The organism is Duganella sp. BJB1802, assembly GCF_013369445.1.
Classification (GTDB): domain Bacteria; phylum Pseudomonadota; class Gammaproteobacteria; order Burkholderiales; family Burkholderiaceae_D; genus Rugamonas; species Rugamonas vulcania_A.
Genome location: NZ_JABWEF010000008.1, coordinates 170270 through 227940, shown reverse-complemented (window position 1 = coordinate 227940; position 57671 = coordinate 170270). Strand labels below are relative to the sequence as shown.

General features: G+C 66.6%; 46 protein-coding genes (2 of these 46 running past the window's edge). 18 read left to right on the top strand and 28 right to left on the bottom strand.

All coding sequences use genetic code 11. The annotated features are described in order from the left end of the window. Positions 1-1030, bottom strand: the 5' portion of a protein-coding gene (locus HUX88_RS14960; RefSeq protein ID WP_176362290.1) for an acyl-CoA dehydrogenase. It extends 68 nt beyond the left edge of the window; the window shows 1030 of its 1098 coding nt (coding positions 1-1030); its start codon is at positions 1028-1030; its stop codon lies beyond the left edge, outside the window. 152 nt (positions 1031-1182) lie between these two features. On the opposite strand from HUX88_RS14960, the gene HUX88_RS14955 reads away from it, so the two are divergent. The 6 genes from HUX88_RS14955 to HUX88_RS14930 all read left to right on the top strand — a co-directional run bounded on the left by HUX88_RS14955 (position 1183) and on the right by HUX88_RS14930 (position 8231). Then, the gene (locus tag HUX88_RS14955; RefSeq protein WP_229213258.1) at positions 1183-2295 is read left to right on the top strand and encodes an AAA family ATPase; all 1113 of its coding nucleotides are present in this window, start codon (positions 1183-1185) and stop codon (positions 2293-2295) included. Then, positions 2292-2708 (top strand): hypothetical protein, encoded by a 417-nt coding sequence (locus tag HUX88_RS14950; protein WP_117011014.1) that lies wholly within the window; start codon positions 2292-2294, stop codon positions 2706-2708. The genes HUX88_RS14955 and HUX88_RS14950 overlap by 4 nt, the downstream gene beginning before the upstream one ends. Beyond that, positions 2708-4501 carry a hypothetical protein gene (locus HUX88_RS14945; protein WP_176362289.1) on the top strand — a complete coding sequence of 598 codons (1794 nt, stop codon included), beginning with the start codon at positions 2708-2710 and terminating at the stop codon, positions 4499-4501. The genes HUX88_RS14950 and HUX88_RS14945 overlap by 1 nt, the downstream gene beginning before the upstream one ends. Beyond that, positions 4491-5111 carry a bpX6 domain-containing protein gene (locus tag HUX88_RS14940; protein WP_176362288.1) on the top strand — a complete coding sequence of 207 codons (621 nt, stop codon included), beginning with the start codon at positions 4491-4493 and terminating at the stop codon, positions 5109-5111. The genes HUX88_RS14945 and HUX88_RS14940 overlap by 11 nt, the downstream gene beginning before the upstream one ends. A gap of 100 nt (positions 5112-5211) precedes the next feature. Then, positions 5212-7191 (top strand): hypothetical protein, encoded by a 1980-nt coding sequence (locus HUX88_RS14935; RefSeq protein WP_217916335.1) that lies wholly within the window; start codon positions 5212-5214, stop codon positions 7189-7191. A gap of 110 nt (positions 7192-7301) precedes the next feature. Continuing rightward, positions 7302-8231 carry a Gfo/Idh/MocA family protein gene (locus HUX88_RS14930; RefSeq protein WP_301549478.1) on the top strand — a complete coding sequence of 310 codons (930 nt, stop codon included), beginning with the start codon at positions 7302-7304 and terminating at the stop codon, positions 8229-8231. Positions 8232-8237: 6 nt separating this feature from the next. Here HUX88_RS14930 and HUX88_RS14925 read toward each other — a convergent pair whose 3' ends face one another. From HUX88_RS14925 to HUX88_RS14905, 5 genes are all read right to left on the bottom strand, one after another. Continuing rightward, a complete protein-coding gene (locus tag HUX88_RS14925) occupies positions 8238-9377 on the bottom strand; it encodes an ABC transporter permease (protein ID WP_117011008.1) in 1140 nt (379 codons plus the stop codon). Between the two features lie 2 nt (positions 9378-9379). Next, positions 9380-12145 (bottom strand): ribosome-associated ATPase/putative transporter RbbA, encoded by a 2766-nt coding sequence (gene rbbA, locus HUX88_RS14920; RefSeq protein ID WP_176362286.1) that lies wholly within the window; start codon positions 12143-12145, stop codon positions 9380-9382. Continuing rightward, positions 12142-13215 carry an HlyD family secretion protein gene (locus tag HUX88_RS14915; RefSeq protein ID WP_176362285.1) on the bottom strand — a complete coding sequence of 358 codons (1074 nt, stop codon included), beginning with the start codon at positions 13213-13215 and terminating at the stop codon, positions 12142-12144. Before HUX88_RS14915 ends, rbbA begins: the two co-directional genes overlap by 4 nt. After that, complete coding sequence (locus HUX88_RS14910) at positions 13212-14702, bottom strand: efflux transporter outer membrane subunit (protein ID WP_176362284.1); 1491 nt, start codon at positions 14700-14702, stop codon at positions 13212-13214. The genes HUX88_RS14915 and HUX88_RS14910 overlap by 4 nt, the downstream gene beginning before the upstream one ends. Positions 14703-14851: 149 nt before the next feature. Then, the gene (locus HUX88_RS14905) at positions 14852-16255 is read right to left on the bottom strand and encodes a bifunctional enoyl-CoA hydratase/phosphate acetyltransferase (RefSeq protein WP_176362283.1); all 1404 of its coding nucleotides are present in this window, start codon (positions 16253-16255) and stop codon (positions 14852-14854) included. Positions 16256-16383: 128 nt separating this feature from the next. On the opposite strand from HUX88_RS14905, the gene HUX88_RS14900 reads away from it, so the two are divergent. Continuing rightward, positions 16384-18129: an alpha/beta hydrolase gene (locus HUX88_RS14900; protein WP_117010998.1), complete on the top strand. Its 1746-nt coding sequence runs from the start codon at positions 16384-16386 to the stop codon at positions 18127-18129. A gap of 15 nt (positions 18130-18144) precedes the next feature. Here HUX88_RS14900 and HUX88_RS14895 read toward each other — a convergent pair whose 3' ends face one another. From HUX88_RS14895 to HUX88_RS14875, 5 genes are all read right to left on the bottom strand, one after another. Further along, positions 18145-18999 carry a universal stress protein gene (locus tag HUX88_RS14895; protein WP_176362282.1) on the bottom strand — a complete coding sequence of 285 codons (855 nt, stop codon included), beginning with the start codon at positions 18997-18999 and terminating at the stop codon, positions 18145-18147. A gap of 9 nt (positions 19000-19008) precedes the next feature. Continuing rightward, positions 19009-19851, bottom strand: coding sequence for a universal stress protein (locus HUX88_RS14890; RefSeq protein WP_176362281.1), 843 nt, complete (start codon positions 19849-19851; stop codon positions 19009-19011). Between the two features lie 88 nt (positions 19852-19939). After that, positions 19940-21310, bottom strand: a complete 1371-nt coding sequence (locus tag HUX88_RS14885) for an efflux transporter outer membrane subunit (protein WP_217916345.1) — start codon at positions 21308-21310, stop codon at positions 19940-19942. Further along, the gene (locus HUX88_RS14880) at positions 21310-24441 is read right to left on the bottom strand and encodes an efflux RND transporter permease subunit (RefSeq protein ID WP_176362280.1); all 3132 of its coding nucleotides are present in this window, start codon (positions 24439-24441) and stop codon (positions 21310-21312) included. The genes HUX88_RS14885 and HUX88_RS14880 overlap by 1 nt, the downstream gene beginning before the upstream one ends. 18 nt (positions 24442-24459) lie before the next feature. Then, a complete protein-coding gene (locus HUX88_RS14875; protein WP_176362279.1) occupies positions 24460-25611 on the bottom strand; it encodes an efflux RND transporter periplasmic adaptor subunit in 1152 nt (383 codons plus the stop codon). Positions 25612-25741: 130 nt separating this feature from the next. Here HUX88_RS14875 and HUX88_RS14870 point away from each other — a divergent pair, with 130 nt between their 5' ends. Further along, positions 25742-26455: a response regulator gene (locus HUX88_RS14870; RefSeq protein WP_117010988.1), complete on the top strand. Its 714-nt coding sequence runs from the start codon at positions 25742-25744 to the stop codon at positions 26453-26455. Next, entirely contained in the window at positions 26455-27537 is a 1083-nt protein-coding gene (locus HUX88_RS14865; RefSeq protein ID WP_176362350.1) for an ATP-binding protein, read from the top strand. The genes HUX88_RS14870 and HUX88_RS14865 overlap by 1 nt, the downstream gene beginning before the upstream one ends. 6 nt (positions 27538-27543) lie before the next feature. Here HUX88_RS14865 and HUX88_RS14860 read toward each other — a convergent pair whose 3' ends face one another. From HUX88_RS14860 to tssK, 11 genes are all read right to left on the bottom strand, one after another. Next, entirely contained in the window at positions 27544-27921 is a 378-nt protein-coding gene (locus HUX88_RS14860) for a nuclear transport factor 2 family protein (protein ID WP_176362278.1), read from the bottom strand. Positions 27922-27992: 71 nt separating this feature from the next. Next, on the bottom strand, positions 27993-29105 hold the full coding sequence (locus HUX88_RS14855) for a PEP-CTERM sorting domain-containing protein (protein ID WP_176362277.1): 1113 nt from the start codon (positions 29103-29105) through the stop codon (positions 27993-27995). A gap of 75 nt (positions 29106-29180) precedes the next feature. Then, positions 29181-29657, bottom strand: coding sequence for a hypothetical protein (locus tag HUX88_RS14850; protein ID WP_176362276.1), 477 nt, complete (start codon positions 29655-29657; stop codon positions 29181-29183). Next, entirely contained in the window at positions 29654-30190 is a 537-nt protein-coding gene (locus tag HUX88_RS14845) for a hypothetical protein (RefSeq protein ID WP_176362275.1), read from the bottom strand. Before HUX88_RS14845 ends, HUX88_RS14850 begins: the two co-directional genes overlap by 4 nt. Then, entirely contained in the window at positions 30187-31665 is a 1479-nt protein-coding gene (locus tag HUX88_RS14840) for a hypothetical protein (protein WP_176362274.1), read from the bottom strand. The genes HUX88_RS14845 and HUX88_RS14840 overlap by 4 nt, the downstream gene beginning before the upstream one ends. A 59-nt stretch (positions 31666-31724) precedes the next feature. After that, the gene (locus tag HUX88_RS14835) at positions 31725-32156 is read right to left on the bottom strand and encodes a hypothetical protein (protein WP_117010965.1); all 432 of its coding nucleotides are present in this window, start codon (positions 32154-32156) and stop codon (positions 31725-31727) included. A 73-nt stretch (positions 32157-32229) separates the two neighbouring features. Beyond that, positions 32230-32874, bottom strand: coding sequence for a hypothetical protein (locus HUX88_RS14830; RefSeq protein WP_176362273.1), 645 nt, complete (start codon positions 32872-32874; stop codon positions 32230-32232). 13 nt (positions 32875-32887) lie between these two features. Beyond that, the gene (locus HUX88_RS14825; protein WP_176362272.1) at positions 32888-33721 is read right to left on the bottom strand and encodes a hypothetical protein; all 834 of its coding nucleotides are present in this window, start codon (positions 33719-33721) and stop codon (positions 32888-32890) included. Between the two features lie 3 nt (positions 33722-33724). Continuing rightward, complete coding sequence (locus tag HUX88_RS14820) at positions 33725-36511, bottom strand: type VI secretion system Vgr family protein (protein WP_176362271.1); 2787 nt, start codon at positions 36509-36511, stop codon at positions 33725-33727. Next, on the bottom strand, positions 36511-37275 hold the full coding sequence (gene icmH / locus HUX88_RS14815; protein ID WP_176362270.1) for a type IVB secretion system protein IcmH/DotU: 765 nt from the start codon (positions 37273-37275) through the stop codon (positions 36511-36513). Before icmH ends, HUX88_RS14820 begins: the two co-directional genes overlap by 1 nt. Positions 37276-37289: 14 nt before the next feature. Then, positions 37290-38630, bottom strand: a complete 1341-nt coding sequence (tssK, locus tag HUX88_RS14810) for a type VI secretion system baseplate subunit TssK (protein ID WP_117010948.1) — start codon at positions 38628-38630, stop codon at positions 37290-37292. A gap of 392 nt (positions 38631-39022) precedes the next feature. Between tssK and HUX88_RS14805 the strand changes: the two genes are divergently transcribed. From HUX88_RS14805 to HUX88_RS14765, 9 genes are read left to right on the top strand one after another with little or no spacing between them, the layout of a single operon-like run. Continuing rightward, positions 39023-39496, top strand: coding sequence for a M48 family metallopeptidase (locus tag HUX88_RS14805; protein WP_229219360.1), 474 nt, complete (start codon positions 39023-39025; stop codon positions 39494-39496). A gap of 25 nt (positions 39497-39521) precedes the next feature. Further along, on the top strand, positions 39522-40025 hold the full coding sequence (gene tssB, locus HUX88_RS14800; RefSeq protein WP_117010944.1) for a type VI secretion system contractile sheath small subunit: 504 nt from the start codon (positions 39522-39524) through the stop codon (positions 40023-40025). A gap of 2 nt (positions 40026-40027) precedes the next feature. Beyond that, entirely contained in the window at positions 40028-41512 is a 1485-nt protein-coding gene (gene tssC, locus HUX88_RS14795) for a type VI secretion system contractile sheath large subunit (protein WP_176362269.1), read from the top strand. Positions 41513-41554: 42 nt separating this feature from the next. Beyond that, positions 41555-42046: a type VI secretion system tube protein Hcp gene (locus tag HUX88_RS14790; protein ID WP_117010942.1), complete on the top strand. Its 492-nt coding sequence runs from the start codon at positions 41555-41557 to the stop codon at positions 42044-42046. 26 nt (positions 42047-42072) lie between these two features. Next, a complete protein-coding gene (gene tssE, locus HUX88_RS14785; protein ID WP_161096732.1) occupies positions 42073-42564 on the top strand; it encodes a type VI secretion system baseplate subunit TssE in 492 nt (163 codons plus the stop codon). A 1-nt stretch (position 42565) separates the two neighbouring features. Then, on the top strand, positions 42566-44410 hold the full coding sequence (gene tssF, locus HUX88_RS14780) for a type VI secretion system baseplate subunit TssF (protein WP_117010938.1): 1845 nt from the start codon (positions 42566-42568) through the stop codon (positions 44408-44410). Continuing rightward, positions 44374-45456: a type VI secretion system baseplate subunit TssG gene (gene tssG / locus HUX88_RS14775; RefSeq protein WP_176362268.1), complete on the top strand. Its 1083-nt coding sequence runs from the start codon at positions 44374-44376 to the stop codon at positions 45454-45456. The genes tssF and tssG overlap by 37 nt, the downstream gene beginning before the upstream one ends. A gap of 16 nt (positions 45457-45472) precedes the next feature. Beyond that, positions 45473-48124, top strand: coding sequence for a type VI secretion system ATPase TssH (tssH, locus tag HUX88_RS14770; RefSeq protein WP_176362267.1), 2652 nt, complete (start codon positions 45473-45475; stop codon positions 48122-48124). Positions 48125-48135: 11 nt separating this feature from the next. After that, entirely contained in the window at positions 48136-48816 is a 681-nt protein-coding gene (locus tag HUX88_RS14765) for a hypothetical protein (RefSeq protein ID WP_229219359.1), read from the top strand. A 13-nt stretch (positions 48817-48829) separates the two neighbouring features. Here the strand turns inward: HUX88_RS14765 and tssA are convergent, their stop codons facing one another. The 6 genes in view from tssA to HUX88_RS14735 are tightly spaced (at most 43 nt apart) and all read right to left on the bottom strand, a layout consistent with a single transcriptional unit that may run on beyond the window. Next, complete coding sequence (gene tssA / locus HUX88_RS14760; protein ID WP_176362265.1) at positions 48830-49867, bottom strand: type VI secretion system protein TssA; 1038 nt, start codon at positions 49865-49867, stop codon at positions 48830-48832. Between the two features lie 16 nt (positions 49868-49883). After that, positions 49884-50684: an OmpA family protein gene (locus tag HUX88_RS14755; protein WP_117010928.1), complete on the bottom strand. Its 801-nt coding sequence runs from the start codon at positions 50682-50684 to the stop codon at positions 49884-49886. 2 nt (positions 50685-50686) lie between these two features. Continuing rightward, positions 50687-51673, bottom strand: coding sequence for a type VI secretion system-associated protein TagF (gene tagF, locus HUX88_RS14750; protein WP_117010926.1), 987 nt, complete (start codon positions 51671-51673; stop codon positions 50687-50689). Then, positions 51670-55566 carry a type VI secretion system membrane subunit TssM gene (gene tssM, locus HUX88_RS14745; protein WP_229219367.1) on the bottom strand — a complete coding sequence of 1299 codons (3897 nt, stop codon included), beginning with the start codon at positions 55564-55566 and terminating at the stop codon, positions 51670-51672. Before tssM ends, tagF begins: the two co-directional genes overlap by 4 nt. Before the next feature lie 32 nt (positions 55567-55598). Further along, positions 55599-56972: a hypothetical protein gene (locus HUX88_RS14740; protein WP_229219358.1), complete on the bottom strand. Its 1374-nt coding sequence runs from the start codon at positions 56970-56972 to the stop codon at positions 55599-55601. A gap of 43 nt (positions 56973-57015) precedes the next feature. Next, positions 57016-57671, bottom strand: the 3' portion of a protein-coding gene (locus HUX88_RS14735) for a M15 family metallopeptidase (protein ID WP_176362262.1). It continues 184 nt past the right edge of the window; only the last 656 of its 840 coding nucleotides appear in the window; its start codon lies off the right edge, out of view; its stop codon occupies positions 57016-57018.

Below are 57671 nucleotides of genomic sequence, written 5' to 3'. Positions count from 1 at the left end.
CCTCGTGGGCGGCGTACAGGCCGCAGTAGGGGTACAGCTCATCGACCGCCGCGCGCGAGGCGGCCACCAGCGCCAGTGAACTGGCTTGCAGCGCATGCAGGTCGCTGTCGGCCAGCGTTGTGCCGTTTTCCACCATCGCCCAGCTGCGGTCCAGCACATGGTAGAAGTGCGCGCGGGCAGCGGCGTGGACCTGCTCCCTGGCGCGCACCAGCGCGGCCACCTCGGGAACCTCCAGCAGCGGCAGGCCTTTGATGGCGTGCCGGCGGCGGCTCATGCAGGGCCTGGCCAGCTGCATGAAATGGCTCGCCATGCCCGCCACGTTGGCCGCCAGCGTGACGAAGGCCAGCGAATAAAACGGAAAGCGGTACAGCGGCCCGTCCGCCGTTGCGGCGGCGGGGTTGATGGTGAAGCCATGGTCCTTGCCGACCCAGGCGCCGTCGATGCGGTAGCTGTGCGAGGCGCTGGCGCGCAGGCCGATGCTGGCCCACGATGGCACGATCTGCACCAGCTCCGCCGGCACCAGGAAGGCGCGGATGCGCGGCGCGCCCTGGTCATCGAGCAGCGGCTGGCCATTGGCGCGCAGCACCGCGTTCAGCGTGAAATGGGTGGCCATCGGCGCGCCGCTGGCGTAGTCCCAGCGGCCGGTGATGCGGAACCCTGCGGCTTCCCCATCGCCGTCCTGGTCGGCGTAGCCGGTCGGCGCGCCGCTGCCGCCAAGGCAAACGCGCTTGCCGCCGATGATGTCGCGCGCCAGTGGCGGCGGCAGGAAGCCGGCGAACCATCCCGCGCCCGCGCACAGCGTGAGCACCCAGCCCATGCTGCCGTCGACGGCGGCCACCGCTTCCTCCAGTCGGACCGCCTGCGGCAACGGCAGCTCGGCGCCGCCGGCGGCGCGCGGCGCCAGCATCCTGAGCCAGCCGCGCCGGTGCAGCAAGGCCTGCTGGACCGGGTGCAGGAAGCGCGCGGCATCGGCCATGGCCGCGTAGCGTTCGATACGGCGCGCATCGCGCGCGAGCAGGGGATCGGTCATGCTGTATCTTTTAGAAGTAGCAAAGGCCGGCATTTTCGCATTATTGCGGCGCGCTGCCCATTTGCAAATATGATAATCCTGATTTATACTTAAAAATCATTGCCTTTGAGCAATCATCTGTTTTCTGACCGACCTAATCCATGACTCAGCCCTTGAACGACGCCGCCGCCGGCCTGCGCGAAGCAATCAGTGAAGCAACCGATGGACTGATCGACAGGGAGCACCTGGCCGAGCTGCTGATCCTCGCCGCCGTCGCGCAGGAACATGTACTGGTGGTCGGGCCGCCGGGGACAGCCAAGAGCGCGGTGGTCCGGCGCGTGGCCACTAGCCTGGGTGGACGTTATTTCGAGTACCTGCTGGGCCGGTTCACCGAGCCTTCCGAATTGTTCGGGCCTGTGAATCTGAACAAGCTGCGCGAGGGCACGGTTGAAACCGACGTCACCGGCATGCTGCCCGAAGCGGAGATCGCCTTTCTCGATGAGGTGTTCCTGGGATCGACCGCGATCCTGAATACCTTGCTGGGTCTGTTGAACGAACGCCAGTTCCGGCGCGGTCATACGCATATCCGTTGTCCGCTGCGGGTCTGTGTCGGCGCGGCGAACGGCTTGCCGGAAGACGAAGGGCTGGCTGCGTTCGCCGACCGTTTCCTCCTGCACGTGTTCGTCGAGCCGGTGGCGGACAGCCGTCTGGAAGACTTGCTTGCGGGCGGCTGGAAAGTCGCGCAGCATCGTGTGGCGCCGCGCGCCAATCTGGCCAGTCTCGATGCGCTGAATCACGCGGTGGCGGCGGTCAATATGGATCTGGTGCGGGCCGACCTCGCGCATGCGATCCGCTTGCTGCGGCAAGCCAACATCGCGCTGTCGGACCGGCGCATCGTCAAGTCCCAGCAGTTGATCGCGGCGGCGGCGGTGCTGGCGGGGCGCTCCAGCGCGACCCGGGCCGACCTGTGGCCGCTGCTGTATGTGATTCCCACCAGCGCCGGCCAGCAAGGCGCGCGCGAAGCCTTACGCGAGCTACTGGCCGATGCCCGTCATCCGCTGCTGCGCGCGGTGGTGGAAGAGGCGGTCCAGCAGCCGTTGGCGCGGGTCGCCCGGTTGGCCGCCAGTGCCGACCTCTTGCTGGGTTCACCGGACGCTGCGGCTGCGGCGCCCCTGGTTGAGGCGCTGCTGCGCGAAATGGATGCGAACTTCGATCTGCCGGACCTGCCCGCGGAACTGGCCGAACGGCGCGCGCAATTGATCGCATTGGCAAAGTCGGCTGGATGAGCGTGTTGGCATGGACGGCGCGCGAGGCGGCGCTGGCGCCGCAGGGCCTGGTCTCCACGGGCGCCGCGACGCCGCGATTGCTGGCTGCGCTGGCCCGGCGCGAGCCGGCTGAACTGGCGCGCCTGTCGGCGGTGGCGACGCGCTCGTTATTGATTGTGCTGGGCGCGAATGAACTCCTGCCCTGGATCGACGGCGTTCGCTATTGCGCACCGGAGCCGGCGGCCCCGCAATTGTGGCTGCCGACCCATCTGGCGCCCGGCTTGCCGATGGACCTGCTGCAGTCCAATCTGGTGGCGCGGGCGGGGCGATCGCCTGTCCTGTTGTGGAACGAGCCCGAATTGCTGCTGCCGCTGGATCAGGCCATGGCCTTGACGCCGGCGTTGCTCGACTGGTTGTCGCGGGAGTGCTGTTGATGCGGCTCCCTGTCTTGCTTGAGCCGTGGCGTGCATGGCTGGTGCTGTTTCCCGCCGATCTCGCGGAACCGTTGGGCGAAATGCTGCTGCGTCTGCATCCGCTGGTCGGACGCCTGGGCAGCGCCACATCGCGGCCGGACGATCTGCCCGCCGGTGTGGGCAATATCGTGCAACGCGGCAGTTACGAGCGCATGCTGCTGACCGAATGGGCGTATGCCGACGCCGTGCCGGACGAGTTCCTGCGGCGGGCCGCCAGCGGCGAGCTGCTGTTCACCGGTCCCGAGCCAGCCGGACGCCAGCGATCGCGCCGCAGCGTGGTGCTGTTCGACGCCGGGCCGGCGCAGCTGGGCGAACCCCGACTGGCCCATCTGGCCTTGTTCATCCTGCTGGCCCGGCGCGCGCAGGAAGCCGGGGCGGAATTCCTTTGGGGGATATCGCAGAAGCCGGCCACGCTGCACAGGGAGGAAGGGCGCGAGGGCTTGCAAGCCTTGCTGCGGTCCCGCACGCTGAATGCGCCCTGCGCGGCCGACGCCGATGCGTGGGAGCAGGCGCTGGGGACCGGCGTGGACGACTGCTGGCTGGTTGGCGCCACCGCCCACGTGGCGCCACGACAGGTGAAGGCCGTGGTGTGCGTGAACCAGGCCTTGCTCGGCAACCGGATCGAGGTCGCGTTGACGCAGCGGCGCGCTACCCGCAACTTGTCGCTGGAGCTGCCCTCCGTTGACGATGGCATCCGGCTGCTGCGCCAGCCCTTTGAGCCGCTGGTGCCATATGGCGTGCTGCGCCAACGCGCGGGACGGCCGTCGCTGAAACAGCCGCCGCGTTTTGGGGTGGCCGGATACGGCCTGGCTGTGGCGCAGGTTGATGGCGGCACGATGATCTATCCGTTGCCGCAATCGGCGCGCCAGAAAATTGGTAAAGGTCGTTTCGTGCCGGCGCGCTTGAGCGGAAACGTCATCGCCACCGGGGTGTTCAGCAAGTCGTTGTCCAGCGTGGCCAGCGACGCCGGCTCGCTGGAGTTCAGGGGATTCCCGGGGCCACTGTTTGGCCAAGGTCTGGTGCAGGCCCCACGCCCAGAGACGACGCATTTCCGCGCGCCGCCGGGACTGGGGCGCTGGCTGTCGCTATTTTTCCTGCGTTCGAAGGCGTTGGAGCGGGTCGTGGTACTCGATGTCGCAAAAAATTTGGTCGCATGGGAGCGCACGGCCGGTCAAGATGCTTCCGCGCCGTTGCGGTTCAGGACGGTCATGGGGAACGTGCTCGGCGCCAGCCAGTACGGCGACGCCCTGTTTTTCGGCTGTGCCGAAGACGGGGTCACACGGATCTACCGCTGGAATCCGCAGGTGCAGGATCCGCAGCAGATCGCGCGGATCGCCAGCGACGGCAGCGCGCTATTGCTGGGCGGTGGCCGGCAATGGCGCAGACAGTATCTGGAGGGCGTGTTCGCGCTGCAGCGCACGGAGACGGACTGGTGGGTGGGAACCGTCGACGAGGCGGCGGTCACGGTGGTGGCCGACGGCGCCAGCGTGCTGGGCGTGGTGCGTAGCCGTCTTTGCCCCGAGCCGGGCCTGGTCGTGCTGCATCCGGGGAAGCGACGCATCGAATTGCGCAGTGGGCGGGAGCGTTTTCCGCTGGTCGTGTCGCAACAGCCCATCGGCCAGGCCTGCTGCGACCCCGATAGCGGCCGGCTGGCCTGGATAGGCGGCCTCGATCATGCATTGACGGTGCGCGAAATCGACGGCGAAACGCCGCTGCTGCGTGTGCTCATGGATGGAGATGCCAATGCGAGTTGATGCGATACGCCGCCCGTTGTTCGACGGCGCCCGGCTGGTTTGCGCTCTTTGGTATGACGCGGCCCTGCTGGACGAGCCCGAACTGCGCCGCCGCGTGCTGCGTCGCTGGCAGGCCGGCGCGCGGCTGGATCTGGCGCAGGGCGGCTACCTGCTGCGACTGGCGGTTCCGGTGTTTGCGCAGTGTGCGGAATTCGATGGCCTGCCGTTGTGCGAGCAGGAGGGCGTCGTGTCGAGCGCGCCGCTGGAGGTCGCCGAGCGGGCAGGGGCCGCGCCGGGAACCATCTGGCTAGTGCGGGGTGCCCGCGCCCGGCAATTGCAGTTGTCCGCCGCGACGCGCGTCGATGCGGCCGCGTGGCTGGACTTGCGCGGCATTGCCCTGGGCGAGCCGTTGCGCCTGCCCCGGCAAGCGGCGCCGGCGCCGTTATTGGCGATGCCGGAAGCGCCCGACGATGTGCGCGCCATTTTGAAGGGGAAGATTCCACCCGCCAGCGCCGCGCGTGAGCGCTTCATGCGCAGGACCGAGGAGACCGCGAAGCGGTCGGTGCCCGCGCTGAGGGCGGCCGCCACGGTGGCTGCCGCGCGTGATCGCGCCAGCGAGCGCTCCTGCTGACGGGTATCATTCCCAGCCGGGCGCGGGCGGCCGGCCGTGTGGTGCAAGGCCGGCCGCCCCCGCCGCGACTCCAGACTGGCTTAAACGTTTGAACGCGGGCTTGGCCCGGCTGGCCATGTTGACGCGGGTCTCAAAAGTCATCGGCTGGCGCCAGGCTGCCTATCTGCGCAAAATGGTCGACCTGTTCGAACGCGGTGACGTGCACAATGCGCTGCGTCATGCGGTGCCGCTGGATTCCTTGAACCCTGAAGCCCGCCGTCAATCGCTGGGCGCGCCCCGTCCGCGCAGCAGTCTTGACATCGCGGGACCGAATACAGCGAATTCCTTGATCAGCCTGGCGCCGGACGTGACGCAGTATCTGCGCCAGACTTACCGGCGCACCTTTGAACGATTGGAGCGGGAGGGGAGGACCGACGAGGCGGTGTTCGTGCTGGCGGAATTGCTGCGCGCCGGCGCCGAGGCAGTCGACTACCTTGAAAACAAGGGGCGGATGGAACAAGCCGCCCGCTTGTCCGAGACCATGGGCTTGTCGGCTGATATCTCTGTGCGACTGTGGTGCAAGGCCGGCGACCTGGAGCGGGCATTGCGGCTCGCCCGGCTGGGAAGGGCATTTCCAGGCGCCGTGAAGATGCTGGAGCGCCAGCAAAGCCCGCTCGCGGCGACGTTGCGCCAGCATTGGGCCGACGACCTGGCCCATAGCGGCGACCTGATCGGCGCTGCTGATGTGATCTGGGCGCTGCCCGACTTGCGCGACCAGGCGCTGGCGTGGCTGCTGCAGGCCGAGCGCGCCGGTGGATCGCTGGGCGTGCGGGCCTTGCTGCGCAAGCTGTCGATGCTTCCGGACGATTTGGCCGGAAGCGCGGCTGCGATAGGCGCCATTCTCGATGCGTCTGGCGAGGACGGCGCCGAGCAACGCGCGCGCATGGCGCGCGAACTCGTGGCCCTGCCGAGCCAATCGGCCGCGACCCGCCGCGTGGCGGCGGCCCTGGTGCGCCGCGTGTTGCCGGAATGTCTGGCCGGTGCCAACGAGTTGCAGCAGACGGACCTGAAGGCGCTGCTGGAGCTATCGGACGCGGCGGGCCTGCGCGCGGACATGCCGACGCTGCACGTCGCGCAGACCGAGGCGGAGCTGGCGCTGTGGCTGCATAAAAAGCCGGTGCTGGCCAGCCTGACGGAACGCGGCCTGTTGACGATACATGATGCGTGCCGGCTGCCGGAGGGGCATAGCTTGCTGGCGCTGGGCGAAAGCGGCGTGGTCCGGGTGGATCGACGCGGCCGGCAGTTGGCGCATTTTCCGGTGCCGGCCCATCATCTGGTCTATGGCGAGAACGGCTTGTGCGCGCTCGCCATCGCCCAGCGGGAGGTGGGACAGCGCGTCAGCCGCATAGACCTTGGCCTCAACAAGGTCTCGGACTGGATCACGCCCGCGCTGACGTTCTGGGCGCAGCAATATGACGGCATCACCTGGAACGCGGTCATCGACAACCGGCTGGTGGCAATCGACACCCGGCAGGACCGCCTTGCGGTGAGCTGGCAGATCGCCGACCTGCCAGGCCAACTGACCGGCTTCGCAGAGGACCAGAATGGACAGGCGATTCTGCTGCTGTCCGAGACGGAGATGCAGCAATGGCGCTACGCGCTGCCGACGCGGCGCCTGAGTCAGCGTGACAGCTTCTCGCGGCCGGAACAGAATATCTGGCAATTATTGCCCAATCCCGGCCGGGACGAGCCGATGGCCCTGCATCTGTTCAATGCTGAACCCGGCGTGACGCTCCGGGTGCAGCGCGGCGGTGGAACGCCGGCGTTTGACTTCAGTTTGCCGGAAACCGCCGCCGCGCCGCGAGTCACGTTGCGCGACAGGTTCCTGCTGGTGGAGTCGCGCGACGCCGACGGTGATAACTGGCGCTGCCGTGTCTTCGAATTGATGCAGGGGCAGATGGTGGCGGAATTGCAGATTGCCGGCGCCATTGAGCCTGGCGCGCGCTTGCGGGGCGGGTATCTGCAGGTGTTCGACCGCGCGGGGCGATTGATTGACGTCGACTGCGCCAACGGCAAAGCGAGCACCCATATCCTGGGGTAATGGGCTCGGCATGTCATTTCGGTATGTCTCCAGCGATAAAATTGATTGGATTTGCCGGCATCGTTCGTCGTAGCATGGGGGAGCACAAATACCCACCTTTTGAAAGTCAGATGATGTCAGCAATTAAACTTGCGATCGTAGGCGTCGGCAAGATCGTCCACGACCAGCACTTGCCCGCCGTCGCGGCGAACCCGGATTTCCAGCTGGTGGCCTCGGCCAGCCGGCACAACACCGTCGAGGGACTGCCCGGTTTCACCTCCATCGAGGCGATGCTGGCGGCCGTGCCGGAGATCGACGCCGTCTCGCTGTGCATGCCGCCGCAGTACCGCTACCAGGCCGCGCGCGCCGCGCTGTTGGCCGGCAAGCACGTGTTCCTGGAGAAGCCGCCCGGCGCCACGCTGTCCGAGGTGGCCGACCTTGAGGCGCTGGCCGCCGCCCGTGGCCTGACGCTGTTCACCAGCTGGCATTCGCGCTACGCGCCCGGCGTGCAGCCGGCCAAGGCCTATTTGGCCGCCCACCCGCCGACCGCGATGCAGGTGATCTGGAAGGAGGACGTGCGCCAGTGGCACCCGAACCAGGAATGGATCTGGCAGGCGGGCGGCCTGGGCGTGTTCGACCCGGGCATCAACGCGCTGTCCATCGTCACCGAGATCCTGCCGGCGCCGATCTTCCTGAATCGCGCCGCGCTGGAGTTCCCCGAGAACCGCGACGCGCCCATCGGCGCCGAGCTGCAGTTCCAGGACGGCGCCGGCATGCCGGTGCAGGCCAGTTTCGACTGGCGCCAGACCGGCAAGCAAAGCTGGGACATCGTCGTCCAGACCGCCGACGGCGAACTGAAACTGAGCGACGGCGGCGCGCGCTTGTGGGTGCACGGCGTCGAACAGCCGCTGGAGAAGGAGGCCGAGTACCCGTCGCTGTACCGCCGTTTCGCGGAGCTGGTCCGCGCCGGCCGCTCGGACGTGGACGTGGCTCCGCTGCGCCACGTGGCCGACGCCTTCATGCTCGGCCAGCGCAAGGTGGTCGACGCCTTCCACGACTGATACGCGTCAGGCCATCTGCCCGATGGTCTTGCGGAAGCGCCGCAGCGAGGTGGCGAACAGCACCGCGCCGATCGCCACCAGCGCCAGCATCTGCGGCCAGATCACCGACAGTCCCGCGCCCCGGTACAAAATGGCCTGGGCGGCCGCGACGAAGTGGGTGGTCGGCGCGGCCAGCATGATGTCCTGCACCAGCACCGGCATGCTTTCGCGCGGCGTCGAGCCGCCCGACAGCAGTTGAAGCGGCAGCAGCACCAGCACCAGCAGCATGCCGAACTGCGGCATGCTGCGCGCCAGCGTGGCGAGGAAGATCCCCATCGAGGTGGTGGCGAACAGGTGCAGCGCCGTCACCAGCACGAACAGCGCGATCGAGCCGGTGATCGGCACGTGCAGCGCGCCCTGCACGATGAACAGCAGCGACGACAGCGCAGCCAGCACCACCACCGATCCCATCGACCACACCTTGGCCAGCATGATTTCCATCGGCGTCACCGGCATCACCAGCAAATGCTCGATGGTGCCGTGTTCGCGCTCGCGTATCAGCGCGGCGCCGGTCAAGATGATCGACAGCATGGTGACGTTGTTGATGATCTCCATCAGCGAGCCAAACCACGATTGCTCCAGGTTGGGATTGAAGCGCATCCGCAGGTCCAGGTCGACCGGCGGCGCGGCGGCCTGCTGCTGGCGGCGCAGGAAGTCGCCCACCTCGGCGCTGACGATCTGCTGGATGTAGCCGTTGCCGGTGAAGGCCTGGCTCATGCGCGTGGCGTCGATGTTGAGCTGGATGGACGGCGAACGGCCGGCCAGCGTGTCGCGTTGGTAGTCCGGCGGGATGGACAGCACGAAGGTGTAGTCGCCGTTGTCGAGGCCTGCGTCGGCCTGCGTGGCGTTCACCACGGACGGCGTGTGGAAGTGCGGCGGGTAGAAGCCGGCCGTGATCCGCGCCGACAGCGGCGAGCCGTCCAGGTCGACGATGGCGATGGCGGCGTTGTGCAGGCTTTCCGGCATCGCCGTGGCGGCCACGTAGATCGACAGCGTGAAGGTGTAGACGATCAGCACCAGCATGGCGGGGTCGCGCAGCAGGCTCCACAGCTCCTTGATGCCGAGGCGGTAGATGTGGGCCAGGCGGGTGTTCAATGGTACGCGCATGGTCATTGCTCCTGTTTGTCCAGCAGCAGCGCCGACAGCGCCAGGATCACCGGCACGGCCGCCAGCAGCGGCCACAGCGAGCCGCCCAGCTCACCCAGACCGAGCGCCTTGTTGAACACGCCCCGGCTGATGGTGAGGAAATGGGTGGCGGGGTAGATGCGGCCGATCAGCGCACCCGCGCCGGTCAGGCCGGACACCGGATTGAGCAGGCCGGCGAACTGCACGCAGGGGATGATGGTGCCGATCATGGTCACGAACAGCGCGGCGATCTGGCTGCGCGTGAAGGTCGACACCAGCAGGCCCAGGCCGGTGGAGCAGATCACGTAGATCAGCGCGGCCAGCGTCAGCGTGAACAGACTGCCCTTGACCGGCACGCCGAACACGGTGGCGGCCAGGATGGTCAGCAGCGCGAAGTTCAGCATGCCCAGCGCGATGTAGGGGATCTGCTTGCCGAGCAAGAATTCGAGCCGCGTCACCGGCGTCACGTACAGGTTGAGGATGGAGCCGAGCTCCTTCTCGCGCACCACCGACAGGGCGCTGAGCATGGCCGGGATCATCATCAGCAGCATCGGGATCACGGCCGGGATCATGGCCGGCAGGCTCTTGACGTCGGGGTTGTAGCGGTAGCGCGTCTCCAGCGTGCCGGAACCGGCCAGCTTCATGCCCAGGCGGTGCTGGGCCATGTCGGCCAGCCAGCCCATGTGCATGGCCTGGACGTAGCCGCGCGTGGTTTCGGCGCGCATCGGCATGGCGCCGTCGACCCAGGCGCCGACCGTCACCGGCGCGCCGCGTTGCAGGTCGCGGCCGAAGCCGGGCGGGATCTCGATCGCCAGCGCCAGTTCGCCGCTGCGCATGCGGCGGTCCAGGTCGTTGTAGTCGGCAATCGGGGCGCGTTCGATGAAGTAGCGCGAGCCGGACAGGTTGAGCGCGTAGTTCTGGCTCAAGCCGCTCTGGTCGCGGTCCAGCACGGCGTAGGACAGGTTTTCCACGTCCATGTTGATGCCGTAGCCGATGATGAACATCAGGATGGCCGTGCCCAGCAGCGCGAGCGTGGCGCGCACCGGGTCGCGGCGCAGTTCCAGCGTTTCGCGCAGCGTGTAGCTGAAGCCGCGTTGCAGGGCGCGGCGCCAGCGGGCGCGCGGTATGGCGGCGGATTGGGGCGATGGCGTTGCATCGGCGGCGCTCGGGGCGGCCGGGGCATCGGATGCGGCCGGAGCGGCTTCGCCGGCCGCTTCCTCCAGGTAGGAGATGAAGGCCTGCTCCAGCGTGTCGACGCCGCGCATGGCCGGCAGCGCGGCCGGGGCGGCGCTCACCAGCACGCGGCCGGCGTGCATCAGCGAGATGCGGTCGCAGCGCTCGGCCTCGTTCATGAAGTGGGTGGAGATGAAGATGGTGACCTGGTCGTTGCGGGCCAGGTCGATCATCAGGCGCCAGAACATGTCGCGCGCCACCGGATCGACGCCGGACGTCGGCTCGTCGAGGATCAGCAGCTCAGGCTTGTGGACCATGGCCACCGCCAGCGACAGGCGCTGGCGCACGCCCAGCGGCAGCTGCTCGGGCAGCGCGTCGAGCGAGGCGTCCAGGCCGAAGCGGCGCGCCATGTCGGCCACGCGGGCTTCGATCTCGGCCTCCGGCACGCTGAACATGCGGGCGTGCAGCACCAGGTTCTGCGCCACCGTCAGCTCGCCGTACAGCGAGAAGGCCTGCGACATGTAGCCCACGCGGCGGCGGGTGGCCATGTCGCCGGCGTCGACCTCGCGGCCGAACAGCAGGGCGCTGCCCTCGGTGGCCGGCAGCAGGCCGGTCAGCATCTTCATGGTGGTCGACTTGCCGCAGCCGTTGGAGCCGAGGAAGCCGAAGATCTCGCCGCGGCGGATGCGGAAGTCCACATGGTCGACCGCGACGAAATCGCCGAACCGCATCGTCAGGCCCTGGGCCTCGATGGCGATGCTGTCGTTGCCTTCGGACGGCTGGAACGGCGGCACCGTCACCGCTTGATGGTCGCCGCGCTTCTCGGCCGGCAGCAGCGCGATGAAGGCTTGCTCCAGCGTGGTGGTGCCGGTGCGCGTGCGCAGTTCCTGCGGCGTGCCGGTGGCCAGCACCTTGCCGCTGTCCATCGCCACCAGCCAGTCGAAGCGGTCGGCTTCCTCCATGTAGGCGGTCGCCACGACCACGCTCATGCCGGGACGCTGGCGGCGGATGTGGGCGATCAGGTCCCAGAACTGCGCGCGCGACAGTGGATCGACGCCGGTGGTCGGTTCGTCGAGGATCAGCAGGTCGGGATCGTGGATCAGCGCGCAGCACAAGCCGAGCTTCTGCTTCATGCCGCCGGACAGTTTGCCGGCCGGCCGTTGCAGGAAGGGCGCCAGGCCGGTGCTGGCGGTCAGCTCGTCGATGCGGCGCCGGCGGCTGGCCGCGTCGTGGCCGAACAGGCGGCCGAAGAATTGCAGGTTCTCCTCCACCGACAGCGTCGGATACAGGTTGCGGCCCAGGCCCTGCGGCATGTAGGCGATGCGCGGGCAGACGTCGTCGCGATGGCGCTTGCTGCGCATGTCGCCGCCGAGCACCGTCACGCTGCCTTGCTGCACGGCGCGGGCGCCGGCCACCAGCGACAGCAGGCTGGATTTGCCGACGCCGTCCGGGCCGATCATGCCGACCATGCGGCCGGCCGGCAGATCCAGGTCGATCGATTGCAGGGCGCGGGTGTCGCCGTATTGCAGTGTGACGCCACGCAGCGCGGCCACGCCGGCTGCGCTTGCGTCGCTCATTGCGGCACCTTGATTTCCAGGTTGGCCGGCCATGGCGTGCTGGCGTCAAGCTGCACCCAGGCCACGCCGGGCAGGCCGGTCTTGACCAGTTTCATGTGCTTTTGCAGCAGCGCCGGATCGATCTGCGCCTTGACGCGGAACATCAGCTTCTGGCGCTCGCTGGTGGTCTCCACCGTTTTGGGCGTGAACTGCGCGGTGCTGGCGACGAAGGACACGCGCGCCGGCAGCACGTACTGCGGCGCGGCGTCGAGGATCACGCGCACCGGCGCCCCCAGCGCCAGCTTGCCGGCGGCCTGCTCGGACACGAAGAAGGTCATGTAGACGTCGGCCAGGTCGACCAGGTTGAGCACCTTGCCGCCGCTGCCCAGCACTTCGCCGGCCTGCGCGATGCGGTATTGCACGCGCCCGGCGCGCGGGGCGGTCAGGGCGCTGTCGACCAGGTCGACGTCGATGCGGTCGACCGTGGCCTTGGCGGCGGTGACCGAGGCGCGGGCGCCCGCCACCTGGGTGCGCGCGGCTTCGACGGCGCTGCTGGCCGCTTCCACTTGCGCGCGGGCGGCGCGGATCACGGCGCTGGTGGCGCGCACGCGGGCGCGGTCGTCGTCCAGCTCCTGTTCGGACGAGGCGCCTTCGAGCACCAGCGTTTCGGAGCGCTTGAGGCGGCGCTGGGCGGCATCGAGTTCGCTTTCGCGCTGCACCACCAGCGCCTGCGCGGCCTGGTAGTCACTCTGGCGCATGGCGACCATGGCGTCGGCGCTGGCGACGGCGGTTTGCGCCTGCGCCTGGCGGGCGGCGGCTTCGTCGCGCTGCGCTTGCAGCGAGGTGGCCTGCATGTGGGCCAGCACCTGGCCGGCGGCGACGAAGTCGCCTTCGTTGACGGCGATGTCCTGCAGGCGGCCGGGCAGCTTGGCGGCGACGTCGATCTCGGTCGCTTCGATGCGGCCGTTGCCGCTGGTGAATTCGGGGCCGGGGCCGGTCGGGTGCATGCGGTACCAGGCGTAGCCGGCGCCGGCCAGCAGGGCGGCGCCGACGGCGGCCGCGGCGAGTTTGCGTGTCAGGTCTGGGGTCATATGCGGGTCAGGGGAAGGTCAATGGAAGCGAGCGGCGGCGCGGCCAGCACGGGGTCGCCGCCGAGCGCGCTGTACAGGGCGATGCCGGCGCCCAGCAGGGCGCGGCGCAGCTGGATCAGCTGCTGTTCGGCGCTGAGCAGGTCGCGCTGGGCGTCGAGCACGTCGAGGAAGGGCGCGGCGCCGCTGTCGTAGCGCAGCTGGGACAGGCGGGCGCGTTCGCGTTGTACTTGCAGGGTGCGTTCGGCGATGCCCACCTGCGCGCTCAGCCAGGTTTGGGCGGACAGCGCGTCGGCCACGTCGCGGAAGGCGCCCTGGATGGTCTTCTCGTAGTTGGCGATGGCGCTGTCGCGGCGCGCTTCGGCCAGCGTCAGGTTCTGGCGGCGGCGGTCGCCGTCGAACAGCGGCAGCGTGATGCTGGGGGCGAAGGTCCACGAGCGGCTGCCGCCGGCGAACAGGCCGTCCAGCTCGGCGCTGGCGGTGCCCAGCGCGGCGGTCAGGCTGACCTGCGGGAAGAAGGTGGCGCGGGCGGCGCCGATGTTGGCGTTGGCCGCGCGCAGCTGGTGCTCGGCGGCGACGATGTCGGCGCGGCGCTCCAGCAATGCGGACGGCAGGCCGGGGGCGAGCGCGGGCAGCGGGTCGGCCAGGTTGCCGGCCGCGTTGGCGGCTTCGGCGTCCAGCGGCGCCAGCGCGTTGGGGCCGCCGACCAGCAGTTGCAGCGCGTGGCGCTTGCGGTCGCGCTCCTGCTCCAGCTGGCTGGCGAGCGCCTGCGCTTGCAGCAGCAGGGTTTCGACCTGGGTCAGGTTCAGGCGCGAGGTGGCGCCGACCGCGACCCGGCGCGAGAAGATGCGGTAGCTTTCCTGGCGGGTGGCCAGCGTGCGGCGGGCCAGCGCGATGCGCTGGTCGATCTCGCGCACGTCGAAGTAGCCCTCGGCCACGTGGGTGATCAGCGACATGGTGATGGCGCGGCGCGCGGCGTCGCTGGCCAGGTAGTCTTCCAGCGCGGCCCCGCGCAGGCTGGCCAGGCGGCCCCACAGGTCGATCTCCCAGGCGCTCACGCCCAGTCCGGCCTGGTACTGGCTGGTGATCATCTCGTGGCGCGTCAGGCTCAGGTCGGCCGGCACCTGCTGGCGCTGTCCGCTCGCTTGCGCGGCCACGATAGGGAAGCGGTTGGCGCGCTCGATGCCGTAGGCGGCGCGGGCCTGCTCGACGCGCAGGACGGCGATGCGCAGGTCGCGGTTCTGCGCCAGCGCCTCGACGATCATGGCCTGCAGCGCCGGCGGCGCGAAGTAGCCGCGCCATTCGGGCAGGGCGGCGGCGCCGGTGGCGGCGGGCGCGTCGTAGCGGTCGGCGACCGGCAGCGGCGGCCGGGTGTACTGCGGCGCCATCGAGCCGCAGCCTGGCAGCAGCATCGCGGCGGACAGCACGGCGGACAGCGCGGCCGCGCTCACGGCGGTGCGTGGCCTGGCGAACGGCGCAGGCTGGAACATAGTCAAACTCCTGGTGATTGGTGGGTGATGCCGAAAATCAAGCAGCGAGGGCAGTGTACGGCGGCAGTCAAGCGCGTGTAATTGATGTAGATCAAAAATCAATAAACGGACGGCGGGCGCCGTCCGTCCGAGGGGAACTTACGGGGAACTTACGGGTGCTGCTGGCGGTAGCGGTGGGCCAGCATCAGCGCCAGCGCGGCCGAGGCGGTGCGGGCGGCGGCGTCGTCGGCGCGGCTGGTCAGGGCGATCGGCACGGCCGCGCCCAGCACCACGCCGCACACGGCGGCGCCGGCCAGGTATTCGAGCTGCTTGGCCAGCAGGTTGCCGGCCTCCAGGTCGGGCGCGATCAGGATGTCGGCGTGGCCGGCCACCTCGGAGACGATGCCTTTCACGCGCGCGGCCATCGGCGAGATGGCGTTGTCGAAGGCCAGCGGGCCGTCCAGCAGCGCGCCGCTGATCTGGCCGCGCTCTGCCATCTTGCACAGGGCGGCCGCGTCCAGCGTGGACGGGATCTTCGGCGTGACGGTCTCGACCGCCGACAAGATGGCGACCTTGGGCAGGGGCGTGCCCAGCGCGTGCGCCAGCTCGATGGCGTTCTGCACGATGTCGACCTTGTCGTCCAGCGTGGGCTGGATGTTGAGCGCGCCGTCCGAGATCAGCAGCACCTTGTCGTACAGCGGCACCTCGATGCGGAACACGTGCGACAGGCGGCGCGCCGTGCGCAGGCCCGGCGCGGCCAGCACGGCGGAAATCATCTCGTCGGTGTGCAGGCTGCCCTTCATCAGCATTTCGACCTCGCCGGCGGCGGCCATGGCGGCGGCGCGCGCGGCCGCCGCGTGGCTGTGCGGCACGTCCACCAGCTCCACGCCTTCCAGCGACAGGCCGGCGCTTTCGGCCAGGGCCCGCAGCCGCGCCTCCGGGGCGATCAGCACCGGCACGATCAACTTGTGGGCGGCGGCGTCGAGGGCTCCGCGCAGCGATGCCTCGTCGCAGGGATGGACCACGCCGCAGCGCACCGGCGTCAGCGGCGCCGCCGCTTCCATCAGGCTGGCATAATTGGCGTGCACCTGGGACAGACTGATGGACGGCATGTGGACGCGCGGCCGGCGCACCTTCTCGCTCGGCGCGATCACCGTGGCGACGCCGTTCAGCACCACGGCGCCGGTCTGGTTCTTGATCTCGCAGTCGAGCAACACATGTTTCTTGGCGGGCTCCATCGACGTCACCGTGGCGGTGATGCGCAGCTCGTCGCCGATACGCACCGGCTTGAGGAATTGCAGCGTCTGCCCGAGGTAGATCGTGCCGGGGCCGGGCAGCACCGTGCCCAGCAGGCGAGAGATCAGCGCCGCGCCCCACATGCCGTGCGCGATCACGCCGTGGAACAGCGTGTGGCCGGCGTATTCGGGATCGACGTGGGCGGGGTTCACGTCGCCGGAGACGGCCGCGAAGGCGGCGATGTCCTCCTTGGTCAGCGTGCGGCACAGGCGCGCGGTCTGGCCGACATGCAATTCGTCGTAGGTGATATTCTCGATGATGTCGTCGGAAGCGTTCATGATTGTGGGAGTTGGTTAACAATGCAGGGCAGTCTAGAGAGCGCCCTCCCGGAAGTATTTGATCCAGATCAAATACTTCGGGGACACGCCCCAACCATAATCTATGCATCTTACATCCAGGAGGACAAGTGAAAACCGCACAGCTGAAAGTAGTTCCGACCACGGCACCGAAGCCGCCGGCCGCCGAGGAGCAAAGCAACGCGCTGGACCTGTACCTGCAAAGCCAGATGGCGCGCCTGACGGGCGGCGTGTCGCCGATCGCGATGTCGCTGGCGTTCCAGGACTGGCTGCAACACCTGGCGGTCGCGCCGGGCAAGTGCACCGAGCTTGCCGCCAGCTATCTGGGCGGACTGGCCCCGGGCGGCAAGCCGGCCGTCGGCGGCGACAGCCGTTTCGACAGCGACGCCTGGCGGCAATGGCCCTACGCACAGTATGCGCAGAATTTCAAGCAGGCGGAGCAGTTCTGGGACCAGGCCACCAGCGGCGTGCGCGGCGTGGCGCCGCATCATGCCGAGGTGGTGGCTTTCACCGCTCGCCAGCTGCTGGACATGTACTCGCCGTCGAACTTCCCGTGGACCAATCCCGAAGTGCTGCGGGCGGCCGCCGCCAGCGGCGGGCGCAGCCTGATGGACGGCGCGCTCAACTGGCGGCGCGACCTGTGCCGCCGCCTGGCGCCGCCGGACATGGCGGTGCCGGAGCCGACCGGGCCGAGCTACGTGCCGGGCCAGGACGTGGCGGTGACGCCGGGCGAGGTCATCTTCAGCAACGAGCTGATCGAGCTGATCCAGTATTCGCCGCAGACCGAGCACGTCTACCGCGAGCCGGTGCTGATCGTGCCGTCGTGGATCATGAAGTACTACATCCTCGACCTGTCGCCGCACAACTCGCTGGTGCGCTACCTGGTGCAGCAAGGGCATACCGTGTTGATGCTGTCCTGGCGCAATCCCGACCAGCACGACCGCGACATGGGCATGGACGACTATCTGCGGCTGGGCGTGTTCGCCGCGCTGGAGCAGGCCGACCGGCTGGGCGGCGGCGTGCCGGTGCATGCGGTCGGTTACTGCCTGGGCGGCACGCTGCTGGCGATCGCCTCGGCCGCCATCGATTCGGGCGAGCACGGCAAGCATGCCAAGCTGGCCTCGGTGACCTTGCTGGCGGCGCAGACCGACTTCAGCGAGCCGGGCGAACTGGGCCTGTTCATCGACGACAGCGAGCTGGCCTTCCTCGACGCGCTGATGTGGGACCAGGGCTACCTGGACGGCGACCAGATGGCCGCCTCGTTCCAGTTGCTGCATGCACGCGACCTGGTGTGGTCGCGCATGATGCGCGAGTACCTGATGGGCGAGCGCACCGCGCCCAACGACCTGATGACGTGGAACGCCGATAGCACCCGCCTGCCGTTCCGCATGCACAGCGAGTACCTGCACGGGCTGTTCCTGCGCAACGACCTGGCCGAGGGGCGCTACCTGGCGCAGGGCAAGCCGATCGCGCTGTCCGACATCCGCACGCCGATGTTCGTGGTCGGCACCGAGCGCGACCACGTTTCGCCGTGGCGCTCGGTGTACAAGATCCATTTGCTGAGTGGTGCGGTGATCGACTTCGTGCTGGCGTCCGGCGGACACAACGCGGGCATCGTCTCCGAGCCCGGCCATGCCAACCGCAGTTACCGCTGCCATCCCGACAACGTGGCCGGCGCCGGCTACAACAGCCCGCAGGAATGGCTGGACAGCGCGGACCGCAAGGAGGGTTCATGGTGGCCGCACTGGCAGCAATGGCTGGTGCGCCATGGCGACCGGCATCGCGTGGCGCCGCCGGCCATGGGCCTGGGCCGGGTGTTGGGTCCGGCGCCAGGACGGTTCGTGTTGCAGCACTAAATGGAGGGGCTGGTCTCAGTGCGAGATCAGCACCGGCAGCGTCATCCCGCGCAGCACGCTGCGGGTGGCGCCGCCCAGCAGCGTTTCATGCAGGCGGCGGTGGCCGTAGCCGCCCATCACCAGCAAGTCGCAACCGCGTTCGGCCGCCGCGCCCAGCAGGGCGGCGCCGGCCTTCAGCGTCGTGAACTCGCGCATCACATCCACCCGCAGGCCGTGGCGAGCCAGGAACAGCGCCATGTCGGCGCCCGGCTCGCCGCCGTGGCGGGCCTTGTCCTGGTCGGCGTTCAGCACCAGCAGCGTGATGCGTTCGGCCAGCTTCAGCAAGGGCAGCGCGTCGGTGAACGCGCGCGCCGCCTGGTTGCCGCCATCCCACGCCAGCAGCGGATGGCGGAAGGCGCCCGGCCCCGGCGGGTTGCCGGCCGGGTTGCCGGCGTTCGGCGCCAGCAGCAGCGGCCGGCCGCCTTGCAGCAGCAGTTCCGGCGGCAGCGGACGGCTGATGCCGAACTGGATGTCGTCGGGATCGGTCTGGCCCAGCACCAGCAGGTCGGCGTAGCGCGCGTGCTGCAGCAGGCCGCTTTCCGCGTCGTCCTCGTACAGGCTGCTGGACCACTGGTCCACGCCGGCCGCCGCCACGTCGCGCTCGAACGTCGCGAGCGCGGCGCCGGCCTGACGGCGCAGATGGTCGAGCACGTGCGGCGGCAGCGGCCACGCGCCCAGGCTGTCGTTCCATTCCGCATAACGCGAAATGCCGGTGAGCGCGACGCCCGTCAAATGCGCGCCGGCGGCCAGGGCGACCCTGGCGGCCAGCGCGTAACGGGCCGCGGCGTGCTGCGACTGGTCGCAGTGCACGACGATGGTCTTGTAGCTCATCGCCGTTCCTTAGTGCGACATCAGCACCGGCAACGTCATCGATGCCAGGATGGTGCGCGTGACACCGCCCAGCACCGTTTCGCGCCAGCGTTGATGGCCGTAGGCGCCCATCACCAGCAGGTCGTTGCCGAGGTCGGCCGCCAGCGACAGCAGGGCCTCGCCGACGTTCATGCCTTCCGGCTTGGGCTGCTGCAGGACTTCGACCTTGACGCCGTGGCGCGCCAGGAACAGCGCGATGTCGGCGCCCGGCTCGGCGCCGTGCACGCCGTATTGACGGCTTGGATCGAACACCACCAGCGTCACGCGGGCGCTGCGGCGCAGCAGCGGCAGGGCGTCGGTCACGGCGCGGGTGGCGGCGCGGCTGCCGTCCCAGGCGACCAGTGCGTGGCGGTCGATGTGCGGGTAGGTGCCGGCATACGGCACCACCAGCACCGGACGGCCGCCGTTCAACGCCTGATAGGCCGCCAGGCCGGGGCCCATCAGCAGGCCTTCCTCGCCCGGTTCGCACTGGCTGAGCACGACCAGGTCGGCGTAGCGCGCCTGGAACACCAGGCCGTTCTGGGCTTCGTCGTCGCTGATGCGGCGCTCGTAGCGCACGTCGGCCTTGCGGGCCTGGTCTTCGAAACGTTCCAGCGAGCTTTCGGCGTTCCGAACCAGGTCGTCGAGCTGGTCCTGCGGCACCACGCCGCCATACATCATGGCGCTGTTGCGGTAGAACTCGCCCGAGATACCGGTGGTGGCCGCGCCGATCAGGTGTGCGTCCTGATCGCGGGCCAGGCGCGCCGCCACGTCGATACGCTCCGGGGCGTGCTCCGAGCTGTCAACGTGGACGAGTATGGTTTTGTAGGACATGGCGTTCTCCAGGTCAATTGAAAAACTCAGGCTAACAAACGCCTTACGTAAAATATATGATCTGGATCAAATGCCCCACAAACGGGCGCTACTCGGTGCGCAGGCCGCCGCCCAGCGCCTTGTACAGCGCCACGGCGTTGCCGAACTCGTTGCGCCGCAGTTCCAGCTGGGTTTGCTGGGCGGCGTACAGCAGGCGTTGGGCGTCCAGCAGCTCCAGGCGGCCGTCCTGGCCGGCGTCGTAGCGCAGGCGGGATAGTTCGAGGCGGCGCTCGGCGCTGCCGACCACCCGCGACTGGGCTTCGATCTGGCGGCCGTAGGTGGCCCGGCCCGCCAGGCCGTCGGCGACCTCGCGGAAGGCGGTCTGCACGGCTTTTTCATATTCGACCACGGCGGCGGACTTGCGCACCTCGGCCAGCCGCAGTTCGGAGCGCAGCCTGCCGTGGTTGAACAGCGGCTGCGTGATCTGCGGCGCGAACGACCAGACGCGGTTGCCGCTGTCGAACATGCCGGACAGCGAGGGGCTGGCGTAGCCGAGGCTGGCCGTCAGCGAGATCTGCGGGAAGAACGCGGCACGGGCCGCGCCGATGTCGGCGTTGGCGGCCACCAGCGCCTGCTCGGCCTGGCGGATGTCGGGACGGCGGGTCAGCAGGTCGGAGGGCAGGCCGGCCGGCAGCTGCACCAGCACCGGCTGCTTGTCCAGCGCCATGCCGGGCGGCAGGGCGTCCGGTGCGCGTACGCCGGTCAGCAGGTCCAGCGCGTTGCCGGCCAGCGCCACGGCGCGCAGGCGCGCTTCGCGGTCGGCCTGGGCGGTGGCGACCTGGCCCTCCGCTTCGGCGACGTCCAGGCCGCTGCGCTGGCGGGCGGATTTCAGCTGCTTCGCCAGTTCCAGCGAGCGCTGCCAGTCGGCCAGCGTGCGCTCGGTCAGCTGCAGCTGTTCTTCCGCCAGGCGCTGGGCGAAGTAGGCGTCGGCCACCGCGCCCACCAGCGAGATCTGCACGGCGCGACGGTTTTCGTCGCTGGCCATGTAACGCGCGAAGGCCGATTCGGACAGCGCGGCCATGCGGCCGAACACGTCGAGCTCGAAGGCGCTGATGCCCAGGCCGGCGGACTTCTGGCTGTCCACCACGCCGGCGCTGCGTTGCTTCACCAGTCCGGCGTTGGCCGTCAGCGTGGGCAGGCGGTTGCTGTCCTGGATGTCGAACTGCGCGCGCACCGACTGCACGTTCAGCAGCGCCAGCCGCAGGTCGCGGTTGTTCTTCAGCGCCAGGTCGATCAGCGCGCGCAGGCGCGGATCGCCGAACATGGTCTGCCAGCCCAGATCGGCGGCGTTGGTGGACGAGGCGGCCTCGCCATAGCTGGCCGGCAGCGGCGCCGGCGGTTGCTCCAGCACCGGCGTCAGCGAACAGGCGCCCAGCAGCAGGACCGTGGCCAAAACGGCGGGGATACGGATATTGCTCATCATGCTTGCTCCACAACGAGGTCCGCCGCCGGCTGGCGCTTGGCGCCGAACCGTTCAACCAGACCCAACACAAAGACATAAAACACCGGCACGAAGAAGATCGCCAGCAAGGTGGCGCTGACCATGCCGCCGAACACGCCGGTGCCGATGGCGTGCTGGGTCTCGGAGCTGGCGCCGCCTGCCAGCATCAGCGGCAGCACGCCCAGCGCGAAGGCCAGCGAGGTCATCAGAATCGGCCGCAACCGCAGGCGCGCCGCCGCGATGGCCGACTCGACCAGGCCCTTGCCATCCTGATGCATCTGCTTGGCGAACTCGATGATCAGGATCGCGTTCTTGGCCGACAGGCCGATCACGGTGATCATGCCGACCTTGAAGAACACGTCGTTCGGCATGCCGCGTATCATCACGGCGGCCACGCAGCCGATCAGGCCCAGCGGCACCACCAGCATCACCGACAGCGGAATCGCCCAGCTCTCATACAGCGCCGCCAGCACCAGGAACACCACCAGCATCGACAGCGCCATCAGCATCGGCGCCTGCGCCGACGATTGCTTCTCCTGCAGCGAGATGCCGCTCCACTCGACCGCGAAGCCGGGCGGCAGCTGGCGCGCCAGCCGTTCCATCTCCGCCATGGCCTCGCCGCTGGACGTGCCGGGCGCGGCGCTGCCGCTGATGCGCGCGGCCGGATAGCCCTGGTAGCGCACCATCTGCAGCGGCATGTCGCGCCACACCGGCGTGACCACCTCGCTCAGGCGCACCATGCCGCCGGCCGCGTTGCGCACGTGCAGGCGCAGCACGTCGTCCAGCTGCATGCGGGCGCCGGCGTCGGCCTGGATGATCACCTGCTGCATGCGGCCGCGGTTGGGAAAATCGTTCACGTACTGCGAGCCCATCGCGGCCGACAGCGTCTCGCTGATGCTGGTGAAGGCCACGCCCAGCGCCTCGGCCTTCTGGCGGTCGATATCGAGCTGGATGCTGGTGCCGTCGGGCAGGCCCTCGGGATAGGCGCCGACGATCAGCGGGCTTTTGGCGGCCAGCTCCAGCAGCTTGCCCTGCGCGGCCTTGAGCGCGGCGTCGCCCTGGTTGGCGCGGTCCTGCAGGCGCAGCGAGAAGCCCGACGAGTTGCCCAGATCGTCGATGGCGGGCGGCATCACGCTCATCACCATGCCCTCGGTGGTCTGCGACATCGCGGCCTGGGCCAGCGCCACTTCCTCCTGCACGGTGGCGCCGTCGCGCTTGTCCCAGTCCTTGAGCATGGTGAAGGCGATGGCGGCGTTCGGGCCGCTGCCGGTGAAGCTCCAGCCCAGGATGGACTGGTTGTTGGCGATGCCGTTGCGCGTGACCAGGTGATCCTCGAACTGCTTGACGATGTCGAGCGTGCGTTCGGTGCTGGCGTCGGACGGCAGCTGGATCGAGGTGATGAAGTAGCCCTGGTCTTCCTCCGGCAGGAAGGAGGCCGGCAGCACGCGGAAGGCGAACGCCAGCAGGCCGACCAGTACGGCGAACACCAGCATCACGCGGCCCGAGCGCTTGATCACGCGCGCGACGCCGCTCTCATAGCGCTGGTTCATGCGCTCGAACCGGCGGTTGAACCAGCCGAAGAAGCCGGTCTTCTCGTGATGGCCCGGATCGACCGGCTTGAGCAGCGTGGCGCACAGGGCCGGCGTCAGCGTCAGCGCCAGGAAGGCGGAGAACAGGATGGACACCGCCATCGACAGCGTGAACTGGCGGTAGATGGCGCCCACCGAGCCTGTGGCCAGCGCCATCGGAATGAACACCGCCGTCAGCACCAGCGTGATGCCGACCACGGCGCCGGTGATCTCGCGCATCGCCTTCGACGTGGCGGCCTTGGGCGACAGGCCCTCGGTGGCCATCAGCCGTTCGACGTTCTCGACCACGACGATGGCGTCGTCGACGATGATGCCGATCGCCAGCACCATGCCGAACATGGTCAGCACGTTGACCGAGAAACCCAGCAACAGCATGATGGCGAAGGTGCCAAGCAGCGCGATCGGCGCGACGATGGCCGGGATCAGCGTGTAGCGTATCTTCTGCAGGAACAGGTACATGACCAGGAACACCAGCAGCATCGCCTCCAGCAGCGTGTGCACCACTTTTTCGATGGAGATCTTGACGAAGGGCGCGGTGTCGAACGGCACCGAGTAGCTGATCCCGGCCGGTAGCGTCTTGCTCAGCTCATGCATGCGCTCGCGCACGGCCTGCGCCGTCTTGACCGCGTTGGCGCCCGGCGACAGCTGCACGGCGGCGCCGGTGGCGGCGCGGCCGTTCTCGCGGGTGGCGCTGGCGTAGTTCTGCGCGCCCAGCTCGACGCGGGCGACATCGCCCATGACGACCTTGGAGCCGTCCAGGTTGGCGCGCAGGACGATGGCGGCGAATTCCTCGGGCGTCCGCAACTGGCCCTGCACGGTCAGCGGGATCGACACGCGCTGGCCCGCCAGCGCCGGCGTGTCGCCGACGCGGCCGGGGGCGATCTGCGCGTTCTGCTGCGCCACCGCCGTGGCCAGGTCGGTCATGGTCAGCTTGTACGACACCAGCTTGTTCGGATCGACCCAGATGCGCATGGCCTTCTCGGCGCCGAACAGCTGCACGCGGCCCACGCCGGGAATGCGGCGCAGTTCCTCGACCACGTTGCGGGCCATGTAGTCGGCCAGTTCGATCTCGTCGTACTTGCCGTTGCTGGCGCTCAGGCCGACGATCATCAGGAAGCCGGAGCCGGCCGATTCGACGGACAGGCCGTTCTGGCGCACCGCCTGCGGCAGGCGCGGCTCGACCGATTTGAGGCGGTTCTGCACGTCCACCTGCGCCAGCTCGGGGTTGGTGCCGGGCTTGAAGGTGGCGGTGATCTGCGCCGAACCGGAGGTGTCGGCCGACGATTCGAAGTACAGCAGGTTCTTCACGCTGGACAGTTCGCGTTCGATCTGGCTGACCACCGCGTCGTTCATGGTCTGCGGCGTGGCGCCGGGATAGCTGGCGGAGATGCTGACGCTGGGCGGCGCCACGGACGGATAGCGCTCGACCGGCAACTGCGGGATGGCGATCAGTCCGAACAGCACGATGAAGATGGCGATCACCCAGCCGAACACCGGGCGGTCGATGAAAAATTGTGGCATGACGTAGTCCTTGCAGTGTTAGCGGTGCGCCGGCGCGCCGGCCATGGCGGTGGCGGTGTCGCGCTTCCATGGCGTGATGTCCAGTTTGGCGTCGGGCTGGATGCGGTCCAGTCCCTCGACGGCGATGCGCTCGCCGGCCTTCAAGCCTTTGGTGACAAGGTAGTTGTGGCCGACCAGCCCGCCCAGCTTGACCTCGCGCAGCGTGGCCTTGTTGCCGGGGTCCAGCACCCAGACGCGGGTGGCGCCGGCGTGCAGCACGGCTTGCTGCGGTACCAGGATGCCGTCGGCGTCTGCCATGCGGGCGATGCGGGCGCGCACGAACATGCCGGGCAGCAGCTGGCGGTCCGGGTTGGCGACCAGGATGCGCAGCACCATGTCGCCGGTGCCGGCGTCGACGTTGATGCCGGAGAACAGGATGCGCGCCTCCAGGCCGTAGTCCTTGCCGCCGCCGTCGAGGATGCTGGCCTTGGGCGGATGGGCTGCGTCGCCGCGCAGCGTGCGCAGCATCGAGGCCGGCTGGCGCACGTCCACATACACCTGGTCGATCTGCTGCACCCGCGCCATCGGCGTGGAGTCGGTCTGCGCCACCAGCGCGCCCTCGGTCACCAGTTCCTCGCCGATGCGGCCGGAGATCGGCGCCGTCACGGTCGCATAGCCGAGGTCGAGCCGGCGGCGCGCCAGCGTGGCCTTGGCCTGCGCCACTTCGGCCTGGGCCTGGTCGCGCTGGGAGACGGCGTCGTCGTAGGTTTGCTGGCTGACGGCGTCGGCCAGCACCAGCGGGCGGATGCGTTCGGCCTGGATCTTGGCGCGCACCAGTGCGGCCTCGGCGCGTTGCAGCGCGGCGGCGGCGGTGTCGGCCTCGGCCTGGAAGGGCGCGGTGTGGATCTGGAACAGCGGCGCGCCGGCCTTCACTTCGGCGCCTTGCTCGAACAGGCGGCGCTGGATGATGCCGCCCACCTGCGGCCTGATCTCCGCCGTGCGGAAGGCGGCGACGCGGCCGGGCAGGTCTTCGGCCAGCTCCACCGGGCCGGCGTCGACCGTCAGGGCCGACACCTTGGCCGGCGGCGGCGTTTCGTCGGGCGGCGCCTGGTGGCAGGCGGCCAGGGTCAGAAAGGTGAGCCCGGACAGCAGCGCCGGCAGGGCCTTGAGGTTGAATTGCTTGATGTGCATAGCTGGTCGTCCAAAGTGTTTTCCCTCCGTGAGGGAATGCAGGACTTGCGACTTTAACCACCCAACGTGGCCTATCTATTGAGGAAATATGGAGATATGATGGAGATCGTTACTTATTTTCAATTCATTCATGTCTAGTTCTGCCGGAACCCCGCTGGTGCTCATCGCCGAAGACGAATCCGAAATCGCCCAAATCCTGCAAGCCTACCTGGCCCGCGACGGCCTGCGCACCGTGCACGCGGCGGACGGCCGCATCGCGCTCGACCTGCACCTGTCGCTGAAGCCGGACCTGGTGCTGCTCGATGTGCAGATGCCGCGCGTGGACGGCTGGAAGGTGCTGGCCGAACTGCGCCTGCGCGGCGATACGCCGGTGATCATGCTGACCGCGCACGACCAGGACATCGACAAGCTGATGGGCCTGCGCATCGGCGCCGACGATTACGTGGTCAAGCCCTTCAACCCGGCCGAGGTGGCCGCGCGCGTGGGCGCCGTGCTGCGCCGCGCCGCCGCCCGCAGCATCGGTCCGGCCGCAGGCGTGCTGCGCTGCGGCCAGCTGGAGATCGACCTGGAGACCTACCAGGCCAGCGCCGAGGTGGACGGCCAGCGCGCGCCGCTGAACCTGACGCTGACCGAGTTCCGCCTGCTGACCCACATGGCGCGCGCGCCCAAGCGGGTGTTCACGCGCAGCGAGTTGCTGGCGGCCTGCCTGCCGGAGGGTAACGCGCTGGAACGCACGGTGGACAGCCACGTCAGCAAGCTGCGCAAGAAGCTGGAGGACAGCGGCCTGACCGGCGTGCTGACCAGCCTGCGCGGCGTCGGCTACCGGCTGGAGGACGCGGAATGATGCGCGGTCCCGGCCTGAACCGGCAGATCACGCTGGCCATGCTGGCCGTGTCGCTGGGCATGACGCTGGTCGTGCTGCTGGGCTCCTACGTGTTCTACGCGCTGGTGATCGAGTACCGGCCGGACCTGCTGTCCGGCCCCACCGACATGATCCCCACCAGCACCGAATGGATCTGGATGGCGTCGGTGACGATGGTCGCGCTGGTGTTCGCGGTGTGGGCCTCGGCGCGGCTGGCGCGGCGCATCCTGGCGCCGCTGAACTCGGTGGCCGACAGCGTGCGCCGCGTCGCGCACGGCGACCTTGCCGCGCGCGCCGTGGCCGGCGACCGTTCGCTGGGCGAGACCGCCTTGCTGGTCGACGACTTCAACGCGATGGCCGAACGGCTGCAGCGCATGGAGCGCGAGATGGTGACGTGGAACGCCGCCATCGCCCACGAGCTGCGCACGCCGGTGACGATCCTGCGCGGCCGCCTGCAGGGCCTGGCGGAGGGCGTGTTCGAGCCGGATGAAAAACAGTTCCGCGGCCTGCTGCACCAGGTGGAGGGTCTGTCGCGCCTGATCGACGACTTGCGCATGTTGAGCATGTTCGACAGCGGCCACCTGAAGCTGGAGCTGGCCGACTGCGACCTGGCCGGCGCCATCCGCGACGTGGCGCACCTTCTGGCGCCGCAGATGGAGGCGGCCGGCTACCAGCTGACGCTGGACCTGGCGGAAGGGCGCATCTGCTGCGACGGCGCGCGCATGCGGCAGATCCTGCTGGCCTTGCTCGACAACGCGGGACGCTACGCCGATCCCGGCGTCATCCACATCCGCACGCGGGTGCTGGGCGCGCAGTACCTGCTGCAGGTGGAGGACGCCGGCCCCGGCATCGATGAGGAGCTGGAGGGCAAGCTGTTCCTGGCCTTCCACCGGGGCGAGCATGCGCGCGCCGGCGCCGTGGGCGGCAGCGGGCTGGGCCTGGCCGTGGTGCGCGCCATCGCCGAGGCGCACGGCGGCGTGGCCTCGTACCGGCGCGGCGACGCCGGCGGCGCGATGTTCGAGATCGCGTGGCCGATGCCGATGCCCGGCCCGGCCGTCAGTTGAAGGACGTCAGGCGGCCTGGCCGTGGAAGGCCTTGTTGGCGATCTTCCAGCCTTCTCCGGTTTTGAGCAAGACGAAATAGTCGACGAAGGTCATCGCGCCGTGCCGCAGCGTGACGCGGGCGCAGGCGGCGTTGCCGTGGACTTCGATCCAGTCGGTTGTGCGGCGGCGCTGCGCCTCGTCGGCGGCCGGCGTGCGCTTGAAGCGTTCGCAATACACCTCCAGCGGCCACGACGTGAACACGCCTTCGCGCATCGATTCGATGTGGGCGCTCGGCAGGAAGGCCTTGCGCATGAAGTCGGCGTCGTCCCGGGCGTGGCCCTGGAAGTAGTTTTGTATCGGTTCCAGCACCGCCAGTTGTTCGGCGTTGAAGCGTGCGTTGTCCATAGGAGTCTCCAGGTTGAGAGCGCATCCTACGTGAGTGCGGCGCGGCTGTGGCCTTGCCGCGCCGATAGCCGCTATACGCCGGCGGCGATATCGCCCTCGCTTGCGGCACGCCGGCTGTTGCGGGCGGCCAGGCCCAGCAGGCCCAGCCCCGCCGACAGCGTCAGCCACGTGGCGGGTTCGGGCACCGCCGCGGCCAGGTCCAGCCGCAGCGCGCGGCAGACGCCGGCCCTGCAGCCGGTGGCGGCGATCTGCTGATGGTCGTTGATGTCGTGGGCGTCGTTGATGCGCCAGCCGGTGGCCGGATCGATCAGCTTGTTCAGGTCCAGCATCACGCCGCCGCTGTAGAGAAAGCCGCTGCTGCCGCCATCGCCCTCGATGTTGGAGACGCCCACCACCTGGTCCGCGTTGTTGATGCCGGCGGCGAAGCTGTAAGTGCCGCCCAGCGTGCCGAGGTCGTGCATGGCGCCGTTGGCGTACAGGAAGGCATGGTCGGCCGCGTCGTCGGCGACGGCCGCGTAGCCGACCGCGTGGCCGGCGTCGTTCAGGCTCCAGGCGGCGCTGTTGGTGCCGCCGAAGGTGCCCAGGTCCCGCAGCGCCGCGCCTTCGTACAGGAAGGCGTGGACGGCGTGGAAGGCGATGGCGTCGCTGATGGCCGCGTTGCCGGCCACCTGGCCGTGGACGTTGATGTCGAACGCGTTGCTGATTTCGCCGCCGAGCGTGCCGAGGTCGCGCATGCCGCCGCCCGAATACAGGAAGGCGTGCCACAGGTTGTCCGCGTTGGCGGCGCTGCCGACGATCTGGCCGGCGTTGTTGATGCGCCTGGCCTCGGCTTCGGCGCCGCCCAGCGTGCCGAGGTCGCGCATGGCGCCGTTGGCATAGAGGAAGGCGCGCCGGAGCCCGTCCGCATCGGTGGCGCCGCCGACCAGCTGCCCATAGGCATTGATACCGGTGGCCGTGCTGCTGGCGCCGCCCAGCGTGCCCAGGCGGGTGATGATGCCGTCGTGGAACAGCGCCGCCTGCGGCACGCCGGACGGGCTGTATTCAGCGCCGGCCACCAGGCCGAGGCTGTTGATGGCGTAGGCGCTGCTGTCGCTGCCGCCGAGGTCGACAACGTTGTAGCGCGGGGCGGCCTGGGTGCTGGCAGCGGCCAGCGTCAGCAGTAGAAGGGGAATCAAGCGTGACATGGCGTATGCTCCGGTGGGTGGATCGGTCCAGCCGTTCAAGACTAGATGATCGGCCCGCATCGGCCATGTGGTGCATCAATCGCAGGCGTCGCCGATGGCGGCCAGGCGCCAGGTCCCCTTGCCATAGCGCAGCGTGCGGCGGTTGATGCAGGCTTCGTTGGGTTGATATTGCAGGTTGATCTCGTCGTCGGATATGTCCAGTTCGGCTTCGACGCTTGCCTCGTTGGTGAGCAGTGAGTCGATCAGCGCGGCGTCCACCTTGATGATGGAAACCTGCTCCTTGCCGTCGGTGTCGAAGGTGTTGTCCTTGATTTTGGGTGGCATGTGGCGGCGGAGATAGGCGACGTTGACCGGCGTCTTGGCGCCACACATCAGCAGCTCGGCCAGGTGCCAGGCGTCGTCGGCTGCGGGAACCTTGAGCAATTGTGCGCGCAGGGCGGACTTGTTTTTCGTTGAGCAGGCGTTGGTCGGCGCCTGCCGGTCAGGGTCCGCCTGGACGGCGTTCATGGAAAAAGCGGCGAGCAGTGCCACGGCGGCGATAGTTGGTTTCATGGTTTTATGCGGCTTTCTGGTTTAACGGCGGCTTCTTTTTTCAGGACCGATTCGACGGTCAGGTCTTTGCTCCTGGCGTAGAACTTCTGGCCTACTGGTTTGAGCAGGTAGAACGGGCCGTCGGGGTAGGCGGGATCGTCGGTGGTCAGCTTGTACCAGCTGGCCTTGATGCCGGCGGGCGATTCGCTGACGGCGGCTTCGATCAGATACACGTCGCCGCCGCGCGCGGCCACGAAGCCGTCGACCATGGTGGTTTCGCCGTGGGAGACGTTGTACCAGGTCTCTTCCTGATCGTCCCGCGATTTAATGATGGGGACGTGGACCCAGTCCGCGCCTGGCTTGCTTTCGAAGTAGAAGGTCATGCTGCGTTTGTAGCGCAGCACATCGCTGACGGTGCCGGCTACCATCACCAGCTTGCCTTTGAGCGCGGGCCATTGGTGCAGGCCTTGCTGGCTGGAGGCGACATCGGCATGGGCGGCCGGCGCCCATGCCAGCGTGAGGGCGAGTGTGCAATATGCGAGGAGTGTTTTCATTTTCGGCTTGGGGGCGTTAGCATCCTGGTGGGATAGGGTAGATCTGGCGGAAGGTCGGGCGTCGGACCGTCGAACACCGCGTCGAGGTTCCGGGTGCAGAACTGCTCCGCGGCGATCCAGCCGGCGTGGTCTTTGGGACCGTGCAATAATCGCTCGTCAGGGTAGTTGTAGAGCAGGGCGTCCAAAGCGGCGTACCGCACCGATCTCTCGCTGATGTCGCGGACGTAGCTTTTCAATGGCGAACGAAGATAGCCGCACGCCGCAAGGAGGGAGCTCCGCGTGCCAATCCAGCCCAGTGACTGCAGCCGCTCCGCCAATTCCGTGCCGTCTCTTGCCATGCCGACGTTGTAGAAGCGGTTGCGTGGTGCGGGTGGAGCGGAGCGCTCGGCTTGAACGGCGGCATCGATGAACTCATTTTCAATCCGGATATTCCCCAGCGCCGCTTGGGCGAGCCTGATTGCGTGGCGCCGTTCCGGTTGGGCCCGCCATTGGGCTTGCAATGCCATCTTCTCCACAAATCGTCGGGCCTCCACCGTTTTCGCCTTGGCGGCGATGCGCAGATAGTCCCCTTTCAATTGTCGAAGCGAAGCTGTATAGATTGGGGCAAACGCCGCGAGGTCGGAAGGCGTGCAGCGGTCCAGCAGAATTTGCGCGGCCCGGTCTGCCGCCGCATCGTCCTTGGCAAATCCGCCGACCGCTAGGGCGCGAATAATGGAATGGTCGCGGATGACCGCAAACTTGTCCGGGGCGGGTGCATCCATTGCCAGGCCGAGCTTTTCCAGCTGGCGGACGATGCTCTCGCGGACGTCTGTGGTCCCGGTCGCCAATTCCTTGGTGAAGGGTTCGAGATTGGGGCCCAGGTAGATCGCTACACTGTGAAAACTTCGCGGATAGCCATCTTTGAGGTCCGAAACGCGCGGATCGGCTTCGAACCCCAAGTTGATCGTACGGCCATTCGTCTCTTTTTTGTACCAGAAGACATTGACGATTTCCAGTGATTCGTTTTTTCGTTCCTCCGCGTGGCTCGATTCAAAAACAAGACGGCCGAAGAAGGACTTCGGAAGTCGCATTTCAAAAACGCCATACGGGAAATTCCTGGGATGAATGCGGAGCCCAGCCATGCTCCACGCGGAAGCGGGGTCTTTACGAGTAAAGCCAATGGAGATGGAACGGAATTTGAAATTGTCGACTTCGTAGGATAGCGACGATTTGATTGGCTTCGACGGCTCCTTAGGCCAGAAGAATTTTCCTTGTCCGAAGGCTGAATCGTTTTCTCCCAAGCTTCGCTTTTGTTCAATCACATCCAGCATGGAGTTGAACAGACAGCCGACGTATTCCTGCTGCTCGGCGGTCAGCGGTACGCGCGACGGAATGTCGTCCAGCTCGGAATCCTTGTACAGATCCATCAGCTTGCGACTACTCATGGCCGGCACGTCGGCGGCACAGTTGCCTTCCACTGCGCCGGCGGAAGCCATGCAAAGTAAGGCGGAGAGTAAGAAAGCACCCGCAGCGTTGTTCGTTCTCGCGCAATCGTTCACTGCGGCGAGGACAAGGTGAGATACAGCAGCAAGCGGCGGTCGCCATCACACACGAACCCCTGCACCGGGCTGCCGGACTTTTTCAATGTCGTGGCGTAGGGGCGGCAGTCACGCAGGGCGGACAGATCCGCCGTCGTATTCTTATGATCCGCCAGCAAGTGGCGGAACGGCTCGCTCAACCACGAGCGCGCGGCTTCCGGAGCGATGAAGGAGGTGCCGGCGCTTTCCTTCTGCGATGCGAACCAGGCACCGTCGGCAGGTTGCAACTCGGCGATCAGGGTGGTGAAATCGGTAGGGCCGGGCACGCCTCCTTTGTATTCCGGCGTGCCAAAGACCTCCCAGCGGGCCGAGGTCGCGGGAATTTGAACATTGATCACTTCACGCAGTGCGGACAGGTTGTCCGATACGCTGGGTGCGTGGTCTTCCATCGAGCAGCCTTGCAAAAGTAGTGCGCCAGCCGTAAGGCCGATCATCAAGGCCGATGTAAACGGGACAACGGGCCTATTTCGCAGCATGCTCTAGCAGCGCTTGCAGTTTGGCGATCCGTTGCGGCTGCAGCTTCGCAAGCGCCAGCCTGCTTCGTAAAATTTCCAGTTGTGCCGGATCGCGCGCCACGTCGGTGGTGATGAACTTTTCAACGTCGGATTCGGCGCGCAGGTTTTCTTGCAGCAGCGCGTACTGGTAACTGAATCGTTGGTTCTTCAGGCCGTTCGCCGCCAATGTGTCTTCGTACTTTTTGCGCACCGCAGGATCCTTGATGCTCGCCGGGGCGACGCCTGCGGGCAGTCCGGCTTCCAGCGGTGGCGCCACGGTGAGTTCCGGGAGGTCGTCCGGATTGAAGTCAGGTGCGATCTCCGCATCCATCGCGTCAAAGATGGCGAACCACAGCGCCAGCTTGTCCTTGGCTGGCGGAGCCGATAACACGATGCTTGGCATGGCGTCCGCCAACGAGATGGCCGTCGATAGCGACGAGACATCGTGGGTTTTTTTAAATGCTGCCAATTGCTGCATGGCTTGGTCGAACTGCTGCGACATTTTTTTCTCCGCCGGTGTATGTTTATGTGGTGCCTTAAGCGCCGCGCTCCCATGGGCGGCCGGATGGCCGGCCAAGCCCAGGAGCACTGTGATCAGTACAGCATAGCGCATGATGCTTGCCTTCTTAGTAGGTGGACGAGGGATCTGTGAGCCCGGCTGCGCCTGAAGCGCCGGCCTTGCTGACGGTCATATCCCCGGCGGCATCTATGGTAAAGCGTTGATGGACGGTTGCAAAGACTTTATCAGCGCCGCCGCCGACCCGGAATTTCCAGGGGATCGCCCAGTCGAATGTGCCGTTCGAATACGGAGTGCCGAAATTGCAATGCCCGGATTGCGCGGTATCGTTGCCGACCACTCTCGAACCCTTGCCGGCAATCGTAGGCCCGACCGGCACCCACGTGCCCGCACCGTGCGAGCCATGTCGAATGCCATCCAAGGGCGTGCCGGCGAAGTAACCTGTCACCACGCCCGGGCAATCGTCCTCCGAAATCTGGATGAACTGGAACGACACCGTATCCGGTTCAAGGAAGATGACAGTCTTGATGCCCACCGATGGAATGCCATTGGTGTGCTGTATGCCGCTTCCGGGTTTGCGTTCCATGTGCACGCCAGTCGGTTCGATGACGGTAAACGTCAGGGTGCAGGTGCAGCCGCCGCCGGTGGCCTTGATGGTGACGGTCGCCGCCTGGTCAGGCGCCTCGAAAGTGACCGTCTGACCGGTGGCGGAAGTCAACGTTCCTTTTGAGGCGGTCCAAGTGGCGCTGCCGAGGCTGTAGGTCAGTTTGACTTTTTCACCGACACCCACGGTGGTGCGCGTGCGGTCGGGCGGTAGCATTGCAACGGTCTCAACCGTGACCTTGGCGGCGGTGCAGGGGGAGGCCGTCACGGTGGCCGGTGCGCGTGTCTTGACCTCCTTCGGGGTGGTTGTACTGGATGCGATTGTCTTCCACGTCGTCATCGTTCAGCCCTGTGCAATTTCTAACGACAGCGGCTGTTGCGAAGTCGTCGCGACTATGTGGGTATGGCCGGTTTCATCGGTCACACCTTCCTCGTAGGTGCCATCGGCGAGCTTGATGCGATAGCGCTGGTTGGGAAGCGGCAGGCCCGTGGTCTCGTCTTTCACGATAAATCCTTGGTCAAATAATTTCAGCCGCGAGTCCGGCAACGCCGGCATGGCGGCCGCGGCGCTGGCGCCCCCTTCAAACACATGCTTCCCGCCCTTGACGGTGAAGTTGCCCGGGCAGGCGAAGGTGATGTCGCCGCCTTCCAGCGTAATCGACGACTGGCCGGCCTGCAGCACGATCTTCTGATTGGCCTTGATCTCTATGCTGTCGTTGACCGAGATGACGGTGATCGACTTATCGGCCAGGATTTCCAGCTGGTCGGTGTGCGCCTGTAGCGATACCGGGCCGTTGCCGGCGATCGCCTGGATGCCGCCTGCGTGCGTAAAGTAGCTCGCTGCGTTGGCCGCCACCGACGATATCGTGTACCCGGCCGTCATGTGCACATCGCCCTGCGTGACCCAGTGCAGCTGCTGGCCGGCGAACAGCACGGTCGATGCCGGCGTGGCCCAGTTGATGCTGGCCGGCGCGTCCATCAGCACCAGCGGGGCACCAAATTTCTCCACCGGCCTGGATGCGTCCAGATCGCGCGCACCGTCCTTGGCCTTGACGGCCTGCTGGCCGTTGACCGCGCCGGCATGCTTGCCCTTGTTCTTGGGATCGAGCTGCGAGATGAAATCCTGGTGCGCGTCGGCGGCGGGCTTGCTGGACAAGGCCTGCTGCTGCTTGGCCGTCTCACTGAGCCGCTGCGCCAGTTCCTTCGACGATTTCAATGCGCCGAGCGCTTCGTCCGCATCCATCTGCGTGGACGCGACGCCGCTGCCTTGCGCGGCGCGCGCGCTGGTGGTCAGCAGCACGCCTTGTGCACCGCGCACGGCGGCCCAGGCGTCGGTGCGCAGTTCGAAGCCGCTGCCGCGATAGCTGCCGCGCTGCGCGGAGGAAGGATCCTGCTGGATCAGGTAGCCCAGGTTCAGCTGCGTGGCTGCGCTGCTGGTGGCGAGGCGCGTGCGCAGCTGGCCCGGCGTGTCGTCCAGCTGCCACTGGTTGTAGCCGCCGCCGTCGAAGTTGTGGCTGTGGATGCCGGACAGCGTGCCCGCGTGATTGGCCGCCGAATCCACGCCGGCCGAAAACGGCGGCAGGTCGGCGCCGGTGTACAGCTGCGCCACCACCAGCGGCCGGTCCATGTCGCCTTCGATGAAGTCGACCAGCACTTCGGTGCCGATGCGCGGCGTGAATTGCGACCCCCAGTTCGGGCCGGCCAGCGCTTCCGCCACCCGCACCCAGGTGCCTGAGGTTTCGTCGCCGGGCGCGTTGCCCTTGGTGTCGGTGTTGTGGCCCATGCCGCCGGCGTTGGCGCCTTGCCCGCGTTGCCAGGCGAACTGGATTTTGACCTGGTGATCGCGGTCGGTGGTGGCGACCGCGTTGGCCAGGCCGACGATCAGCGCCGTCTGTGGCCCCAGCGCGGTGCTGGCGTTCGGCGCGGCGGTGGCGCGCGGCACCACGGCCACGCTGTCGCGCACGCAGCCAAAGCTGTTGCGATAGGTGCCGTTCTCGATGCCGCCGCCGCTCAGTGCCGCCGCCGTCTTGATCCGCGCCTGGAAGTTGTTGCGCGCCTCGTGCCGCACCCACAGCACCAGGAAGCGGTTGTCGCCGTCGGCGTAGCGATCGTGCTGCGTGAGTTGGAAGCCGTGGCCCGCAGCCAGCCGGCGCACCGCGCCCGCGCCTTCGAATAGTTTGTTTTCCAGTTCCAGCGCCTGCAGCATCAACTGGCTGTGCGGATCGGCGGCGGCGCCGTTATTGGCGCCGCTGGCGATGCGTTCGCCGCTGCCGTCGTAGACGGCCAGCACCGGCAGTTCGCCCGCATCGAGGCTGGACGCCTGCTCGGCCGATGGCGCCAGCAACTGCGCCGGGTCCCAGCTGCTGATGCTGATGGCATTGGCCCGCACCCGGCGGCGGGCGGTGAAGTGGTCGATGGCGTCGTCGCTGTCGGTGGCGCGCACGCCGTGGAAGCGGATTTCGGCGTCGCCCGGCGTGTCCGGCGCGCGTGCCTTGCTGTCGAAGATCACCAGCTTGTGCCTGGCCTGGCCGTCCTTGCTTTCATCGTCGGCCTGGTCGTGCTCAAAACGCCAGCTCAGGCCTTCGGAGGCCAGCAGGCGGGTGAAGAATTCCAGGTCGCTTTCGCGGTACTGCGTGCAGATGGCGCGCGGCTCCAGCGTCTGCGTGACGTCGAATTCGAAGCGCAGCTGCGGATAGTCGCCCAGCAGCTCGGTGACGATGTCCCGCGCGTTCTTGTCCTGGAAGATGTAGCTGTCGCGCCGCAGCCGCAGCATGGCCAACGCCGGTTCCAGGATCAGGCGGTAGCGCGCCACGCCGCCGTCTGCGCCCAGCCACGCGGCTTCCGTGCAGATGCCGTGCCATGCGCGGCGGCCGCCGTCCGGCTGAAGCAGCGTGACGGTCATTTCCTCGCCGATGAAGATCGTCAGATCCAGGTCGGTCGATGGGCTCAATGCGTCGACTTCGAACGCATACAGTTCGTTGACGCCTTCGCGGCCGCTGAAGCGTTCCGCCATCAGCGATTCGGGAAGGTCCGATGCCTGCGCGCTGGCCAGTGTAATCAGGCGGGCGTGTTGGCTCAGGCCCGTGCCGAACAGGCCGAGCGCCGAGGTGATTTGCGACGGCAGATTCATCAGGGCAGGGTGATTGTCAGGTTGGCGGCACGCGGTGCCATTTTGACGACGTCGTTATACGCGTTCATGCGGTTCTCGGCGTTGTGGTTGAGCGAGGTGCGCAGGCCGATGTAGCCGAGCACGCAGATCAGGCCGAACACGGAGCACAACACCCACAACGGCAGGTCGCTGCGCAGCTTGTGCTTGATCTGGTCGGGGCGCTCGGCGTGCGGCGCGAAGCCGCCGCGCTTGCCCTTCATGTGGGCGATTTCGTCGCCCAGGCGCGAGGTGAGGTAGTTCAGCTTTTCCGAGCCTTCGAGGATGTACTTGCCCTGGAAGCCCAGCAGCAAGCACATATGGAACACCTCCAGCGCCTGCAGGTGCGCGCTGCCGCGCGCGCGCAGGTTCTCCAGGCGGTTGTAGAAATTCTCGCCGGCCAGCTGCTCGCCGAACAGCACCAGCTGCAGCGGGCGGCGCTCCCACGCGTCGCGGATGCTGAAGCTGGAGCGCAGGATGATCTCGTCGACCGCCGCGCAGAAGGCGTATTTGGCGTTGTCCACGTCGTCCGGCGAGGCGTTCTGCTTCTTGGCGCCGCGGCCGAAGTCGTCCAGGAAGGCCGACATCTTGCGGGCGAACTCGCCGTCGTCCTGCGGGCCATTGCCGTTCTTGAGCATGAACAGCGCGTAGAAGCCGTCGTACATCAGGTCGAGCAGGGTTTGCGGCGCGCTGGCCGCGCTGGGCGGAGCGCCGGCGCCGATCAGGGAAGGTGCGGTAACGGTATTCATTTTTGATCCTCGGTTCAGGAAGTGACGGCCACCAGGTCCAGCTTCAGGTCATGCATGCCGCCGGGGACGTATATGGAAATGGATTGGGCTTGCAGCATGCGCTCGTACATCTGGCCCTTGGCCTCGAGCGCGAAGTAGCAGGCGTCCGGACGCACCGGCACGGCGGCCGGCACCTGCGGCGCGTGCGTCAGACGCACGCCCGGCATCGCCGACAGCACGAATTTTTCGACGTCGTCCGGCGCGCCGATCTTGAAGCGCAGCGGCACGATGTCCACCATCTCGCTGGCCGGCAGGTCGGCCGAGACGGCGATGTAGAAGGTGGTCTTGTCGTCGATCTTCTGCGAGTCCAGCATGCCGTGGTGGTAGGAGGGCTTGACTTCCTTGAGCGCGATGGCGAAGTACTTCGACGAGATCACCGTGTCGAGCAGCTCGCGGATGATCTGGTGCAGCGTGGCGAAGCCGGGGCCGGGGTCGGCGTGCTGGTAGGGCGGCAGGTCGGCCAGGGTCCAGCTTTTCGAGAAGGTCATCAGGGCGCCGGCCAGCTGCAGCAGCTGTTCGTACAGGCGTTCCGGATGCAGCGCCGGATGATGGAAGTAGTGCGACAGCGAGGCGAACGCCGAACTGGCCGTGTGCAGCAGCCAGAAGGACGACATGTCGCCGGAGCGGAATTCGATCACGTGTTTGCTCGGCTCGCGGTGGTGGCCGTACAGCGCGCTGACCTTGGCCTGCAGCGCGTCGATCAGGCGCCGCAGCTGCAGGAACAGCTGCGGCGAGCTGCGGATCGACAGGCTGGGCGCGACGAACGACGCGTCCAGTTCGAAGCCGCCGGTGGTCGCGCGGCGCAGGCGCAGCAGCGGGAAGTGGGTGTAGGAGTCGCGCGGCTCGAATTCCGACACCAGCCGCACGGTCTTCTTCAGGTAGCTCAGCTGCGCCGACGCGGCCTGCGTGTACAGGTCCGGCGTTTCGCGGTTCGATTGCAGGAAGCGCACGGCGTTGCCGCCGTTGGCGCCGTCGGCGAAATTGCCGCCGAACGGTTTGAACGCGGGCAGGGCGGCGTAGAAGGTCACGCTCTGCTGCGACTGCGCCAGCTGGCTCAGGTCCACGGTGTCCGGCAGCTCGTCCTCGCCGGGGGCGCTGTACAACTCCCCGTCCTGGAAGCGCAGCGACAGCTCCAGCACGCGCAGAGTGTTGTTGGTCAATGCGTCACGGTCGATCTGGATCTGGTTCACGCCCCACGCATACGGGTGTAGCGCCTGCAGGCTGTGATGCAGGCGCTGCTCGTGGTACTGGTCCTGCTGCTGGAAGTGCTGCGGGCGCAGGAATAAGCCTTCGCCCCATAAAATTTTGCTGCTCATGCGTGCGTCCTTGAGTGTGTGGCGCATTGATGCCATTTGTTAAGTAGCAGAACAATAACATTTCTTGACCAACAGCCGCGTTCGTTTGATTTCTATCGTGCGCAGCTTAAAAAATAGGCAACCAGACTTCTACGGCACTAAAAAGTTCCGCATTTCAACCAAAAATTCAATTGAACGCCGTCAACAATAAATTTCTGATAACGTGCGGCCTGTTGGAAATAATTAGTGGTTAGGCATTCTTTTTTGATATTTAGTTTGAGGACAGCATGAAGACCGTAATCTCCCTTGGCCGCATCGGCCGTTTCATTGGCGCCGCTGTCTGCGCCGCATCGCTCAGCGCTTGTATGACCGCCCCTGTGGTCCAGAAGCCCGCACTGCCTAGCATGGAAGACATGCTGGCCAAAGCCAGCCAGGCCAGTGGCGCCGGCCAGAAGGAGCAGGCAGTCACGTTGTGGAAGGCGGCCGCCGAGGCATACCCGACCGACAAGACGCCGTGGACCAATATCGCGCAGACCCGTTATGAGGCCGGCCAGTACGGCGAGGCCATCGTCAGCGCGCAGGAAGTGCTGGTGCGCGATCCGAACGACCGCCTGGCCAACAGCATCATCGCCATCAGCGGCCTGCGCCTGTCGACGCGCGCGCTGTCGGACCTGAGCCGCCAAAATAATTTGTCCGGATCGCTGCGCACCGAATCGCAGGACCTGGCCAAGCTGCTGCGCGAAAGCCTGGGCGAGACCGTGCTGGTGCCGCCGCAGGCCCCGCAGGCTGTGAGCCCGCCGCGCAATACCACCGCCGCCAAGGGCAAAAAGGGCAAGGCCAAGGCCGCTGAAGATTCAAGCGCCGATCCGTTCAACGCGTTGAAGTAATTAACCTAAACGATAGGGGAATCCCATGTCTAAAAATACCAGTGTCCAGAAAAAACTGCAGAAAATCCGTCCGCCACGGGTCCAGATGACCTACGACGTTGAAATCGGCGACGCCATCGAAAACAAGGAACTGCCCTTTGTGATGGGCGTGGTGGGCGACTTCGGCGGCAATTCGGAAGTCGAGCAAAAACGCTTGAAGGACCGCAGCTTCGTCGGCATCGACCGCGACAACTTCGATGAAGTGCTCAAGGGCGTGGAGCCGCGCGCGGCCTACCGCGTGTCGAATGAGCTGAGCGACGAGGGCGGCCAGTTCGCCGTCGACCTGAAATTCAAGTCGATGGAAGACTTCCGTCCGGAAGCCGTGGTGCAGCAGGTCGAACCGCTGCGCAAGCTGCTCGAAGCGCGCACCAAGCTGGCCGACCTGCGCAACAAACTGGCCGGCAACGACAAGCTGGAAGACATCTTGAACGACGTCTTGAACAGCACCGAGAAATTGGCCGAACTGGGCCAGCAAACCACGAAGGCTTGATCATGTCCGCTCAACTGACTCCAGGCGGCGCGGCCGCCGCCACCACCGAATTCGCTTTGCTCGACCAGATCGTCGAACAGAGCAAGGTCGCCAAATCCAGCGCCGAGCATGCGCGCGCCAAGGACCTGATTTCCGAACTGGTGAACCAGGTCATGGACGGCACCGTGGTCGTCTCCAACAACCTGGCCGCGACCATCGACGCCCGCGTCGCTGAACTGGACCGCATGATTTCGGCGCAGCTGTCGGCCGTGATGCACGCGCCGGAATTCCAGAAGCTGGAAAGCAGCTGGACCGGCCTGCACTACCTGGTGCGCAATTCCGCCACCGGCCAGAATCTGAAGATCAAGATGCTCAATGCGACCAAGAAGGAATTGGTCAAGGACTTCCAGTCCGCGCTGGAATTCGATCAGAGCACCATGTTCAAGAAGGTCTACGAAGAGGAATTCGGCACCTTCGGCGGTGCGCCGTTCGGCGCGCTGCTGGGCGACTACGAGATCACCCGCCAGCCGGAAGACATGTACTTCATCGAGCAGATGTCGCACGTGGCGGCCGCCGCGCACGCGCCGTTCATTTCGGCCGCGTCGCCGGAGCTGTTCGGCCTGGAGAGCTACAGCGACCTGGGTAAGCCGCGCGACCTGTCGAAGGTGTTCGACACTGTGGAATACGCGAAGTGGAAGTCGTTCCGCGAATCTGAGGACTCGCGCTACGTCGGCCTGACGCTGCCGCGCTTCCTGGGCCGCCTGCCGTTCAACCCGGCCGATGGCGCCACCACCGAGGGCTTCAACTTCGTCGAGGATGTCGACGGCACCGATCACCAGAAATACCTGTGGTGTAACGCGGCCTACGCCTTCGGCACCAAGCTGACCGCGGCCTTCGAGGACTACGGCTGGTGCGCGGCGATCCGCGGCGTGGAGGGCGGCGGCCTGGTGGAAGACCTGCCGACCCACACCTTCAAGACCGACGAAGGCGAAGTCGCGCTCAAGTGCCCGACCGAGATCGCCATCACCGACCGCCGCGAGAAGGAATTGAGCGACCTCGGTTTCATTTCGCTGGTCCACTGCAAGAACACCGACTACGCCGCCTTCTTCGGCGCGCAATCGGCGCAGAAGGCCCGCAAGTACAACAGCGACGCCGCCAACGCCAACGCCGTGCTGTCGGCGCAGCTGCAGTACATCTTCGCCGTCTCGCGCATCGCCCACTACATGAAGGCGATGATGCGCGACAAAATCGGCAGCTTCGCCGCCGCCTCGAACGTGGAAGACTTCCTGAACCGCTGGCTGACCCAGTACGTGCTGCTGGACGATAACGCCAGCCAGGAACAGAAAGCCCAGTTCCCGCTGCGCGAAGCGTCCGTCCAGGTATCCGAAGTGCCGGGCCGTCCGGGCGTGTACCGCGCGGTGTCGTTCCTGCGTCCGCACTTCCAGCTCGACGAGCTGTCCGTTTCACTCCGTTTGGTCGCGGAGCTGCCTGCATCGACCAAAAGCTAAGCAACCGTAGTACCTTTACTTTAACAACCGAAAGGAAGCAACATGGCAATCGACGTATATCTGCAAATCGATGGTATTAAAGGCGAATCCGCCGATTCTACCCACAAGGATTGGATCGAGGTCTCGACCGTACAATGGGAAGTGCTGCAGCCAAAATCGGCTACTGCATCGACCGGCGGCGGCCACACCGCCGAGCGCACCGAGCACAAAGACATCGTTGTCTCGAAGCTGGCCGACCTGGCTACTCCTCTGCTGCTGCAAACCTGCTCGTCGGGTAAAACCATCCCCAAGGCAAAGCTGGAATTCCTGCGCGCCGACGGCAATGGCGAGCGTATCAAGTACTTCGAAATCGAACTGGAAAATGTGCTGATCAGCAGCGTCGCACCAACCGTCAAGCCAGGCAACATCCTGACGGAAGACGTGTCGATCAAGTATTCGAAAGTGAAATGGAAGTACACCCAACAGAAAGTCGGCGGCGGTTCGGGCGGTAACACCTCGGGTGGCTGGGATCTGTCGGCCAACAAGACCGCGTAATCGACTGACTGTTTAATGGGATACCGATGAAGGGTTTTACGCCGGGACTGTTCGACCGGCTGATGGATATGCCAGTCAACGGCGCCTCCAACGGCACGGTATCGCGCTTGTCGATCGAGGACTTGAAGGACTCGGTCGCGCGCGATCTGGAAGCGCTCCTCAACACGCGCACCGTGATCCCGGAGGAGCTGCTGAAGCGGTATCCCGAATGCGGGCGCTCGATCGTGACATACGGCTTGAACGACTTTGCCGGCTTGTCGCTGTCGAGCACCGATGATCGTGCTTACATTTGCCGATGTCTTGAAAAAGCCATCGCGCGCCATGAGCCGCGCCTGCGCAACGTGCAGGCCTCGCTCGAACTGCGCGCGGATTCGATCAACCGCCTGAACTTCGCCATCACGGCGTTGCTGGTGGTGAGTTCGGCCCATGAACCGGTCAATTTCGACGCTGTGTTGCAGCCGTCCAGCCTGCACTACACCATAAGCAAGGCGCGCCGCGTGGCGCAATCGGGAGCCTGAGTTGGACCAATTATTACCGTATTACGAGAGGGAGCTGGGATTCCTGCGCCGCTATTCGCGCGAATTCTCCGAACGCTACCCCAAGATCGCCGGCCGGCTGCTGATCGGCGGCGAGGTGTGCGAAGACCCGCACATCGAACGCATGATCGAATCTTTTGCGCTGCTCAATTCGCGCATCGCCAAGCGGCTCGACGACGATTACCCGGAATTCACCGAAGCGCTGTTCGAGGTGCTGTACCCGCACTATCTGCGGCCGTTCCCATCGTGCTCGATCGCGCGCATGGACTTCAGCGGCGCCGCCGCGCAGCTGACCACCGCCAGCGAGATCGCGCGCGGGACCCAGCTGACCACGCGCCCGGTGCGCGGCGCCGTGTGCACCTTCCGCACCGCGTATCCGGTGACGATCGCGCCGCTGGCGCTGACGCATGCGGCCTTCGCCGCCATCATCGACGCGCCGGAGGCGACGCGCACGCCGCCCAACGCCACCTCCAGCATCAGCCTGACCATCTCCAGCACCTCGGCGCAGGTGGCGGTGCCGCAGCTTGGGCTGTCCAAACTGCGCGTGTTCATCGACGGCGAGCCGTCCTTCTGCGCCGCGCTGCGCGATGCGCTGTTCATGCGCGGCGTGTGCGCCTATGCGGAAGCCGACGGCAATGGCCGCTGGATTCCGCTGCACAAGATCCCAGTGAGCCCGGCCGGCTTCGAGGAGGAGGAGTCGCTGATCGATTTCTCGGCCCGCTCGCACGCCGCCTACCGGTTGCTGACCGAGTATTTCTGCTTCCCGGAGAAGTTCAACTTCTTCGACATCGACCTGCACGCGTTGTCCGGCGTGCTGCCGGCCGGCTGCAAGTCGGTCACGCTGCACCTGGCGCTGTCGGGCATGCGGACCGATTCCAACACCGCCCGCATGCTCGGCACGCTCAACATCAACAACGTGCTGCTGGGCTGCACGCCGGTGGTCAACCTGTTCCACCAGCGCGGAGAGCCGATCCGGCTGACGCACACCAGCGCCAGTTACCCGGTGCTGGCCGACGCGCGGCGCGCGTTCGCGTACGAGGTGCAGTCGATCGACTCGGTGAAGCTGGTGCGGCAAACGCCACAGGGCGAATCGGTGCTGGAGTTCCGCCCGTTCTATTCGCTGCGCCACGGCCAGACGCCGGAGAAGAACGGCCATTACTGGGTGATGCGGCGCGACGACATCATCGCCGAGAAAAGCCCAGGCTACGAAACGCAGATTTCCATCGTCGACATCGATTTCGATCCGGCCGAGGTGGAGACCGACACCCTGAGCCTGGAACTGAGCTGCACCAACCGCGACCTGCCAGCCTCGCTGAGCTACGGCCAGCGCGGCGGCGACCTGTTCCTGGAGGGCGGCTCCAGCGTGCGCGCGATCAGCTTCCTGCGCAAGCCGACGTCCTCGCACCGCTTCGAGCGCGGGCGCGGCGCGCACTGGCGGCTGATTTCCCACCTGTCGCTGAACCACCTGTCGCTGGCCGATGGCGGCCTGGATGCCTTCCGCGAGATGCTGACGCTGTACGACCTGCCGCGTTCACCGTCGTCGCAGCGCCAGATCGGCGGCATCCTGGCGGTATCGCACAAGGCGGCCAACACCTGGCTGCCGGGGAATCCGTTCGCCTGCCTGGTGCGCGGCATCGAGGTGCGGCTGACCATCGACGAGGAAGCCTTCGTGGGTAGCGGCATCCATGCCTTCGCCCACATCATCGAGCGCTTCCTCGGCCTGTACGTGCACGCCAACAGCTTCACCCAGCTGGTGATCGTGTCGAATAAAACCGGAGAGGAGCTGTTGCGATGCACGCCACGAAGCGGCGATTTGAGCCTGCTGTAATCGAGCGGCTGTTCGCGCAGCCGTACCGGTTCGAATACTTCCAGGCGGTTCGCATGCTGGAGCTGTGGCTCAAGCGCCATGGCGCGCCGGGCGAGGGTGCGGTCGCCAACTACCTGCGCTTCCAGAATTCGACGTCGCTGAACTTCCCGGCCAGCCAGCTGGAAGCGATGCAGCCGGAGCCGCGCGACGTGCCGACCGATCCCCGCGCGCTGGCGCAGGCGCTGCAATCGGCGCAGCTGAAGTACATCCGCATCACGCCGGCCTTCATGGGCTTCCTGGGCAGCAGCGGCACGCTGCCTGCGCACTACACGGAACGCATCGCGGCGCACGCGCTGTACGAAAAGGACGACGGCCCGCGCGCCTTCCTCGATACCTTCTCCAACCGCGCGCTGGCCCTGTTCTACGAGGCCTGGCGCAAGTACCGGCTGGAGTTGAAGTACCAGATCGACGGCAAGGACACCTTCCTGCCGCTGCTGCTGTCGCTGGCCGGCATGGGCAACGAGTCGCTGCGGCGGCGCCTGGCCGACGACGGCGACGGCGTGCTCGATGAGTCGATCGGCTACTTCGCCACCGCCATGCGCCAGCGTCCGGCGTCGGCGGTGCAGATCGCGAAGGTGCTGTCGGAGTATTTCAACCAGCCGATCAAGGCCGAGCAGTTCATCGGCTGCTGGTACGACGTACCGGTGGAGCAGCAGACGGTGCTCGGCCTGGGCAACGCGATGCTGGGCGCCGGGGCGATGGCCGGTTCGCGCGTATGGCAGCGCGACCTGCGATTGCGGCTGGTGGTGGGGCCGCTGGACCTGGAAGGCTACGAATCCTTCCTGCCCGGCGGTAAGGCGGCAAAGGCGCTGAAAAGCATGTTGACCATGTTTACCGGCCTGTCGCTGGAATATGAAGTGCAGCTGGTGCTGCGGGCGGCCGACGTGCAAGGGGCGCGGCTGGAGGACGATCGCGTGGGCGGGCGCCTGGGTTGGGACAGCTTCCTGGTCACCGACGCCCAGACGCGGGACCGCGCCGACGTGCGCTATGAGATTCATACAGTATAAAAAATAGGGAACCATCATGAGCATCAACCTGAAAACACTGATCGGAAAACTGAACGACACCAGCCGCACGGCTGCCACCCGCGCGGCCAGCCTGTGCGTCTCGCTGGGCCAGTACGAGGTGGATATCGAGCACCTGTTCCTGGCGTTGCTGGAGCAGCCCAAGAGCGATTTCGTCGTCATCGCGCGCCAGAGCGGCATCAGCGTGAGCATGCTGGAGGCGGACTTGCAGGCCGAGATCGCGCGGCTGAAGACCGGCAATTCCCGCACGCCGGTGTTCTCGGAGCGCTTGCCCAAGCTGTTCGAACACGCGTGGCTGATCGCGTCGCTGGACCTGCAGGCGGGCCAGCAGGCGCAGATCCGCAGCGGCCATCTGCTGCAGGCGCTGTTGACGGAACCGGAGCTGGCGCAGTTGGCCTACCGTGGCTCGAAACTGTTCGCCAAGTTCGAGATCGACCAGATCAAGCATAACCTCGACAAGCTGACCGTGGGTTCGGACGAGGCGGTGGCGGCCGCGCCGGCGGCGGAGCACGAGGAGCTGGCCGGCGATCCGGTGGGCGACTTGTCGGCCAAGGCCGCTTCCAAGACGCCGGCGCTGGACCAGTTCACCACCAACCTGACGCAGCGTGCCCGCGACGGCAAGGTCGATCCGGTGATCGGCCGCGATATGGAAATCCGCCAGGCCATCGATATCCTGATGCGCCGCCGCCAGAACAATCCCATCCTGACCGGCGAGGCCGGCGTCGGCAAGACCGCCGTGGTGGAAGGCCTGGCGCTGCGCATCGCGCTCAACGACGTGCCGGATGTGTTGAAGGGCGTCGAAATCCACACGCTGGACATGGGCCTGCTGCAAGCCGGCGCCAGCGTCAAGGGCGAATTCGAGAACCGCCTGAAGAACGTCATCGACGAGGTGAAGAAAAGCCCGCACGCCATCATCCTGTTCATCGACGAGGCGCATACGATGATCGGCGCCGGCGGCCAGGCCGGCCAAAACGACGCGGCCAACCTGCTGAAGCCCGCGCTGGCGCGCGGCGAGCTGCGCACCATCGCCGCCACCACCTGGGGCGAGTACAAGAAGTATTTTGAAAAGGACGCCGCATTGGCGCGCCGCTTCCAGGTCGTAAAGGTCGAGGAGCCGAGCGAGGAACTGGCTTGCGCCATGTTGCGCGGCATGGCGCCGCTGATGGAGAAGCATTTCGGCGTGCGCGTGTACGACGAGGCGATCACTGAGGCGGTGCGCCTGTCTCATCGCTACATCATGGGCCGCCAGCTGCCGGACAAGGCGATCAGCGTGCTCGATACCGCCTGCGCCAAGGTCGCGCTGGGGCAGAACGCCACGCCGGCGTTGATCGAGAACCTGGCGCGCAAGCTGGAACGCATCGCCGCGGAATCGACGTCGCTGCAGCGCGAGCAGAGCTCCGGCGGCAGCGCCCACGTGGCGCGCCTGGCGGAGCTGGAGGCTGCCCGCGTGGCGGCCGCCGCGCAGCATGCCGAGTTGTCGGAGCGCTGGGAGAAGGAGAAGGTGCTGACGGAACAGATCAAGGCCGGCCGCGCGACGCTGGAAACCGGCGGCGACGCCAGCCAGGGCAAGGATCTGCAGGCGCTGCAGGCGGAGTTGAAGTCGCTGCAGGGCGAGGCGCCGATGGTGCCGGTGCAGGTGGACGGCCATGTGGTGGCGGAGATCGTCGCCGGCTGGACCGGCATCCCGCTGGGCAAAATGGTCAAGGACGAGATCAAGACGGTGCTGAACCTGAAAGCCATGCTGGAGCAGCGCGTGCTGGGCCAGCCGCATGCGATCGAGGCGGTGGCGCAGCGTGTACGCACCTCGCGCGCGAACCTGGACGATCCGAACAAACCGAAAGGCGTGTTCCTGTTCGTCGGCCCGTCCGGCATCGGCAAGACCGAGACCGCGCTGGCGCTGGCCGATGTGCTGTACGGCGGCGAACGAAAACTCATCACCATCAATATGAGCGAATACCAGGAGGCGCACAGCGTCTCGGGCCTGAAAGGCTCGCCGCCGGGCTATGTGGGCTATGGCGAGGGTGGCGTGCTGACCGAGGCCGTGCGCCGCAATCCCTACAGCGTGGTGCTGCTGGATGAGGTGGAAAAGGCGCATCCGGACGTGATGGAGCTGTTCTTCCAGGTGTTCGACAAGGGTGTGATGGACGACGCGGAAGGCCGCGAGATCGACTTCAAGAACACCATCATCATCCTGACGTCGAACGTGGCGTCGGCCGCGATGATGCAGGCTTGCCTGAACAAGAGCAGCGAGGAGCTGCCCGATCCGGCGGCGCTGGAAGAGCTGATTCGTCCGCACCTGATGAAGCAGTTCAAGCCGGCCTTCCTGGGCCGCCTGAAGGTGATTCCGTACTATCCGATTCCCGACGATGTGCTGGTGGAGATCATCAAGCTCAAACTGGGCCGGATCCAGAAGCGCATCAGCGCCAACCACAAGGCGGAGTTCAGCTATGACGAGGCGCTGGTCGAAGCGGTGCTGGCCCGTTGCACGGAAGTCGATTCCGGCGCGCGCAATGTCGACAACATCCTCAATGGCACGCTGCTGCCGGAAGTGGCTGAATCCGTGCTGACCAGGATGGCCGAAGGTGCCGCGATCAGCAAGATCAAGGTCAGCGCCAACAAGCAGGGCCAGTTCAAATACACCGTCAAATAAGGAGAATGACAATGAAGCGACAAACCACCATAGCGATTCTGCTGTCCACGCTGGCCCTGGCCGCGTGCCACAAGAAGGACAAGCCGGCGGATGGGCCGACCGTCGAGGCCCCGGCGGCTGCGGCGGCGCCCGCGCCGGCGGCTCCGGCACCGGCCGCCGCGCAGACCGAGGCGCAGCAGGAGATGGCCAGGAAGCAGGCCTTGCTCGACTACGGCACGATGGAGGACAAGTACTTGAACGATCCGAAGGGACAGTGGGCTGCGACCGCCAAGGCCAGTACGACCTTCGGCGACGACAACGGCAAGGAGCCGTCGGAGGTCAATATGGCCAAGAACGTCGTCGGCCCATCGGATGACCGCAGCTGGTCCAACAACAACCAGGACAAGGGCTTCGACTGGCTGGAGGTTGGCTACGCCAAACCGGTCAACGCGACCGAGCTGCGGGTGATCTTCCCCGGCGGCGAGGGCGTGGAGGCGGTGAGCAAGGTGGAGCTGCAGGACACGGACGGCAAGTGGAACACCATCTGGTCCGGCATCAGCGAGGTAAAGCAGGATAAGCGCGGAAACCGCACCTGGTTCGTGCGCACCTTCGACAAGACCGCCTACAAAGTCAAAGGCGCCAAGATCACCATCGCCAACAACGTCCAACACGGCTACAAGAACGTTGAAGCCGTGCAGCTGGTTGGCGAGTAAGGGCGGATAAGGCTTAGTTGGGAGGTCGCACTCCCAACATCTCTTCGATGTGGGAGAGCGAGCCTTCGTCCTTGATGACGGAGCGCAGCCAGGTGTGCAGGTCCTGCTCTCCGGCGTTGGCGGCCTTTTCGGCGAAGTAGGACACCGGGCTGTGTGGCTCTGTCTCGCGGAAGAACCGCGCGACGGCCCGCAGCTGGGCGATGGCCTGCGTGCGATTGCGGATCGGGCCGGAGGCGGCTTCACGCTGTTGCGGAGCCGCCGTGCCGTTCGACGCTTGCGATGCCTGTTCGTCGGAGGGGGCGTCGGCCTGCGCCTCGGCGCCGGCGGACTTGCCTGCCGCCGGCATCGCATGCAGCATCGATTGCACGGCATCGCGCGCGGCGGAGAACCCCGGGCTGTCCTGGCCCAGCTTCGCGTCCGATACTTTTTCCAATTGCAGCAGGGCGTCCATGCAGTACTGCGCGTCGGCGGTGAAGCCGGCGCAGAACTGCGCGGAGTTGGAGCGCTTGGCCGCTTCCATGTCGGCCAGCTTGGGCGAGCCGGATTGGTCGTCGCCGCCATTGGCGCGCTTGCGGGCGGATTCGAAGTCGATGGTGGAGTAGGCCGTGTTGCGGCCCTCCGTCAGCGGCATCTCGCGGATCAGTGTTTTGGTGCGTGCCAGGATCCAGCTTAAATTGCCGACGCGTTGTTCGTTGTCGCCGCCGTCCGCCTCCGGATACAGACCCATGTCCCAATACTGCTCGCACAGGCCGGCCAGCAGGCGGTAGCCTTCCGCCAGGCCTCGCAGGTGATGCTGCTTGGCGGCGGCCTCGGTCAGCCAGACCGCCAGCCGCAGGTCCTTGCTTTTCTCCGTCAACAGCGCGGCGCAGCGCTTGACGACGAATTCCCAATCCGCTTCCTTCAATTCCGTCACCCATTCGCCCTGGTCCAGCGAGGGGTCGTCGAACTTGCGCGCTTGAGCGATGGCGTCCAGGTCGGACGAGAAGGACAGGTCCTCGCCAGATGGGCGGCTGTCGCTGATGGGGATTAATAACTGCTCTGCTGAAAACATGATGTCCTCTTTTTGATTATTGGGCCATTCGGAACTCGATGCGGCGGTTGCGTGCGCGTCCATCCGCGCTGTCGTTGCTGGCGATTGGGCGGTCGGGGCCTTGGCCGCTGGCGGTCAGCAGGTCGCCATTCAGGCCGTGGCTTGAGAAGTAGGCCTTGACGGTCTCCGCGCGCGCCTGGCTCAGGCCAAGGTTGGTGGCGCGCAGGCCGGCGCTGTCGGTGTGGCCGATGATCTCGACCTTGCGCCCTTTGAGCTTGAGCAGCGCGGCCAGCATCTCGTCCAGGATGGCCTTGCCGGCCGGCGTCAACGTGGCCTTGCCGCTTTCGAATTCCACGGTGCGGTTGGCCAGCGTGCTATCGAGGATGCTCTGGTCGGCGGCCGATACGCGCAGGCCGTTGTTGACGGTGTAGGTCGGATTGAGGCTGGTGGCGACATTGCTGGCGATGCGCTGGCGCTGCGCTTCGTTGGCGACCTCGCCGCGCAGGCTGACATTGCTGCCGTCGATCTTGAGCTGGCCGCGGCTGATCTGCTTCAGGTCCGGGGTGATCAGTTTTTGTACGTAGCCGTTCCAGTTGGCCGGCATGGCGACCGGCCCGATGGCGATCTGGTCGACCACCTTGTCGGCGCCGTAAACTTCGCGCAGCTTGGCTAGAACAGCGGCCTTGCTGCCTTCGTCCGGCACGGTGCCGCTGGCCAGCACCTGGCCCGGTTCGGGCGCGGCGGGCGCCAGGCCGGGGTTCTGGGCACCGGCGCCGGCGGCGCCGAGCGCGCACAGGGCGGTCAGCAGGGCGTTGGCTATCAATTTGTTAGAGCGCATGATCAGGTTCCGATAAACGCCGCGCCGACGGAATCCAGCGCGGACTTGAGTGACAGGTTGGCTTGCGCCAGGTAGGTGGACAGCTTCTTGATGCCGTAGTCGGAATCGATCTGCTCCTCCACCCAATCCAGTTGTTCGAAGTCGATGTGATGATCGAATCCGGCTTGCGGATCGACGATGGCGCGCAGCGTTTGAGCCGACGCGCCGCTGAAGCCCACGATCATCGCCGGCCTCTGGTCGATACGGGTGACGAACAGCGCCAGCTCGAAATCGGCGCGCGCCAGGAACGGCGTAATCAGGTGCATCCAGAACGCCGCGACCAGGTTGCGGTACATCGGATCGGTCGGCAGCGGCAGCAGCAGGCTCTTTTCCAGGCGGCTGGAGCTGCTGGCCATGACCGGTTGCAGCAGCATACCCAGCGCCAGCAGGATTTGCCGCGCAGTGCCTTTGAAGCCGGTCTGCGCCAGCATCGCGTCGAGCGCGCCCACGGTTTGCAGTTCGAGGAAGTCCTCGAAGGCCGCATCGTAGGCGGCCGCGCGCAGATCGAGTTCGATCATGTGGTTGGCGGCGCTTTGCAGCGGCAGTGTCGGGTCGCTGGCTTCGCGCACGCCGGCGGTCAGCGCTTCAAGGCGGTTCCACATGCGTGTCAGCACCAGCGGCGCGTTCTCCACGAACGCCGTGGGTTCGCTGACCTCCATCGATCCCATCATCAGGAAGGGATAGCGGCGGCTGGACTGGTCGCTGCTGGCGACGATGTGGCCGGCGATGGCGTGCCGGCGGCGTGGACCGACGAAGGCGAAATGCAGCGGTGCGGCGGCGTCGTAGTTCAGCTTCCAGCGGGCGTCTGTGCTTAGCAGGTCCATCGCGTGCGACAGCCAGTCGTCCAGCACCTTGATCAGGGCCGGGCTGTCGCTGCCCTTGACGAAATCGCCCCGGGTTGGAATCTTGCCGAAGTAGCCGACGCTGATCGGAGTAACGCCCCGGCTCATTGAGCGGCTCCCATGGTGGCCGCCGCCGCGGTGCGTGTCGGCGGCGCCGCAGGTTTGGGCGCGACCGTGCCCGCCGGGGCGGGCGCCGGTGCCGGCGCCGATGGCGCGCTTGGCGCAGCCGGTGCGGAAACGGGCGCCGGCGCCGTGGCGATGATCGACTCCGGCAGGCGCAGGCGCTTGAAGCCTTGTGCGGCCTGCACGGGCTGCGGTGCGGGCGCCTGTTCGGTGGCCACGATTTTCAGGTTAGCGGTGACGACCACGCCGGCGTTGTCCCAGCTCAGTTCAAATGCGCCATTGTCCTTGCGTTTGCGGTTGGCGGCGTCGATCATTTTCTTCAGGCCGAAATGGCCAGGCTCGTTGAGCAGCACGACGTTGCGGCCTTCAGGTGTGATGGCGGTGATCTTCGAGCCGGGCACGCCCTGCGGATTCGGCCAGGCCATGTGCACCCACGGCTGCGGTTGGCCGCGCCAGCGCAGCGACTGGCCGTCGATTTCGATGGTGAACTCGGTGGCGCCGGTGGCGCCCAGCGCCTGCAGATCGAACTTGGTTTGCGCCTCGCCACCGCTGGATGCGGCGGTGTTGGCGACACCGGCCGCCGACAGCGGTGCGATCCAGTTCGGGAAGGCCGCCACCACCGGCGGCGCCAGGTTGACGCCCATGTCGGCCCAGGTCTTGGCGCTCAGCGAGTCGCCACGGCGCACGACCAGCGGGCCTATGGTGGTGTTGAAGAATTTGGCGATGGCGCCGTCCGGGCCGAAGATCTCGCCGATTTCGGCGTTGCTGGCTTCCGCCCGCGATTCGGTCGCGAATGGATACTTCAGCGCCAGGTTCTTGCTGAACGGTTGCAGCACCTGCGCGGCCCAGACCTTGTCGATTTCGGCTTCGGTCGGCTTGACGATGACGGCGAAGGTCTGCATCAGCGGACGCACGAGGATAGGGCGGATCGCCAGTTTCTGCGCATCGGTCATCCCGATCAGCATTTGTTCATCGACGTATTTGAGGGCGTCGGCCAGTTCGGAGCCGGTGCCGTCCAGCGTCTGCTGCATCAGCTGCTTGGCGCCGGGGCCCGGGTCGCCCTGGTTCTTGATCTGGTTGAAGCGGGTGCGCAGCTTGGACATCTGTTCGACGTAGCCACGCATCAGCGACGTGTCCCTGTCCTTGGCGACGACCAGGCGCGCCACGCCGGAGAACTCGCGTCCGACGGGGCCCAGCGGCAGCGGCGCGTTCGGCGTGCTGCCGGTGCTGGCGACGTTGATGTTGATCTGCGACGGCTTCTGGCGCAGGATGGTTTCGCGGAACCAGCCGGTGACGCCGCGTTGTGCGCGTTGCAGGCCGGCGTCCAGCAGCGACGGATTGTCCCACGAGGTTTGCTCGTAGACGGTCGTCACCAGCTTGTTCAGCGGCGAGGTTTGCGGATCGCCCAGGCGGTTCATCGCGGCGGCGGCGTTCTCGAAGGTCTGCAGGTCGCGGATGGTTACGCCCTGCACGAACTTCTCCCATTCCTTGGCGTAGTCGTTCTTGTACAGCTCAACCAGCGACTTCTGGATCTGTTCCGGGCTGCCTTCCAATGTCAGGTCGTCCTTGGACGAGGTTTTCAGCACCCAGTCGGCGCTTTGCATTTCGCGGTTGGCCGCGTCGCGGAAGGCGTCCTGTACGAAGCCCTCCCACGCCTGGTGGGTGAAGCTGCCCGGAATGGCGTAGCTGCCCAGTACCAGTTCCTTGTCCTGCTCGCCGACGATGCGGGCGACCGTCATCGACGGGAAGCGGGTTGCGGCGCGGGCCTTGACGTCGGCGTAGACGCGTTCACGCGCGGGCATGCCGCGCACCACGCGGCGCAGGTTGTCGCGGGTCTGGTCGACCAGCGCCAGTTTGCCATCGATCTGCGGCCAGGAGGTGTCGTTGATCTGCGCAAGGTAGAAGGAGATCATGCGCTCGGCGCTGCGTATCATCTGCTCGCGCGGCATGGCGCCACGGTTCCCGTCCAGCCAGACGCGCCAGAAGCGGGTCAGCTGGTCGTTCAGGTGGCCGGCTTCGGCGCGCGACTTGTCGCTCAACATCAGGTAGGTTTTCAGCGCGTTGTAGGCGTCTTCCGCGTTGGCAGGCGACGAGTCCTTGAACTGCGTGGCGCCGTTGTTGACCGGTGCGGCGGCGGTGGCGTCGGCGGCTGGCGCGCCGGCTGCCGCAGCCGTCACCGGCTTGGACATCGGCTGCAGCTGCGCCGCGCCGCTGTTGACTTCCCCGAGGAAGGCTTCCAGCGACTGGCCGACTGGCTTGAGCATCACCTCGCGCACGCCGGCGAAGTATTCCTCGCGCAGCTTGCGGTCGAGCAGGTCGCCCTGGTACAGGCCAAGGCCCAGCGACAGCGGGCGGTGTTCGCGATAGCTGTCCAGCTGCTCGATGCGGTCCTGCAGGATCTCCAGCGCCTGGAAGCGCGATTGCAGGTCCATGCGGTTCTGCTGCACCTTGATGGCCTGGTCCAGGTCCGCCTGCACGTTGGCGACCAGCTGGCGGTTGTTCATGTAGGACCAGCTCCAGCCGGCCAGCGCCAGGCCGACGAAGGCGGTGGCGGCGAAGAAGGCGACGTAGCGCATGCGCGTCTTGGCGGGGCTGGCGTATTGCGCGACAAGGTCCTTGTCCGCGAAGATCACTTTGCGGAACAGGTTAAGCAGGAAGTAGCCCTGCTGCTGGTGGGTTTCCTCGTGTTCCTGCGGCTGCAGTTTCAGGTCGAAGCGCTGCGCCACGCGGTGCGAGGAGGCGGAGACGGATTCGCCTTCCTGCAGAGCGCTGGTGAAATAGAAGCCGCGGAATACGGGCTTGAACTGGAACGGGTTCTCCTCGAACAGCGTGGCGATGAAGGCGCGCAGCGACGGTTTGATCGAGCTGAATTCCAGCGGGAAGGTGAACACGCCGGACGGCATGCGCTCGCGCCATTGCAGGGCCATGTTGGCCTGGCTCAGGTCTTTCAGGCCATCGTACAGTTCATCGAAGCGGGCGTCGAACTGGTCGAGTATCTGCTCGCTGGTGGTGGACTGGCTGTAGGGCAGGGTGGCGCCCCAGATCTTATCGCGCTCGCCGCGTTCGGAGTCCTGGAAGAATTCGTTGAAGCCGGTGATCAGGTCGGCCTTGGTGAAGACCACGTACACCGGCGCGTGGACTTCGAGGCGCTCGGTCAGCTCCTGCACGCGCTGGCGCAGGTTCTTGGCCAGGTTGATGGCGAATTCCGGCCGGTTGCGCGTCAGCTCGGCGACGCTGACGGCGATGATGACGCCATTGATCGGCGCTTTCTTGCGGTATTTTTTCAGCAGGTCGAGGAAGCCGAACCACTCGCCTCGGTCCTCGTCGACCACCGAGTAGCGGCCGGCCGTATCGAGCAGGATGCCGTCGGTGGTGAAGAACCAGTCGCAATTGCGGGTGCCGCCCACGCCTTGCACGATCTTGGTGTCGGCGAACGGGAACTGCAGGCCGGAGCTGGCGATCGCCGTGCTCTTGCCGGCAGCCGGATTACCGATGACCATATACCACGGCAGCTCGTACAGCGCGGCGTTGCCGGAGAACTGGCCGATTTTCGAGCCCTTGATGGTGGCGATGGCGTCCAGCAGGCGCTTGCGGATCACGTCCGTTTCCTGGCGCTGGGCCGGGTCGGTCTTGGCGGGGGCTTTGTTGACCTGCTGTTCCAGCATGTCGCCCAGTTGGGCGGCGGCGCGCTGCTTGCGCCGGCGGCGCCACAGCCAGACGATGGCGCCGAACAGCAGTGCGATCGCCAGCACGGTCCAGGCGACGCTGGCCGGCCATTCGAAGATGGCGGACGCGATCAGCAAACAGGCGGCGAAGGCCACCCAGCCGATCACAATCAGGCTGTTGCGGGACGTCAGGAATTGCCAGGTTTTTTGCATCATGATTGGGGCTCTAGGAAAAATCGGGAAAATCAAACAGGTACGGCTGCGGCGGGACCGATGACGGCGACGTCGCGCCGGAACGGGTCCAGGTTACTGATGCAGAGGATGACGGCTTTGCGGCTTTCCGCTTCCTGCCGCGCCACGGCCAGCGCGGTCAGCCAGGTGACGGCGCCGCAGTTGCCGCAGCTGGCGCCGACGCTGAAGATGTCGACGCCGGGATCGAGTTGCGGAGTCGCTTCCGACGCGACGCCCATCAGCTCCATGACGCGGCTGGTGCGGTGGTCGGAGTCGGCGCTGATCAAGGCGATGGCCGATGCTTCGCGGCCCGCGCCTTGCAGCGCCTTGGCGCTGAGTTCCTGCAGAAGTTCGGCGTTGGCGCGCTTGGATTCGTCGGCGGAATGGGGCCGGCGTCCGCCGCTCACGGCCAGCAATTGGGGCTGCTCGCCTCCGGTCCCCAGCAGCGTCGCCTGGAGGGCGTCGGTCAGCAGCAGGCCGGCCGCGCCCTCGCCGGGGATCTGGCCTTGCGGCTGGTTGGCGTTGAATAGCGCGCCGCCGTTCTCCAGCCTTTCGACGCTGCCGGCGCCGAGGTGCGAACCGCAGGTGACGATCATGGCGAGCGCCGGCGGTTCGTTCGACAGCAGCCGCGCCAGCACGGTACCGACTTCGGTGCCCAGGGCGCCGCGTTCGGGGGCGACGGTGATGCGGTCTTCGGGCCAGCCGGATTGAGTCACCAGGTGGCGGAACCAGAGTGCGGCGGCCTGGCGGTGCTCCGGCTGCCAGTCGGCCTGCCATACCGGCTGCAGTTGCAGCATCGGCAGCGACAGGGGCTCGCGGCGGGCCACCTGTCCGGCGTGGAGCTCCAGCAGCGGATGGGCGCCAAGATAGGCGCTCAATTCGACGACCACTTCGCTGCCGGCGCTGAGTGCGCGCCATTGCTCGTCGCTGAAGTGGGGCGCCGTGTGGTTCGCCGCCAGCCAGTCCGACATCTCGGTGCGGGTGGCGTCGGCGTCGATGTCGGCGATGCGGGCGCTCATGACGGGGTAGCCGTAGGCGTCGTTGAGTTCCGGGTCCAGCGCGGGACGGGCCTTGTTTTCGGCCAGTGTGGCGCTCAGTTCAGCGGGTGAGGCGCCATGCGGCGCGCGCACGGCGGCGGCCACCAGCGACAGCGTTGGACCGCGCGCCGGCGCGGCCGGCGCCTCGGATTGCGCGGCGACGGTGGATGTCGCGGCGGCGGCGGGAGCGCTGATGCCGTTGTAGATTTTCCGTCCCAGCCAGAACGCGGCCAGCAACGCCAGGGGCAGCACCAGCAGGTACAGCACCAGGTCGTCGGTGGCCGGCACGCGGTTGTTCGAGCGCCAGAACCAGACCGCGCCGAGCCAGCTGGCGCCAAACGCCAGCATCATTGTCATCAAATTTTTAAGCCATGCCGCCATCTTCGCCCGTACCTTATCGTCTCATCACACCGGGCATGCGCAGTTCCGTATGCCCGAAATCCATCATCTTCCAACGTCCGCCCCAGGTCAGGCCCAGCGACTCGGCCACTTCGCCGTAGAGCTGGTAGCCGCGCATGGCCCACGGATCTTTTTCGGAGATCACCAGCTTGCCGTCGCGCAGGAAGGCGCAGTCGGCGGCCAGGCCGTATTGGTGCCAGCTCTGGAACGCCGCCGCGTTGGTGACGTTCGGTCCCATCGCGGCCAGCGCGTTCTGGCGTTCCGGGCTGCGGTAGCCTTCCAGGATCGCCATGTCGTAGCCGTGCTTTTCCTTCATGATCTTGAAGGCCATCAGCAGCCGTTGCGCGTAGGCCGCGTCCATCAATGCCCAGTCGCGGCTGGCCGATACCAGCATCGGCCGTTCCAGCGCCACTTCGGCCGACGCGAACACCAGCGGCGGCAACGGCGGCGGCGGCACCAGCTGCTCGCCCTGCAGCAGATCGGCGACCTGGGTGTTGACTTCCCTGGTCGAGGTCTCGAAGCCGCTCAGCGTGTTCTTGGTGCTCATCAGCAGCGCCAGCAGCGGCGGAATGCAGATCAGCGCGGTACCGCCCAGGCACAATACATAGTGTTGCCGCAGGAAGGCGCCGACTTCGCCGGCCGAGGCGCGTC

Excerpts from the sequence above, each read along its gene's own strand:
- HUX88_RS14945 (WP_176362289.1), top strand. The coding sequence starts at position 2,708 with ATGCGGCTCCCTGTCTTGCTTGAGCCGTGGCGTGCATGGCTGGTGCTG.
- tagF (WP_117010926.1), bottom strand. The coding sequence starts at position 51,673 with ATGAGCCGGGGCGTTACTCCGATCAGCGTCGGCTACTTCGGCAAGATT.
- HUX88_RS14950 (WP_117011014.1), top strand. The coding sequence starts at position 2,292 with ATGAGCGTGTTGGCATGGACGGCGCGCGAGGCGGCGCTGGCGCCGCAG.
- HUX88_RS14865 (WP_176362350.1), top strand. The coding sequence starts at position 26,455 with ATGCGCGGTCCCGGCCTGAACCGGCAGATCACGCTGGCCATGCTGGCC.
- HUX88_RS14855 (WP_176362277.1), bottom strand. The coding sequence starts at position 29,105 with ATGTCACGCTTGATTCCCCTTCTACTGCTGACGCTGGCCGCTGCCAGC.
- HUX88_RS14765 (WP_229219359.1), top strand. The coding sequence starts at position 48,136 with ATGAAGCGACAAACCACCATAGCGATTCTGCTGTCCACGCTGGCCCTG.
- HUX88_RS14755 (WP_117010928.1), bottom strand. The coding sequence starts at position 50,684 with ATGCGCTCTAACAAATTGATAGCCAACGCCCTGCTGACCGCCCTGTGC.
- tssM (WP_229219367.1), bottom strand. The coding sequence starts at position 55,566 with ATGCAAAAAACCTGGCAATTCCTGACGTCCCGCAACAGCCTGATTGTG.
- HUX88_RS14850 (WP_176362276.1), bottom strand. The coding sequence starts at position 29,657 with ATGAAACCAACTATCGCCGCCGTGGCACTGCTCGCCGCTTTTTCCATG.
- tssK (WP_117010948.1), bottom strand. The coding sequence starts at position 38,630 with ATGAGCAGCAAAATTTTATGGGGCGAAGGCTTATTCCTGCGCCCGCAG.
- tssH (WP_176362267.1), top strand. The coding sequence starts at position 45,473 with ATGAGCATCAACCTGAAAACACTGATCGGAAAACTGAACGACACCAGC.
- HUX88_RS14860 (WP_176362278.1), bottom strand. The coding sequence starts at position 27,921 with ATGGACAACGCACGCTTCAACGCCGAACAACTGGCGGTGCTGGAACCG.
- HUX88_RS14885 (WP_217916345.1), bottom strand. The coding sequence starts at position 21,310 with ATGAGCAATATCCGTATCCCCGCCGTTTTGGCCACGGTCCTGCTGCTG.
- HUX88_RS14890 (WP_176362281.1), bottom strand. The coding sequence starts at position 19,851 with ATGTCCTACAAAACCATACTCGTCCACGTTGACAGCTCGGAGCACGCC.
- HUX88_RS14790 (WP_117010942.1), top strand. The coding sequence starts at position 41,555 with ATGGCAATCGACGTATATCTGCAAATCGATGGTATTAAAGGCGAATCC.
- HUX88_RS14805 (WP_229219360.1), top strand. The coding sequence starts at position 39,023 with ATGCTGGCCAAAGCCAGCCAGGCCAGTGGCGCCGGCCAGAAGGAGCAG.
- HUX88_RS14870 (WP_117010988.1), top strand. The coding sequence starts at position 25,742 with ATGTCTAGTTCTGCCGGAACCCCGCTGGTGCTCATCGCCGAAGACGAA.
- HUX88_RS14930 (WP_301549478.1), top strand. The coding sequence starts at position 7,302 with ATGATGTCAGCAATTAAACTTGCGATCGTAGGCGTCGGCAAGATCGTC.
- tssG (WP_176362268.1), top strand. The coding sequence starts at position 44,374 with ATGCACGCCACGAAGCGGCGATTTGAGCCTGCTGTAATCGAGCGGCTG.
- HUX88_RS14925 (WP_117011008.1), bottom strand. The coding sequence starts at position 9,377 with ATGCGCGTACCATTGAACACCCGCCTGGCCCACATCTACCGCCTCGGC.
- HUX88_RS14840 (WP_176362274.1), bottom strand. The coding sequence starts at position 31,665 with ATGGCTTCCGCCGGCGCAGTGGAAGGCAACTGTGCCGCCGACGTGCCG.
- HUX88_RS14845 (WP_176362275.1), bottom strand. The coding sequence starts at position 30,190 with ATGAAAACACTCCTCGCATATTGCACACTCGCCCTCACGCTGGCATGG.
- HUX88_RS14940 (WP_176362288.1), top strand. The coding sequence starts at position 4,491 with ATGCGAGTTGATGCGATACGCCGCCCGTTGTTCGACGGCGCCCGGCTG.
- HUX88_RS14830 (WP_176362273.1), bottom strand. The coding sequence starts at position 32,874 with ATGCGCTATGCTGTACTGATCACAGTGCTCCTGGGCTTGGCCGGCCAT.
- HUX88_RS14895 (WP_176362282.1), bottom strand. The coding sequence starts at position 18,999 with ATGAGCTACAAGACCATCGTCGTGCACTGCGACCAGTCGCAGCACGCC.
- tssB (WP_117010944.1), top strand. The coding sequence starts at position 39,522 with ATGTCTAAAAATACCAGTGTCCAGAAAAAACTGCAGAAAATCCGTCCG.
- rbbA (WP_176362286.1), bottom strand. The coding sequence starts at position 12,145 with ATGAGCGACGCAAGCGCAGCCGGCGTGGCCGCGCTGCGTGGCGTCACA.
- tssA (WP_176362265.1), bottom strand. The coding sequence starts at position 49,867 with ATGTTTTCAGCAGAGCAGTTATTAATCCCCATCAGCGACAGCCGCCCA.
- HUX88_RS14825 (WP_176362272.1), bottom strand. The coding sequence starts at position 33,721 with ATGACGACGTGGAAGACAATCGCATCCAGTACAACCACCCCGAAGGAG.
- HUX88_RS14915 (WP_176362285.1), bottom strand. The coding sequence starts at position 13,215 with ATGACCCCAGACCTGACACGCAAACTCGCCGCGGCCGCCGTCGGCGCC.
- HUX88_RS14910 (WP_176362284.1), bottom strand. The coding sequence starts at position 14,702 with ATGTTCCAGCCTGCGCCGTTCGCCAGGCCACGCACCGCCGTGAGCGCG.
- HUX88_RS14905 (WP_176362283.1), bottom strand. The coding sequence starts at position 16,255 with ATGAACGCTTCCGACGACATCATCGAGAATATCACCTACGACGAATTG.
- icmH (WP_176362270.1), bottom strand. The coding sequence starts at position 37,275 with ATGAATACCGTTACCGCACCTTCCCTGATCGGCGCCGGCGCTCCGCCC.
- HUX88_RS14835 (WP_117010965.1), bottom strand. The coding sequence starts at position 32,156 with ATGGAAGACCACGCACCCAGCGTATCGGACAACCTGTCCGCACTGCGT.
- tssE (WP_161096732.1), top strand. The coding sequence starts at position 42,073 with ATGAAGGGTTTTACGCCGGGACTGTTCGACCGGCTGATGGATATGCCA.
- HUX88_RS14740 (WP_229219358.1), bottom strand. The coding sequence starts at position 56,972 with ATGATGCTGGCGTTTGGCGCCAGCTGGCTCGGCGCGGTCTGGTTCTGG.
- HUX88_RS14820 (WP_176362271.1), bottom strand. The coding sequence starts at position 36,511 with ATGAATCTGCCGTCGCAAATCACCTCGGCGCTCGGCCTGTTCGGCACG.
- tssC (WP_176362269.1), top strand. The coding sequence starts at position 40,028 with ATGTCCGCTCAACTGACTCCAGGCGGCGCGGCCGCCGCCACCACCGAA.
- HUX88_RS14880 (WP_176362280.1), bottom strand. The coding sequence starts at position 24,441 with ATGCCACAATTTTTCATCGACCGCCCGGTGTTCGGCTGGGTGATCGCC.
- HUX88_RS14875 (WP_176362279.1), bottom strand. The coding sequence starts at position 25,611 with ATGCACATCAAGCAATTCAACCTCAAGGCCCTGCCGGCGCTGCTGTCC.